This window comes from Paenibacillus sp. VT-400, from assembly GCF_001029205.1.
Classification (GTDB): domain Bacteria; phylum Bacillota; class Bacilli; order Paenibacillales; family Paenibacillaceae; genus Paenibacillus; species Paenibacillus amylolyticus.
On the sequence record NZ_LELF01000067.1, the window covers coordinates 2422197 to 2479867 of the forward strand.

Consider the following 57671-nt stretch of genomic DNA (forward strand, 5'->3'; position numbering starts at 1 on the left):
AAGCGATGGGGGCGGCACTTGAAGGATCTGGCAAGCCGTTCGTAATCACCACACATGTGAATGGAGTGGCAACGGAGAACATGGTGTTAGCGCTGGCAGGGCGTGGAGTGCGTACATCGATTGTAGAGCTTTGTCCATCGGTACACGGTGAGGGTGACACAGGATTTGTGCCGAGCCTGATCAATATTGCCAAGACTAAGGGCTTCTCAGCCTATGTGGGAGAGGGGAACAACCGCTGGCCGGCTGTGCATCGCCTTGATGCCGCGCATCTATATTGTCTGGCGTTAGAAAAGGCACCCGCTGGTTCACGACTAGATGGGGTCGCAGATGAAGGAGTGCCATTTTGCGACATCGCGAGTGCTATTGGTGAGCAGCTGAACGTACCTGTAGTCAGCATTTCACGCGAAGAGGCAGATGCCCATTTTGGCTTTCTCAGCACACTCGCAGCGCTAGATATCCCGAGATCAAGCGTTGCAACTCAGGAACTTATGGGATGGCGGCCAGTGCAACCTGCACTGATTCCCGACCTTAAACAGTCTCATTACTTCAACAACTGATTGGAATTTTCATGCCTTTTTAAAAAATACAACCATTAATAGAAGCCACTCCATTCGTCAGGGGTGGCTTCTTCTTTTACTAATGTATTCTTAAGACATGGGAAAAATAGGTTCTTGAATTTCTTTCCCGATGTACAGCCGAATCCGAGATTGTGATAGGCTGTATCTACAAAAGTATTACACATTCTAAATGGAAGGGGATGATTTACCTGGATCAGGAACTTGCGACCACGATTGCTATTGAATTTAAGAACAATCAGAAGGTGTTGAATGCGATCGGAGACGAGACCCGGCAAGCCATCCTCATAGCCTTGATTCAAGGGCCGCAAAAACCCGGCATGCGCGTAGGAGAGATCAGGATGAAAACTCATCTTTCCCGACCGACCGTATCACATCATCTGAAAATATTGAAAGAATCACAGATAATAAGTGTTCGTAAAGAAGGAACTCTCAACTATTACAGCCTTGACTCCGGTAGCAAGTTGAAATTGTTGAAAAACCTGGTGAACGAGATAGAAAAGTTGCTAACGCAATGTGAAGAACAAGCATCGGAACAACAATTAGAAAAAACGGGGAGGGGGAGTTGCGAATGAATCAGACAGTCGCAGCGGCAAACGGAGTGGACATTCCTCAACTCGGGTTCGGCCTATATAAGATCAAAGACGGGGGGACCTTCGAGAGGACTGTCGAGGAGGCTATTCGAATGGGTTATCGCCATTTCGATACGGCCAAAATTTACGGTAATGAAGCGGCGCTAGGTCGGATCATCCAAAACAGCGGCATTCCCAGAGAGGAGTTCTTCATTACCTCCAAGGTATGGACGACAGACCTGGGGTACCGTGCGACGAAAAAGGCGTTCGAGAAGACTTGCCAGAAGCTGAATGTGACATATCTCGATATGTATTTGATTCATTTTGCCGGTCCTCAATACGTGAACGCCTGGAAGGCGATGGAAGAGTTATACGACGCAGGTAAAATCAAAGTTATAGGTGTAGCCAATTTCGAGATCCGGCATCTGGAGCATCTGAAGAAACATTCCCGGATTTCGCCGTTGGTAAATCAGATCGAGACCCATCCGGAATTTCCGCAACACGAATTGCATGATTATATGGTTCGGCATCGGATTCTGCATGAGGCTTGGGGACCGTTGGGGCAGGGAAGCAAAGAGCTGCTGGAGCATCCGAAGCTGGCGGAAATTGCCCTTTGCCACCAGAAATCGGTTGCGCAAGTCATTTTGCGCTGGCATTTGCAACGTGGAATTATTGTCATCCCCAAATCATCGAATCCTCAAAGGATAAAAGAGAACAATGAAATATTCGACTTTGAGTTGAGTGAGAAGGAAATGGAACAAATACGAGGGTTGGACACGGGTAAGAGATATTCCGTAAGTCCAAATGGCTACATGGTCAACCCGTTTTATATCAATTTGATGAAGTTATTTATTCGTTCTCATTGATGGATCATAATTCGATTTTGAACAACCGAATACTCAAATTTGGTGGTCGTTCCCCAAAAGCTTCTTTCTTCCCGAACATAAAGCAACACTTCGATTCCCGAAGTCCAGTTGAGTATATAAAAAAGGCGTCTATACGTAATTGTTTTATTGGGGCTGTCCTGTGAGTCATGAGCATGACCGGGTACAGCCCTTTGTCAGGGTTATATAGTTCTAACGGATCTAGCACACGCTATTTGCTCCCATTTGCATAGGTTTGAATTCTAACGAATCATAGAGATGTTGTTTCATCGAGTTGGTCCTTTTATATGATGTTTAGGCGGTTTACATTGGAATAAAGTTACTGAGGTTCGTTACATGCTGCATTCCTTAAGAGTCCGCCGCTTAGAGTGCGGTAGGTTCGTTAGCGCTTGAAGCGAAGGGGGAATCCTTTTTGAGGTAGTCCCATCTTTACATTTCATTCCTTGTTCTCAGTGTTCGATTTGAAAATATTGTAAATCTATATAGAGCTATGATAAGATGAGTATAGATCCATTTGAATGAGGTTACCTAAATCAAAATTCGGGAGTGTTATTATATTGAACAACAATAACATTAAAGTTGGTGTCTCTAATAAAGAAGGCCAGTTAGGTTTTGTCTTTTCGAGAGGTGGTCTGCGAGAAGGTTCCGGGAGAAAGAGTATAGGTGTGACTAAAAAAATATCTTTAACTCTAACAGAGGACATGTGGGGGAAAATCGAAAACCATTGCACAGAGTATAAACTTTCTCGTTCGGAGGCTATACGTAACATCATTGAGTCATTCTATACAAAATAATTTTTTTATTCGAGGTAGGTGAGGTCTTTGCTGGTAGAGATAACAAAAAATTCTCTTATGAATGCCATACAATATGTGATAAAGGCAGTAGCAGCAAATAGTTCAATACCTATTCTTCAAGGAATACATATTCAAGCAGGTGCAGATGGCGTTACTTTTACGGCAAGTAATACAAGTATGACGATACAGTCTATGATTGCTCAAGATGGTGTTTCTCTGACTGTAAAAAGAACAGGGGCTATTGTTATACCATCGCGTTATTTTCACGATATTATTCGTAAATTTAATGATGACAAAGTTATACTTGAAATTAAAGAGCCAATGATTCTTTCGATTGTATCCGGTCATTCTCAATTACGTTTATGCGGCATGGACCCTACAGAATTTCCTTCCATTGATGATGGAGAAGCGTTCCCTTCTACTAAACTACGCATTAATACTTCCTTACTTCGTTCGACCATTAAACAGCTAGCAATCGTAGCATCAACGTCCGAGACCAGCCCCATATTAACAGGAGTTTCTTTGGAATGCAGTAATGATTGTCTTAACTTAATTGCTACAGATGGAGTGCGGCTTGCATACCGCGCTTTGCATTTAGAAGATGCTACCCACAACAGTTTGAACGCTATTATTCCAGCAAAAAATCTCTATGAATTATCGAAAATATTGAACAAAATAGATGACACAACTGAAATTGAAGTGAGTAATAATCGAGTTAAATTCCTGACAACTGGACTGAAAGTGGAGTCTGCTCTTATTGAAGGAACGTTCCCATCCATAAAGAATGTAATCCCTCAATCTTATTTGTGTGAAATCGCAGTTGATACAGCATGTTTGTTGAAAGCAGTTGAATGTGTAACTATAATGGCTAGTGAACAAGTGATTAGAGTAGTAGCTAATGCAGACACATTAAAACTATTGTCCAAAACAGCCGATGTTGGAGATATTCAGAATGAAATTCCACTATTAGAGATGTGTGGGGAAGAATTTGTGGTATCACTAAATGGAAAGTTTTTTATCGATATACTTCGCAACATGGATTGCGAGAGCATCCGATTAAGATACGCAGGGAAAACAAGTCCCATCGTCGTACTTCCAGATGATTCGCTCATGTCTACTCTGTTCTTGATTACTCCAGTGATGACCCGGTGAACCGTATCATCCATAAGAGCAAGTTTTTTTACTGACTTTTTCGTGCAGAAATTGCAAGGTATTCATTATTTATTTCCCATAAAATTACCTTGAAGGGAGGGAATACGATGGATTGGTTGGTCCGGATGAATAGTGCCATGGAATATATCGAAACAAATCTAGCGGACACTATTTCATATGATGAAATAGCACAGAGAGCCTGTTGCTCTACCTATCATTTTCAAAGAATGTTTCCATTTATTACTGGCGTAACGTTATCGGAGTACATTCGACGTCGACGGTTGACATTGGCTGCATTCGAACTGCAGACAACAGCCTCAAAGGTTATTGATGTAGCTATGAAATATGGATATGATTCGCCGGAGGCGTTTGCACGCGCCTTTAAGAATCTTCATGGTATTATGCCTATATCCGCGCGTGATACAGGCGTTTCTCTAAAAGCCTATCCTCGAATGTCCTTTCATATTTCAATAAAAGGGGATGTCGAAATGAATTACCGTATCGAGCAAAGAGATTCTTTTGAGATGTTTGGAGTATATGGAATTATAAATGCAGACCAGAAAACAGCGTTCGCTGAAGTACCTCAATTTCGTATAAAATGTGATGATGATGGCAGCGTTGATCATATGAACGACTTATTGGGACGTTTTGGTGATACCATGTTACATGCCGCCCTTTATGATCACACTAAAGAATCTTTCAAATACATGATCTGTTATCATGTACCTAAGGGACTTGAGATTCCGGAGAGATTCACAAAACTTGCTGTCCCAGCATTAACGTGGGCGATTTTTCCGGAGCCGCAGTGTGATATGCAAAAACTATGGGTACGAATCTATTCTGAGTGGTTTCCGACATCTGAATACGAACAGGTTGAGGGCCCTACTTTCGAGATGTATTATGGAATGGCACGGCATGGGAATGTTTCAGGAGAAATCTGGATACCTGTGAAGAAAAAATAATGCTTCCATACGAGTGGAATGCAGGCGTTAACGAAGAAGACAACTGAAAAAATAAGATTATAATATAAGGTCATCCCCACAAAGGATGGCCCTAAAACTTGCCGTTACAGACAGCGCGGAGAACCTTATCACCAATAGGGTATAGGGGAGATTGTCCGATTTATTTTATCTTTAAGGGGGTTGTTTAGTATGGATATTAAAATTCGAGAAATTATATCAGATGATTATGCTGAAGTTGTTTTTTTATGGAATGATGTACTTGAAATTCGTAATGTTAATGATGCAGACTTCCGAGTGACTATGGAAGAGATGAATAAGGCCGGGAATTACAAAACATTTGTTGCACTAATAGATAATGATGTCGTCGGTTTTGTAACTATTGTACAGTCATTATCTGTAGGAGTTCCAATTGGTTATCTACATATTCAAGCTCTTGCTGTTAAAAGGGAACTGCAAAATAGAGGGATAGGTTCAAAACTACTAAGGCAGACTGAAAATTATGCTAAAGAACGGGGAATATCAAGTATTATTTTATGCAGCGGAATGAAGCGAACCAACGCCCATGCTTTTTATGAGCATAACGGCTATGACAGAGATTCATATTGCTTTGATAAAGTGATCGACTTGACCCATTAATTGCGCTAAAAAGACCCAACACACTCTGTAAACTAAGAGTGGAAGTTGGTTTTTTTCATTGACGGATCACATTTCTGCGGTCCTGAGTGATCGGACATATCTTTGAGAACAACGACCGAAGATGCTCTGAAAGCTTCCCGGATGAATCCAGCCTGTAAAACGGCTATGCTATAATGAAATTCAGAAAGGGGATGCAACGTTAATGTCACCTAGAAACATAGAGAAAGACCAACAACAACGGGAAAAAAGAATCAATCACATCCTTGATTCCGCGCTGGAGATCATTGCACTTAAAGGCATTGGTTCAGTAAGCATCAACCACATCGCAGCGGCAGCAGACATGAGCATTGGGAACATGTATCACTACTTTAAGTCCAAAGACGAGATTATCAGCGAAATTCTCAGAAGAGGTCAGACGCGTTACGGCGAACATGTCTCCCAACTCGCTGAGCAATCAGGTGATGCTCTAAATAAACTTTTACTATTGTCTGAGTCATGGCTCGCGCTGGAAAACAATTGGGCTTACACGATTCTTATCCACACAGCGCGGCTTTCGGAATCTTCCTCCGAAGAGATTCGAAGAGAAGTTACAGAACGTTTCACGAATAACCTTGGTCCTGTCGCGAACATAATGGAACAGGGGCAAAAGGAAGGGCTCATCGTCAGTGGTGTCCCCTTGGAGCTTGCCTATTATTTTGTAAGTTTAATTCAAGGACTAACGCTGCAAAAAATGCCCGGCGCTGAAGTTCCGATTCGTGCGCAAGCGCGTTCCATCGTCTCTTTATTTACTGCAAGACATGATGGGTAAAGGGTTCGGAATCACAAGCGAACAAGGTTTCGAATATGAAAATATGCGTGATCTCTACATAATTCCAAAAGTCTCCAAAAGAAATGATTGACAACAGATACAGGCCACTGCTACAATTTCCCCAACAAACCGAGTGATTGCTCGGTTTGTGAACGAGAGTTCGACTGGATAACCAGAGATCGTTCGTGGGGAAAGATATACAAGCAGAAGGCCTTTTTTTATAACCATAAAACCAAGTAAATAGATCCGAAAAATTATTTTAAATTGGAGGTTACATCTGATGCTGAATATTGAGCGGTTGAACAAAACGTTCGCTGCTCCTACCGGGCCGATTCTAGCGCTTAGCAATATAGGGTTGCAGGTTGAGCGGGGACAATTTATTACTTTTATCGGACCCAGTGGCTGCGGCAAAAGTACATTGCTCAAGATCGTGGCCGGGTTGGATACGACATATGAGGGAAAAGTGGAACTGAACGGAATGGCCATTACGGCACCAAGCGTTGATAAAGGGTTTATTTTTCAGGAGCCACGTTTGTTCCCTTGGATGACGGTCGAGAAGAATATCGCGGCCAATCTCTCGCTTCGCAATGCTCAGGTTCGCCATCGAGTTCAAGAGCTAATTGAATTGGTTCGTCTAAAGGGATTCGAGAAAGCATATCCGAAGGAGTTGTCCGGAGGAATGGCTCAACGGGTGGCTATTGCAAGGGCTTTGTTGCGCAAACCGGAGATTCTGCTGCTCGACGAGCCTTTTGGAGCACTCGATGCCTTCACTCGCACACACATGCAAGAAGCGCTGCTGGATATCTGGCAGAACAGCCGGACGACAATGTTGTTCGTTACGCATGACTTGGACGAAGCGGTATTTCTTGGAGAGAAAGTCGTCATTATGAACCCTCGCCCAGGTCATATCCGCAATGTAATTCATGTAGACCTTCCCTATCCGCGTAAACGCAGTGGGAGTTCATTCCAGGAACTTCGCTCCCGCGTTCTAGGCGAGTTCGAAAAAGTGGAACATTCTCCCTTGATAGACAAGGGCGCTGGCATTTAATTGGATACCTATTAACGAATCTACGTTCATAAAAGGGGATGCGAATAGATGATTAAAAAATTGGTTTGGTTTGCAGCCATACTTGTTCTGATACTGGTTGTAGCGGGATGCGGCAATGCAAATAACAACGCTAGCAATGGCCAGAATGCCAAGCCAGTAGAAGATAATTCGAATCCGAATGCATCCTATGATGATGTCACGGTGAAGATTGGTGTACAGGGCAAGGGTGGCTTGTTCGGTAAAGCACAAGAACAGAAGTGGTTTGAGGATGCATTTGGAGAGCTGGGGGTAAAAGTGGAGTTGTTGGAGTTCCAGAGCGGTCCTCCAATGATTGAAGCGATGGCCTCTAATCATCTGGACTTTGCTGGCATGGGCAATATGCCCCCAATCTCTGCACAAGCAGCTGGTATTGACTTCAAAATCATCTCACAGCTACTTGATGGCAAGAACAATGTAGCGATCATTGTGCCGAAGGGTAGTCCGATCAAAAGCATTGCGGATCTCAAGGGCAAGAAGGTCGCCGTCACGAAGGGCAGCAACGCCTACAACTTCCTTTATCTAGTACTGGAAAAGTCTGGTTTAGGAAACTCCGATATTCAAGAAATTCAATTACAACCTGATGAAACCCAGCCTTCCTTCGAAAGTGGAAAAGTGGATGCCTGGGCCGTCTGGGACCCATACATTACCCTGAATGCACTAAGCGGCAAAGGAAAAGTGCTGGCTGATGGGGAGAGAGAAGGTGTACTATCTCCATCTTTCCAATTGGTTCGTTCGGATTTTGCGAATGAGCATCCGGAGCTTGTTACGCTATATTTAAAAACATTCGAGAAGGCCCGCCAGTGGGAAGCTAATCATCAAGAGGAAGCGTTTCAGCGCTATGCCGACGAACGAAACATTTCGATTGAGCTGGTGAAGGGCATGCAATCACGGGCGGCAATGATCAATATCCCGGTAAGTGACGAAACAATCGCGGATCAGCAGAACACTGCAAACTTTCAATTTGAATTAGGTACAATCCGCAAGGAAATCAACGTGGCTGACGTGTTCGACAACCAATACATTGAAGAAGCTCTTAAATAAAGTAGGGGTGCGGTTATGCAAATATCGGGAAACAAGCTTATTTTTCGGACTATTCATCTCCTGATCGGGATGTCGGTACCGGCAGCGATATTAATCATTTGGCAGATTGCATCCTCGAGTGGGTGGGTAAACACGGTGTTAATTCCGCCTCCGAAGGACATCGTAGCTGAGTTCGGACGCATGATCTCGTCGGGAGAACTGCTGACCAATCTGCGCATCTCGACGGGTAGAGCGGCACTAGGGTTCTTGTTTGGCGGTGGCCTGGGATTAGCCGCAGGATTATGGGTCGGGTTTTCGTTAAAGGCGGAACGATTGCTAGATCCGTCGCTTCAGCTGCTTCGGACACTGCCTCACTTGGCTGTTGCGCCATTGTTCATTCTGTGGTTCGGATTTGGCGAGACTTCAAAGATCGTACTCATTGCCAAGGGAGCATTCTTTCCTTTATATGTGAATGCCTTTTTGGGTGTTCGCTCGGTGGATCGTCAATTGTTCGAAGTAGCACGTGTGTTGGAATTCACGAAATTTCAAACCATTACCAAGCTGATTATTCCTGCCTCACTACCTTCACTGTTTTTAGGCGTACGTCTTTCGATTGCAGTTAGCTGGCTTGGGCTGGTTGTCGCAGAAATGATGGGTTCAAGCTCCGGGATCGGCTACATCATCAATGACGCACGCTCCTTCTCGCTAACGTCTGTCATCTTTGTCGGCATTATTGTTTTTGCGATTGTTGGCAAAGTGACCGATTCACTGGTCAGGTTGGCAGAGAAAAAATCGTTGCGTTGGCAGGATTCCATAGAGGGAGATGGATAACAGTTATGAGTTTGAACGATGTGACATTACAATCGAAGGCTAATGAGAAAGAAATGGGGATGGGAAGGGGACGCCACTGGAGAATGCCGAATTGGCTGTATGGTTGGGTGTTACCGGTTATTATACTAGCTTTATGGGAGGTGGGATCTGCTCTTGGACTGTTGTCTGACTCGGCCCTGCCAGCTCCATCCCGCATTGCGCGGACATTTTGGCAACTGTGCGTAACCGGCGATATGACACAGCATCTCACAACCAGCACTATTCGGGCAAGCGGAGGATTCTTACTTGGAGCCGCTACAGGATTAATACTTGGTGTGTTCACTGGTCTAGGCAAATGGGCTGAACAGACGCTTGACCCGACGATACAGATGCTTCGGACGGTTCCGTTGTTAGCTGTTATTCCGCTGTTCATTCTGTGGTTCGGCGTAGGGGAATTATCCAAAGTACTGCTCATTGCAATCGGATCGTTTTTCCCGCTCTATTTCCATACACATTTGGGGGTCCGCAGTGCGGACCGAAAGTTTTATGAGGTTACCCGCATCTTGCAATATTCTAAGTTCAGGCTATTAAGCAGGCTAATTATTCCCTCAGCGTTGCCAAACATTCTGCTTGGCATTCGGTTATCTGTTGGTGCCTCCTGGTTATTGCTTGCCGTGGCAGAGATGATGGGTGCAAGCGCAGGAGTCGGCTATATGATACAAGACGCACGTGTATATGCACAGACGGATGTTGTCTTCGTGGGTATAATTCTGTTCGCCTTGGTTGGTAAACTCTCGGATTCGGCAGTCAGACTAGTAGAAAGAAGATTCCTTCGATGGAATAACACATATAAAGGCTGATTATAGATATCTAGAATGAAAGCGGAGGAACAGATATGACGAAAAAACGACAGGGCCAGCTTCATCTTGGTGCATTTATATATTTTACTGGACATCATCATGCCGGATGGCGTCATCCGGAATCAGGGGTAGAGAAGATGTTCGATATCGAATGGTATAAGTGGATTGCCCAGACAGCTGAGAAAGGTAAGTTTGATATGATTTTTTTTGCGGACTTGCTGCACTTGATCTACCCAAGCCGGGCTGCTGCAGGCATGCTGGACCCGGTGTCTCTACTCTCCGCACTTTCCATGGTAACCGATAAAATCGGGTTGACAGCAACCCTGTCGACGACCTATAACGAGCCGTTCAATGCCGCGCGCCGTTTATCTACTCTCGACCATATAAGCGGGGGAAGGACCGGCTGGAATATCGTCACGTCCCAAGTTGACACAGAAGCTCGGAATTTCGGACGAGATAAGCATCCTGAACACGGAACACGTTACGAGATGGCGCAGGAATTTGTTGACGTCGTTACGGCATTATGGGATAGCTGGCCACAGGATTCACTCGTAATGAATCGGGCATCAGGTACGTTCGTCGATGAATCCAAGCTGCGTGTCGCAGATTATAAAGGGAAATGGTACTCGACGCAAGGGCTTTTGAACGTGCCAAGTCCACCGCAAGGTTACCCCGTCCTTATTCAGGCCGGTTCCTCGGATCCAGGTCAGGATTTCGCTGCAAAAGTTGGAGAGGTGATCTTCACGGCACAGACGTCACTAGCTGCTGCGCAAGATTTCTATCGCACAGTGAACGAGAAGCTTCTGGCTGTTGGACGTGAGCGTGGCAGCTTGCTCATTATGCCGGGGTTGTCGCCGATCCTCGGTTCAACTGTAGAGGAGGCCCGACACAAGGAACGGGAGTTGCTAGATCTCATCGATCCCCAAGAAGCGGTAATGATGCTGTCTGGCATACTTCAAACAGACCTCAGCGGATATCCTGCCGACGGTCCACTACCGGACATTTCAGATCTGGTCGAAGCAAGCAACGGAATGAAAAGTCGCGTCCAACTCATTATGGACCTTGCACGTGAAGAGCAATTATCCATTGCCGAACTCGGACGGAGGCTTCTCGGTGCCCGTGGTCATATGCAATTCGTAGGAACGCCGGAGCAGCTTGCCGACCTCATGGAAGAGTGGTTCAATGGATACGGCTGCGATGGCTTCAATATCATGCCGCCGGTTCTGCCAGGTGATCTCGATGACTTTGTTGAGCACGTCGTTCCTGAGCTTCAGCGTCGCGGCTTGTTCCGTGAAGAGTATGAGGGGATGACGCTGCGAGAGCATCTGGGACTTTCAGATCCTACTGTTTTAGTAAGCCATAAACAGCAAGTCCACGGTTAATCCATCAAGAAGAACCGATTATATAGTCGCTTATTTGCTTTTGCCATCTGTGGCAATCAAATAATGTTTAGTAAGAGAAGTCGCAAAATTTGCGACTTCTTTTTCGGGTTTAATTCAGTCAGAGAAGGACATTGCACTTACAACTCAATGATTATATTTCGAATTAGTACCAATAATACATAATCAAGGGGGATTGTGAAATGAAGTTGCAACCCAATTTTTCCAAACAAATCGTTCGCAATATCGATCTTATCTGTGACTTCATGGGAAACAGTTCTGATTTTGTTGTTCGTGAGATCACTATTGGAAGGAATCACGCCGCTCTGTTTTATTTGGATGGCATGGTTGACATGCAGAAGGTACAAGACAATGTGATTCGTCCATTGCATGAATTCGCCTATTCTGATAGCGATGAGATGTCTTTACCATTTTTGAAAAATAGCATTCTGGATGTCGGCGAAGCAAGTTTGGTTCAGAGCTTTGAAGATGCGTTGGATCAAATCCTTTCAGGCGGAGTTCTATTGTTACTGGACGGGATCGATGAAGGATTAGTTATTTCTTTGCCAGGATGGGAAGAACGCAGCATTACAGAATCGAAGGCACAGCCTGTTATCAGAGGTCCGCAAGAATCGTTTACGGAAACGTTACGCACAAATACAACAATGGTTCGCCGCAGGGTTAAAGATACAAGAGTGCGACTAACCAACGTCAAAGTTGGTGAAAAAACCAAGACGGACATATCGGTCATGTATATGGATGGGGTCGCTGATCAGGATATGGTTCTGAACTTGATATCCAGATTAAAAAGCATGAGCGTCGATCGTGTGCTTGAAGGCGAATATCTCGAAGAATCCCTCACCGAGAAGAAACAGTTTACTATATTTCCGATTTTCTATAATTCGGATCGTCCAGATTCTATTGCAGCAGGAGTCATGGAGGGCAAAATTGCGATATTTGTAGATGGAACTCCCTTCGTTATCCTTGCCCCTGCGGTGTTTGTTGATTTCATTCAATCTGCCGAGGATTATTATCAATCTTATATTTACAGCAGTATTATTCGAATATTAAGATACATTTCCCTGGGAATATGTATGTTGGCTCCAGCCATATATGTTGCGTTAACAACGTTCCATCAGGATATGATTCCAACGGTACTGTTATTAAGTTTATCCGCGCAGCGTGAAGGAGTACCTTTTCCGGCATTTGTAGAGGCAATAATCATGGAAGTGATTTTTGAAATTCTGAGAGAGGCAGGCCTGCGAATGCCAAGAACAGTCGGGCAGGCAGTTTCCATTGTCGGTTCCATCGTTATTGGCCAAGCTGCCGTAGAAGCAAACATTGTTTCACCTGTTATGGTCATTGTCGTTGCCATTACAGCTATTTCAAGCTTTGTTATACCCTCTTACACCATGGCCATTCCAATCCGGATATTGCGATTTGTGTTTATCGGGTTAGCCGCGATCTATGGAGTATATGGTTTGACTGTTGGCATGCTCATACTCTTTGTACATCTGAATAGCCTTCATTCATTTGGTGTGCCGTATATGAGTCCTTTGGCGAATTACAATTCGTCAAAGCAAAGTGATGCCGTATTACGTTTTCCATTCAGGAATAAAACAAAGCAACACAAAAAACAAAAGGAGTAGGCCCATGATCTTGTACCGATCCAGAATTTTAAAACCTCTTATTTACATATTGCTGATGGTCGTTGTTACGGGTTGTTGGAACAGTAAGGAGCTGAACGAAATTTCCGTCGTGATAGCTTTGGGTATTGATACAGTGGATGATCAATATGAGATCAGTCTGCAAGTTGTTGACCCTTCTCAAATGTCTCGTAATCGGGCTATGGAACGGTCGCCAACAATCGTTTTTTCCAGCCGTGCTGACACGCTATTTGAAGCCCTTCGCAAACTCACAACCGAATCATCTCGGAAAATGTACATGTCACACTTGAAGTTTGTAATCTTTGACGAGAACACAGCAAGAAAAGGCATTAAGAAGCCATTGGATTTTCTGTTCCGGGATCATGAAGTTCGGCCTGATTTCCATTTGGCCATTGTCAGGGGAAGTTCAGCGAAGGATGCCGTTTCTTTTGTAGCTCCAACCGAGGTTTTACCTGCAATGGATATGTATAAAGCTTTGAAAGTATCTGAGAAAACATGGGCACCCACCTCCGCGGTCGATGTCAAAGATCTTCTTCAGCGTTTAACGAAAGAGGGCATCGAGCCTGTTCTTACAGGCATTCGATTGAACAATCTGAATAAAGGTCTTACCATCGATAACGTGAAAAAATCACCTCAACATGTGAATTATTTATTTACCGGAATTGGCGTTTTTCAGGGTGACCGTTTGACTGGCTGGATAGAAGAATCCAAGAGTAAGGCTTTTACCTACATATCCAATCGAGTTTCCAGTACAGTTGCTTCCGTTGGCTGTCCGAATTCCAAAGGAAAGTTTGCTTTTGAAGTCATTCATAACAACGTAAAAATCATTCCAAAAATAAAAAACAATGAGCCACACATTACTCTTGTAGTGGATACAGAAGCCAACATCGGAGAGGTTACGTGTAATGCTGACCTGAAGGATGAAAAGACGTTTAATGAGTTTCAAGTGGCAGGCAGAGAAGAACAGGAAAAAATCTTAAAGGAAGGCATTCAAAATGCACAGCATATCGGTTCCGATATATTCGGGTTCGGGGAGGCTTTTCATCGAAAGTACCCATCTGAGTGGCATAAATGGAAAGAGGACTGGACCAGAAAATTTCAACATCTCCAGGTCGATGTTAATCTTCGTTATCGTTTGAACCGTGTCGGAAAAATTACCAATTCCGTCGATTCCTATCAGAACAATTAGGAGTGGATGCATATGTTATATGTAATACTTGTAGGATCTTTTGTCGCAATGGTTATTGAATTTCGAGCATTGAAGGAGAAGCACTACATACGTGAAATCGTATGTGGCATGGTACTCTTTGCTGTTGGAGTTATATTAAACTTTCTGAGGATAGCGCATATTGAACTGCCGAGTCCACTGGTAGGAATCCGGATTCTATTCCAACCATTAAGCGAGTTCATTACAACAATATTATCATAGAAGGGGACTTTGGAGTGAATACCAAGCTGACTGTTCGCCAGGCCATTACATGGTTTGCTCTGTATCAAATAGGAAGTGCATACTTAGTGCTGCCAGCGGCTATTACCTCTGTTGCTAAACAGGATGCTTGGCTTTCCATTCCCATTTCCTTGGCCTTTCATCTGATGTTGATACCGTTGTATACCTCTATCGCCAGGCACATGAAAGGGAGAACTTTTGTGGAGTATCTACGTTGCCTCTTCGGCCCTCTGGGCGGTACTATTGCCATAGTTTTCATTTTTTCCTTTCCCTTTCTTGAGTGTATCATGACACTTCGAAATCTAGGCGACTTTGTGACGACATCTATAATGCCCGAAACACCTTATGACGCCATATATTTCATTATGCTCATAGCCGTATATCTCGCTGTCCGCTCGGGTCCAGTCGTTATTGGCCGCTGTGCAGAAGTTTTGTTCTTTTTCTTTCTAGTCCTGTATCTATTGGTCAGAATCACTCTTCTTCCTGAGGCTGAGCTAAACAATCTTCTTCCTATTTTGGAAAACGGTTTGAAACCTGTCGTTCTTGCATCCATCAATTTATTTGCTTTTCCTTATGCAGAAGCGATCCTCTATCTTTTTTTTACTCATCACTTCTCGGATTTAAAACAATGGAGAAAGTCGGTCATTGTGAGTGCCCTGATTAGCGGCAGTATGTACTTTTTCATGATGCTGCAAATCATCACAGTCATCAGCGCTGGTGTAATAGCGGATTTGACGTTTCCTACATTTTTTATTGACCGAACCATTAATATTGGCGAGTTTCTTCAGCGATTCGAAATCATCCTGGCAATCGTCTGGTTCGTTACTATTTTTTTCCGCCTTGCGCTACTTCTGTATATTTCCGCACAAGGGCTCGCGGATGCTTTTCGTCTTCGTAACGCTAACTCTCTGTTGATTCCCCTGATCCTGATCATATTAGCCATGACCAATTTCATATGGCCAAACATTTCATTCATAATCGAGTTAAATCAAGTATGGCCTTATTATGCCATGATTTTCGGCATTATGTTTCCTGCTGTGCTTTGGTTGATTGGCAAGATTAAAGGATCGTTAGAATCGATCAAGGAGTACTAATTCTTGTCCTCTGCTGAAGACAAGAATTAGTTTCGCCCTGGTGAATGACCACATCTGCTTTTGAAGAACAGAGCAGACAGTATAGCTAAATCATATCAGCATCTATAGAGTTTCATTGATGGATCATATTTCTCCGGTACTGGTAGGGCGTAACTCCGTATTCGACTTTGAACAACTGGATAAAATATTGATTTTTTCGGTAACCAACCATCTGGGCTATATCGGCTACACGGAGTTCCGAATCTTGAAGCAGTTGAGAGGCCTTCTCTAACCGCTTCCTGGAAATGTAGTTTGACACATTTTCGCCCGTCTCTTGTTTAAACAGTTTGGAAAAGTAGACGGGATGGAGATGTGCAACTTTCCCCAGTTCATCCAGGCTAAGGCCATGTGACAGATGGTCTTCGATATACGTTTGTACTTTGTCAACGATAGTTTGAATCGACATCTGTTTGTTGTTTCTGATCCGACTGACCCGATCCATGAGAGTTGAGGATAGTTCATCAGGATACCGTAACTGGTTAAATATCCACTCCACGGTTTCAGAGGGATCGCGATCCTTATCCGTCATATATACATATAGAATGGTCTCCATGAGAAAGATTGTTTTTTGCTTATGGAGATGGATTTGATCATATTTTTTAATGATATTTCCCGCCGACTCCCAATCACCGCATGACGGAGAATGGTTGAATATGCCATTGAAGTCTTCTGAGTATACGTCCTCATTAAGAAAGAACCTGTAGAACATCTGCCGGGTCACGTTTCGATCAGTCAATGAAAAGGGAGGAGACGCGAACGATTGCTCCAGTTGGATGGTCAGTTCTGCAGCAACTTCTTCCGGAACCAGACCGAACAGTCGCGTTCCCGCAGCCCACACGAGACGATCCAATTTGTCTCCGACAGCATGTTTTATAGCATCCTCATGTTCCTGTGTGAAACCCTCCAGCTTGAAGCAGCACATACGACGATGCCCTAAAAATTCAGTATACGCATCATATTCCTTCCTTAATGTCTCATTGTGACCAAGCAGCGAAAGCAGATACTCCAATCCATCGAATTTCTCCCATGCAACAGATTGAGCGGGCCGAGTCTTTGTAATATTGTTGATGGCTTTGGACATGGCTTTCTCCACATCATCTTTGTCGACAGGTTTGAGCAAGTAGTCGAGCGCACCTAAACGAATTCCTTGTTGCGCGTATTCGAACTCAGAGTAGCCGGAAAGGATGATCACTTTGGTTGGCAAGTTATGTTGGTGGATATGTTGAAGCAGATCAATACCAGACACCTCAGGCATTCGGATGTCAGTGATCAGAATATCGATGTGGTTTTGAGTCAACATGTCTCGGGCTTCAATCGAATTGGTCATCGTCTCGATCTGATCAATGCCAAAGGTGTTCCAATCGAGCAAGTGCTTCATATATTCAACGACATAATGCCCATCATCCACAATTAATAATCGCATTAGTTATCTCCTTTCACCACGGGAATTCTGATGAGCAGCAGGACGGACAAGCCGCCCCAATTATTAGTAGTAAAATGTAACCCGCTACGTTCGCCGTACGTATTTTTCAGACGTTGATTTACATTCCAGAGTCCTACGCCTTTAATTCCTTCAGGCGGGGTATCACTCTCAAGCCGAGCCTCCAGACTACGGATATCATCCAGCGAAAGACCTTTACCGTCATCAGATACCTTGATCGTTATCGCAGCTTCCGTCTGTTTGACATCGATCGTCACCCGATGGGCTCCTTGTTGTCCTTCAATTCCATGTTGAATTGCATTTTCAACCACTGGCTGGATGATCAGCGGCATGAGGGGCAGGGAGGACAGTTCTGGCGGCAGATCAATGCTGTACTCCATTTTTTTGCTAAGAGCCATAATGATCAAGAAATGTTCCGCAAACTGAAGCTCGCTTTCCAGCGTGACTTCATGCCGGTCCAACTTCGTTAAATAACGATAATATTCTGCTAGATGTTTGCTCATGCGCCTGACAGAATCCGGTGAAAATTGAGCCACCGACATGATGAAAAACAAACTGTTGTACAAAAAATGAGGATTGATCTGAGCCTGGAGTTGTTGAAGTTCCGCACTTCGTCTTAGTTCCGTTTCAGTCTTCAAGGATACGAACAGATCCTGGATCTCGGTAACCATATGATTAAAACTTCTGAACAGGCTGTAAAACTCTCTATCCGTATTTTCGGTAATACGAGTATTATGATTGCCTTGTTCGACCTGTGAAAACTTCCGCTCCAACAAACGAATATTACGGTAGTAGTTCCGATAAAACGTAAAGATCACAACCAGACCAAGCGTGAAAACGGCTAAAATACTGGCAAAAAAAACTTTACGGTTGCGGTCAATCGGTTGCAGATAATCATTTGTCTGTGTATATGTAATCAGGTAGGCGTCGATTGATTCAATATATCGGGAAAGGACATAATAGTCGTCCGACTTGGTGTGATAATCATATTTTAAAGTGATCTCCGGCTGTGGAGAAATCATTTCAGTAACCGCTTTCAATAGATCGCTGTCGACTTCTTTCTCACTCCATAACTGATGGGAATTAAACCAAAAAAAAGCGTTTGAGCTGTCGTTGTTCACAGCCTTTTTCAGCAAATTTTTCAGATAATCGGTATTCAGCTTTACACCAACGACGTACTGAGTCGGTTCATTTTGTCCGGATTTTTGGATGTAAGGGTAGAGGGCAAAATAATACAAGCTATTGCCGACGATTTGCCATCCCCGTTGATGAACATCCTTGAACGGAAGTCTCGCCTCCGGCGTACTGTTGGTGGACAGAAACGTTTCTTCAGACTTCCAGTAAATGCCGATCGATTCAATCGATCGACTGGAGAGGAGTGTTTGCCGCAAGCGATCAACGATATCGTTTTTCTTCATTTGGGAATCATAATTGCTCAGCTCCATAACATGCCTCTGATAAAATCGGACATCACTGTCTGCCGCATACTGAACCCCGTACATGTTAGCTTCGTATATAATCCCGTCCAGATTGCCTTTCACATAATCAAGCTGGTTTTTGGAAGCGCCAATCAGATTTTCTTCAAGTGTCTTGGAGCTCAACCGATTCATCACGAAAAACAAACTTAACGTCAGCAGCAGAAAAAAAACAAAGAAATAGATGAATCGCTTCATATACATTTTTTTGATCATATATGTTTCCTTTCATATCGTTAAACGCAGAAGTTTAAAATCCATATCGAATTAACTTTAATATAAGCCAAACTTTTGAAAAGCGGAAGGGTAGCAACGGCGATAAATGAAAGCGGTTTTAAAGTGCTTCAGGGTGGGGTGATGATCTTGAAATTTTGGCATTTTGGAGTGAAAGCGCTTTTGTTAAGCTTAACTGCAAGGATCGCTTTCGAAGAACCATCATAGAGGAGGTATGCAACATTAAAGAGATTGTGCCCGCCAGATCCGCGAAAAAAACAAAAACAAAGCTTTCCCAGCGGACTTCATTCAAAAAGGAAATTAAGAAAAGCTGGCCTTTGTACGTACTGTGTATTCCCGCATTTGTGTTTGTCTGCATCTTTTCTTATGGCCCGATGGTAGGTTTGCTCATGGCATTTCAGGACTACAAACCATGGCTGGGCATCACAGGTTCACGGTGGATCGGGTTAGATAATTTCGAACGAATTTTCCAGTACAAAGAAGCCACACAAGCGATCGTTAATACGTTAATTATCGCCGTTTCTAAAATTATCGTTGGTATTATCGTTCCAATCGTCATGGCTATCCTGTTGAGCGAGATTCGAAATATGGGCATTAAGAAAAGTGTACAGACACTGGTGTATCTGCCGCATTTCTTGTCCTGGGTTACTGTGGCAGGGTTGATGATTGACATTCTCGGATTAGACGGGGGAATCAACCACATCTTAACAAAGGTTTTCGGCAACGATCCCATTTACTTCTTGGGTGATCCTGATCTGTTTCGATTCACGGTTGTGGTCAGCGATGTGTGGAAGAGCTTTGGCTTCGGCATGATTGTTTATCTGGCGACCATCGCGGGAATTAATCCTTCCTATTACGAAGCGGCCGAGATCGATGGTGCCACACGCCGGCAGCAAATTCGATACGTCACTTTGCCTAGCATGTTGCCCATGATCATCGTCATTTCTACATTGAGTCTGGGAAATATTCTGGACGCGGGTTTTGATCAGGTCTTCAATCTGTACAATCCGCTTGTCTACACTACGGGAGATATTATTGACACCTATGTTTACCGTTCATCCTTGTTAAACGGGCAATATGGATTCGGGACAGCAGTAGGATTGTTCAAATCGGGGATTAGCTTGATCTTGATCGTTGTCTCTTACAGGCTGGCCTATAAATACGCCAATTACAAAATATTCTAACAAGGAGGGAGAGGGATCATGTACCATAAGACGACAGGTTATAGAGTATTCTCCTATTTTAATTACGCGTTCATGATACTGGCGGGGCTGGCGTGTTTCCTACCACTGCTTCATCTGTTGGCACAATCGCTCAGCAGCAAAGCGGCCATTAGCGGTAATATGGTTTCATTTTGGCCGGTGGGGTTCAACGTGGACGCCTATATCAAAACGTTCAACAATTCTAATTTCAACGGTGCCATGCTAACATCCATCACTCGAACCGTATTGGGTACAACCATCAGCATGTTTATCCTTACCTGTGCAGGATATGCCTTGTCCAAGGAATTCCGGGGACGCAACGTGCTCATGTGGTTTTTTATCTTTACCATGCTCTTCTCGGGGGGATTGATACCTTCTTACATATTGATCACAGCCCTTGGTTTAAAGGATACCATCTGGGCTCTTGTGTTACCGGGAGCTTTTGGTGCTTATAATTTGATTCTTCTCGTCAATTTTTTCAAAACGATTCCCAAAGCCTTGGAAGAAGCAGCTTTCATTGACGGAGCGTCTTTTTTCGTAATTCTCAGCAAAATATATTTACCATTATCTCTGCCAGGCATAGCGACCGTATCCTTGTTCATTATGGTGGGGCACTGGAACTCCTGGTTTGACGGGATATTGTACATGTCGGATGCAAGTAAGTATCCGCTGGCTTCGTTCTTACAGACCGTTGTCGTGCAGAGCAATATGCAAAATATGGCGATGAGCCAGTCCGAGGTTGCCGCAATGTCCGAACAGAGCATCAAGGCAGCCCAAATTTTCGTAAGCACGCTTCCGATCATTTTGGTCTATCCTTTTTTACAACGATATTTCGTGAAGGGAATTGTACTAGGCGCTGTCAAAGAATAATTAGGATGACGAAAAATTGGATCGCAACATAAGTTCAACTAAAATTTACACGATAACAGCGATCGGAAGGTGTTCTGTCATCGGAGTGCCAGTGTAATATGCAATTAGTTGAACTTATATAGAAAACAAATTGAGTATGAGTGAAGGGGGCATGTTTCCATGAAGAAAAGAACTGATTTATGGAAAATGGTAAGTATGGTTATGCTGTCGGCTGTTCTTATGGCTGGCTGTAGCAAAGGGGAGATTGCTTCCGAGACCGCACCGGCATCGGTGCTTAAGGACGGAAAATATGATCCACCGTTTACGATCACCATCGCCAAACAACAGGATGAGAATGCTGGAAAGTACATCAACGGTGAGACGTTGAATGACAATGTATTGACCCGCTGGGGCGAACAAAACCTGGGTATCAAAATCCAGACCACCCTGCTGGGAGGTGATGCTTCACAATATAATACCAAGCTGCGGCTGGCGTTGACGGGTTCCGAGAAACTACCAGACGTTCTGCCTGTCTATGATACCATGCTGGTCAATGATCTGATCGAGTCGGGGCAGGTCAAGGAGATTACAGAAGACATCTCAACCTACATGCCTGACCGGATAAAAGAAATATACAAACAATACCCAACCACCTTCAATCCAGTGGTTAGGGAGGGTAAGGTCTACGGAATGGCGATTGCACCGAATTTGACGGAAGGCGAAGTCATGTTGATCCGCCAGGACTGGTTAGACAGGTTAAATTTGAAAGCGCCAACAACGATTGATGAGTTTGAACAAGTCATCGCGGCGTTCACTAATGAGGACCCAGATGGGAACGGCAAGAAAGACACATACGGCTTTACTTTTTCAGGTAAAGATTCCTACAACACGGGCTGGGTCAGCGATCCAGTCATGATATTCAGCGCATACACGGGCAAACATCTTCCAAGGCAATGGCATAACGACAATGGCAAACTCACCTATGGATCTGTGGCTCCTGGCAACAAAGAGGCACTTGCCAAGTTACGCGATTGGTATGCAAAAGGGTACTTGAACAAAGAACTGGCCACCCAAGGGGCCTGGGATGCACTGTCTGATTTTACGGAGGGGAAAGCTGGTATCATCATTGGTCGTCCTTGGCTGTACGACAGTGTGAAGGACGTAGAGAAAAATGTGGAGGGTGCAAAAATTAGTGCTTATCCGACCATTCAAGGTGTGAACGGCGATAAGACCTATCAGTCAGCACAGTTGAACGATGGTGTGTTCATGTTTAACAAGGATTTTCAGAACATGGAAGCCTTCTTCCTGTACTACGATAAAATGTACGACGCAGCGTTCAGCACGGGAGAGTTCAAATACGGCTACGCTCAAGGATACGATTACGATATCGTTAACGATGAAGTCACTTTTGATCCAACGAAATTTAATACGCCATTAGAGGCTGTGCAAGGCGTTGGGAAAATGGCATTCACCAAAAATACACCGAGTGTTGATGGCCCCGGCCAATCCTACTACGATCTGGCGAATAGGGTTAAAGCCGACACGGGTGTCCTCATTCAGAGCGCCTCGAAGGATCAAACGACGCAGGACGGATACCGGATTTCGTATGAAAATAGAGATGTTTTACTGCCAAATGAGTTTAACGGTCCGCCAACGCCAACGATGCAAAATGTGTGGGAACAGTTGACCACCATGGAACAGGAGACGTTCACCAAAATCATATATGGTAATGAGCCACTTGAAGCATTTGATACCTTTGTGAAACAGTGGCATGAAAAAGGCGGAGACACCGTGATCGAAGAAGTTAACGAATGGTACAACCAAGCTAGCGAGACGGATGTAATGACACTGATGAATTTGAAATAAGTCAAGTATCACCTGGATCAGCCTTCCGCCAACTGGAAGGTTGGTCTTCTAAAAAAGGAGATGATGAGACATGATCAAAGGTAAATCGTGGATGGCTATCGTCATTGCATTGATGTTGTTAACAGTTCATTTAACGTCCTCAGCTCAAACCGTTCACGCTGCTGGTGAAGAGACCCATATTGCTGCAACACTGTTTGTGCTGAAGAATGAATCCGAAGTATCCAATGCCAAAATCCATTGGGCACCTGTCCAGGGAGCGACTGCATACGAGTTGTATAGATCCGAGAACGATGCGCCTTATTCGTTATTACAGGCCTTAACCGGTACAACGACGGATGATTATGAACTCAACATAGGGAACACATACAAGTATCAAGTGAAGGCATATGGCGGAACTTCCTTGTTAACCTCCGCTGTCTCGCCAGAATATACCCCTTACAGCCTTCCAGAGAACCTCACAACTTTTAATAACACAACGCAATCAACGCTTATGCTCCCGAATGAACTTAAAGTTGGAGACACCTACTACAGATTCAATTTCGTGCAAAAGTCATCAGGCGGTTTTGGCGAAATGATTCAACAGACGTCAACGGATGACATCAATTATGGTAACGATAAAGTGGTCCTGTCCTACACGGATCATCCCGATCTGGCGAACTCTAAATTTGAGGGGATCAATATCCTCTACCATGCGCCCACGAACAAATTTGTTTTTTGGGCTCACTATGAGAACAGTACAGACTACACACTTGCCAGAGTATCGGTGGCTTCGGCCACGCCTGGAGAAGACTTTACATTTCACAAAAGCTTTCGACCGGAAGGGAACCAATCCCGGGATATCTCCATTTTCAAAGATGATGATGATTCGGCGTATCTGATCTCTACGGCCAATAATAATTCGGACACCATCTTATATAAGTTAACCTCCGATTGGTTGGATGTGGATCATCAAGTTTCTGTTATTTATCAAAATCAACACAGGGAACTGCCTAAAATGATCAAAAAAGATGGCATTTATTATTTGTTCTCTTCCCAAGCGGCAGGTTGGTACCCGAGTATACCCTTGTATTCATCAGCAACAAGCATTGACGGAGATTGGTCTGAATTACGGACGATTGGCAACACGTCAACCTTCTCGGCGCAGTCGGGTTCCGTCATGCGGGTGAAGCCAGATACGGGTAACAACGTGGTTATGGTTGCGTATCGCTGGATGTTCGGCTGGGCAGGTACGCAAAATGGAACAACAGAGGAACGACTGCTTCCCGTTTGGTTCTCTGATGGTTACGCATTTTATGATTATTTTGATCAAGTCCTTTATAACACAAGCGATGATGTTGTCGTTCCCGTTCAGAATGGAAAACTGCTGTCACAAGGTAAACCGGCAACAGCCCAAACGGTTACTGGAACAAATCCGGCAAGTTATGCTAATGATGGCAACTATCAAACCGAATGGGTAGGCACAGGCAGTTCCTGGCCACATTGGTGGAAGGTCGACCTCGGCTCTGTTCAGCAATTGAATAATGTGCAAATCTCCTGGTGGATGCAAAAAGGCTCCGAAGGTTTTTACAAATACAAAATCGAGACCAGTACGGATAATGTAAACTGGACCGTGGTATTGGATCGAACCAATAATACATCTTACGGTTTCACCTCAGATACGCTATCGAGCACTGCTGCCAGGTATGTACGAATTAATATGCAAAATGCGGCACTTCATAACAATCCCAACAATTGGTACACGCCAAGACTTTGGGAAGTGAAGGTATTTGGATCGGACACCAATTAACGATGTTCCTAAAAGAAGAGAGGTAACAGTGTGAATAATCAATTAACCAATGGTGGCATCTGGAATGATTCAAGCGGTAATCCAATCCATGCTCATGGTGGACATATGTTATTCCATGATGACTATTATTACTGGTATGGCGAAGATCGGAGAGACGATATTTATGTGAGTTGTTACCGTTCCAAAGATCTATTCAACTGGGAGTTTCGGAATCATATCCTGAGGACATCTACGCCAGCTGCCCCCATTCGAGTTCGGACGAATCTGGCATTAGTGAATGACAAAGGCGGAAAGGTAAATCTCGAACGGCCTAAAGTTCTGTTCAACGTGGTGACAAAAAAGTTTGTACTCTGGGCTCACTATGAGAATGGAAACCATTACAACGATGCCGCATGCGCCATTGCCACATCGAATTCTCCGGATAGTCATTTCGTGTATCATGGCAGCTTTAATCCGTACGGGTATATGTCGCGTGACTGCACGCTCTTTCAGGACGATGACGGGACAGCTTATTTTATTTCGGCTGCCAGAGACAATGCGGACCTGCACATCTATCGCCTGCAGGAGGATTATCTCAATGTGGAAAGTCTTATCGGAAAGCTGTGGCAGGGGGAGTATCGGGAGGCACCAGCTGTCTTCAAGCGGAACGGGAAGTATTATATGGTGACCTCATTTTGCACAGGTTGGGCTCCCAATCAAGGGAAATACGCGATAGCTAATACGATGGATGGTCCTTGGGGGATGCTCAGCGACTTTGGCGATGAAACGACGTACCAAACGCAACCAGCGTTTGTGCTGAAGCGATCGGAGGAGGAGTACCTGTACTTTTCGGATCGCTGGAACGGGTCGGATTACTTTCAGTCCAGCTATGTGATACTGCCCATTGAATTCACTGGGGACATTCCGATTCTAAATGATGATTCCACATTATCTTTGCGAGAGGACGCACATCGGATTCATTTTGAACGATAAAACGACAGATGAGAAAAGACTTTGTTCCTACAGCGAATGCAGGTTCAAAGTCTTTTTGAATGAATTTTATAATTTCAAATCTAACGAATAGCGATCGCGAAGTACTGAACAATGGTGGAGCTCATGTCCAGCCATAACAAATGCAATCGATCGAGCTGAAGCAGTGTTATCACTGACGATCCCTCTACAGAGCCATGCTTCCGGGGTGAGGCGACGAAGCATAAGAATGGTTGAGCGGCGTGTGACGGCATATTCTTCGCTCAAATCGGCTAGGGTATACGCATTAAAAGGGTGGGTCTGCATAAGCACGTCCTGATCGTAGCCGGGATGATTCGCTTGGTCACCTCTGGCGATGCGAAGCAATCGGCTGCTCATGATGCGTTCGTTATCCAAAAGGTGACCGATGACCTCTTTCACGCTCCATTTGCCTTCGGCGTACCGATAATTTGCTTGCTCTTCTGTTAATGAAGAGAGCAAAGTTGGTATGATGTTGGCTTGCAGCTCTAAGCGTTCGATGATGTTCCCTTCAGGAACAAGCTGGATGTACCCTTCATAATAAGCTGCATATTCCTCTGTAGTTGGTCTTTCAACCATGGTAATGCCTCCTTTGTGATCATAGATCTGGAATATATTGTAGCATAAATCTTACTTCCAGCATCGAAATTGGCCCTTCCGCTTGATAGGTGGAAGGGCTGCTTCATGTAATTGGAACAGTCTTATAGCGTTTGGGTGTACCACTTCTAATCCGTACGTCGTATCCTTTTATTTTGAACAAATCTCTCTACAACCTCAAAATCCTCCGTCACTTTTTTGAACGGCAACGTGTCCAGCACTTGTTCCCGATAACTCTTTTTAGCCGCTGCGCTGAGACGGGAGTCAAGTATGCTGAGTATGCCAAGGTCCGTTTCACTACGAATCAAGCGTCCCGTTCCTTGCCGTAACCGAAGAAGCATGTCCGGTACAAACACCTCCATGAAGGGATTCTCCGTTACAGATGCCTTATATTCATATACAGGATCCGATGGAACAGGGAAGGGCAGCCGGAAAATAATGACCTGTGACAGGTCAGACCCCTCGATATTCACACCTTCCCAGAATACACCGGTACCCAGGAGTACACCTTTGCTTTTCCTGAAATCAGCGATGACACTGTCCTGTGATGATCCCTCTTTTTGAACATGGAGTGCCCATGTGTATTCATTAGCCTTTGAGATCAAATTTTTGTGAATGTATTTCATGTCCTCTTTTGCTGAAAAAAGAACGATTGTTCTTCCCTGAGTTAGATTACAGAGTTGAACCACTTCGTTGTACGCTGCTTCAAGATAGTTTTCGCGCTGATCGTGGTGGTAATAGGGAACTTTGTTCGAAATATACATCATGGCATGGTTGGTGTAGTCAAAAGGAGAGGGTTGGCGCTCTAAGAAACCTCCCTTATAACCAAGGGAGTGCGTCATATAAGAATATTGTTCCTCCAGCGTATCCCCGCCTTGGCACAGCGTTGCTGATGTTAGGATTACAGGTACCTTACCATTAAATAAAGCGTATTTCAGAAATTGGCTTATATCTTTGGGACAGATGCTGATTGTGGTTACTCTAAGGGGACTGCTTGCCCATAAAAGATAGTTGTCCTCTATTTCAGATAAGACACTAATAAGGGTAATTAGCCCGTTGATGGCTTCAAAAGCGTCATCGATCTCCCGCTCGTGGCGTGAGGTCAAAATGGAAAGGCGCAGACTGAGATCTTTTAAATTGTTTAAGACTTGGTTTAACGGTATTCCTTTGATCTCCGACACTTTGATTCGGTCGTTATCCTGCTTGGCATGGTGGAGCAGATCCGCGTTTACCTGTTTGAAGATGCGCTCAGCGCAGTTTTTGATGAACTTAGATTGTGAGAAGAGACTTTTATCCCCGGACTGCTTCGTTAGAAGCTGCACCGTGTTATCCAGAATGCGGCAGATTCCCCGATAAGTGAACTCGAGTGTTCTGGCATCCCGAACTTTTGCTTCCAGATTATGCGCTTCATCAATGACGATCAGAGCAGGCTGTTCTGAGATGATGCTCTTGGTTCCTTCTTTTTTCTTCATCAGATCCCGTATGAGCAAGTCCTGGTTCACGATAATAAAATCAATCTCGTGAGCTTTTGCATTCAATTTCGCTCTCATATCGTAAAACAAACATGCAGTTTTGTGATGACAACGTTCAAATTTGCAATCATTCACGGAAACGTGGGACCATTCGGCATCACTAACTCCAGCTTTGATATCGGCTCTTTCATCAATTTCATAATCTAATATGCGCTGTGCGAGGGTAGATACGGAGGAGTTTGCATCATCAAGATTGATCCATTCCGCTGCTCTACTTCGGCAGGCATACTGCCCCATGCCTTTTCCCACCACGGAGCGAACCGTTGAGAATCCCAACCGGCTACCAATAATCCTTAAATCTTTATGTATCTGTTCCGAGAGCTGAATGGAGGATGTCGCTATAATGATTGGTTTCTGAGACATTTGATTCGTGAGCAGACTTGGGATCAGGTACGCAAAAGACTTACCGATTCCGACACCAGCTTCAATCATGGCATTATGCCCATGGATATAAGCATCGGCGATATCGAGAGACATTTCTTGCTGTCCAATTCGCTCTCTAAGGCCAATTCGGGGGAACCGGTCATATATTCGGAAGATGGCGTTAACCAAAGAACGTTCGATTTCCTTGTCCGGTTCCTGTTTATTCATTTTATAAAGTTCATTTAACCAATTCATAACGATCGCCTCTCTTCCGAATGATGATCTTCATGTACTTACTTTGGAGACGATTTACCTCACAATGCAGTTGTAACGGCATTTTTTAATCTGGATACGCCTTCCTGTAATTGTTCATCTGACAAATGTGCAAAAGACAAATAGATACCATACTTCGTACCAACAGACGTTGAACTGCTGACTTCTGAGTATACCACACCTTGTGACCTAGACGATTCCCGAAAGGCCTCATAAGTGGTCACATTACCTCGCCACCAACCAAACACGTGTAGACCCGCTTCATTCTCCACCCAATCAAACCATGTAGAGAGCTGCTTGTTCAAAAGTTTGAGTAACAGATGGAATTTCCGACTGTATAATCGATTCATTCTGCGCAGATGACGCTCATATTGACCGCTTGTCATGAATGCAGCTAATGCCCGTTGTTCGATCAGGTTGACGGGTCTTGGCTCGTATAATGCCTGTGCCTTTCTAAAAGTATCTGCCAAGGTAGGGGGAAGGACCACATAACCAAGTCGTACTTCTAAAGGCAAGGTTTTTGTAAAACTACCCAGGTAGATTACACGTCCTGCTTTATCGAGTGTTTTCAGTGGTTCAACATGCATTCCGCGATATCGGAATTCACTATCATAATCATCCTCAACAATCATGGCATCATTTCGCTGTGCCCAGTCCAGCAAGGTTTGTCTGCGTTCCAGACTGAGCATTTCACCAGTAGGAAATTGTCGTGACGGCGTGACAAACAACATACGTGCTTCCCAGTCCTGGGGCACAACTCCCTGACCATCGAGATTAGCTTCAATCAACTTTGCACCCGCAGCCACTATGGCTTTAGAAATCCCGACATAACAAGGACTTTCTGTCACTACATAATCCCCAGGATCTGCAAGTAATTGAGTGAGTAGAGCTATAGCTTGCATGGAGCCTGCAGTTACTGCAATATGATCCGGATCAACTTGAATGCCCCGCATCCTCCGAAGATAGGCAGCAATGGCTTCTCTCAATTTTGGATCCCCGGTTGAACTAACCATAGCAGAGGTTGTTTTCAGGTGATGCTCACGCTGCCTTATCTCTGCATACAATCGATTATTCCATTCATCGTAAGGAAACTTGGAGAAATCAGGTTGATATTTGCTAAAGTCAATCACTTCGTCGCTATTCATTCTGGAATCATGTGTATGAGCATTGGCTGGTGTATTTCTTTGAATCGACTGCTGTTCAAACTGCTGAATACGATTCCCCCAAGCGGATAAGTGATGCGTACAAGCTTTCTCGGTGGACGCATTATTGTTCAAATCCAACTGGTAAGCAACAAAGGTTCCTCTTCCATGCTCTGAATGAATGTAACCTTGTGCAGTCAACGTATCATAGACCTGATTCACGGTTCCTCTGGAAATGTGATACGTCGCGGCTAACTCTCGAGTAGAGGGTAACTTCTCGCCATGTATAAGATTACCTTCATGAATTGCATCACGAATGGCATGATAGAGAGCCTTCATCTTCGTATATTTTCGGTTCAAATATGAACTGTAAGCTACATGAAATTGCATAGGACCTCCAGATTTATAAATGAAGTGGTACAATAAAAACCAAAAATATTGGATCTTTTTATATGACCATTCTCATTCTATACTAAATCATAGATTAGAGCGATGCCTTTATTGATAATCACCCAAAAGTTAATTAGGAGGACTACAATCATGCAAACAGGTACAGATCGTGTAAAAAGAGGAATGGCTGAGATGCAAAAAGGTGGCGTCATCATGGACGTTATGAATGCAGAGCAAGCTAAAATTGCTGAGGCGGCAGGGGCAACAGCTGTTATGGCTCTTGAACGGGTACCTTCCGATATTCGCGCTGCTGGCGGTGTAGCTCGTATGGCAGATCCAACCATCGTTGAAGAGGTTATGAAGGTTGTATCTATCCCAGTTATGGCCAAAGCACGTATCGGTCATTACATAGAAGCCAAAGTGCTTGAATCCCTAGGTGTGGACTATCTCGATGAAAGTGAAGTTCTTACGCCTGCAGACGAAGTGTTCCATATCGATAAACATGAGTTTACTGTACCATTTGTATGTGGAGCCAAAGATTTGGGAGAAGCTCTTCGCCGTATTGGTGAGGGTGCATCGATGATTCGTACAAAAGGTGAACCTGGAACGGGCAACATTGTTGAGGCAGTTCGTCATATGCGTCTAATTAACAGCCAGCTCCGCAAAGTGCAAAATATGTCCAAAGACGAGCTGTACGCTGAAGCCAAAAATCTGGGTGTAGCTTATGAGTTGCTGCGCGAAGTTCATGAAAATGGAAAACTTCCTGTCGTTAACTTTGCAGCAGGCGGTGTAGCTACTCCGGCGGACGCAGCATTAATGATGCACCTGGGAGCAGACGGTGTGTTTGTAGGATCAGGTATCTTCAAATCCGATAGCCCTGAGAAATTCGCTCGTGCAATCGTTGAAGCTACAACACATTACACGGATTACAAACTGATTGCAGAAGTATCCAAAAACTTGGGCGCCCCGATGAAAGGGATCGAAATTTCTAAATTGGCTCCAGAAGAGCGCATGTCCAACCGCGGTTGGTAAGATAGCAGTGCATTTAGTTGAATAGGTAGTTTGAACATTTATATAGAAGAGCCGATCAATTGAACCTTAATTGATCGGCTTTTTTGTTCTTACTGTTTAGCTTGTTGATATCTTCAAAATGCTGTGGCTATAATAATCGGTATGAAGGAAGGTGCAGACAATTCGCTATCTATATGAGTTTATTCAACATCAGGACGATCTGCCTATGAAACTCTTCGTGAACTCGGTAAAACATATTGATTTTCATTGGCACAAGGAAGTGGAAGTTGTATATGTTCTCCACGGTTCAATCATCATGTATCTGGACCAGCAGCAATATACACTGCATGAAGATGATGTGATCGTGGTTAACAGTATGTCCGTCCACAAGATCGAACGAACCAATCAGGACAATGTGTTATTAACATTGCAGTTCGGTCCCGAGTTAATGAACAATAATGCGTTTATCTCCTGTAACTCTGCTATGAACGTGGAACAAAACGCTCCTCGCCTGCAAATTATTAAACAATATCTTGCGCAAATGGTATGGGAGATCAACAAAAAAACGCCAGGTTATCAAAATTTCACAATGGGCAGATTACAGATGTTATGCGGATGCCTGCAGAGGTATTTTTCCATTGGAACGAATTCCGCATTGGAAGACGGTAGCAGGGATTATGACTATAAAAGACTGAACAGGGTCCTCACATATATTGATTTACACTACAATGAAAAGATTACACTGCAGGATATGGCGCATTCCGAACATTTAAGTTTGCATTATTTTTCTCACTTCTTCACCGACAAAATCGGGATACCTTTCCAAAAGTATTTGACGCTCATTCGTTTGGAGAAGGCTCAAGCTCAGCTGGCAGCCAACGATAAAAACATCTCGGAGATCGCGCTGGATTGCGGATTTGCCAATGTGAAGCTGTTTAACAAATACTTCAAGGAAAAGTACGGCTGTACGCCCGGTTCCTATCGGGAAGCTTTCCGTACACCGGAACTCCATCAGTTGAATGTGAACCGCAAACCCAAAACATATGAGGAGTCTTCAAGCGGAGATTATTACGAGATGGAAACGCTGAATGCGATTGGTTTACTGTATCGATATCTGGACGTTAAGGTTGACGCCGATCAGGACACGCTTCCTGTACCGTCTGTACATCTGTCAGACCAAACTTATATTGAAATTCGTGCGGATCAGACGTCGTCTGTCTACGAAAAGCACTGGAATATGACCATGACGGCAGGGAGAGCCATTGAAGGTTTGCGTGAAGATTGGCGGAAGCAGCTCTCCGCGCTGAAAGGAAAAGTGCCTTTTCAATATATTCGATTTCACGGCATCTTTAATGACGAGATGATGGTGTATAGCGAGAACGAGCAGGGTACTCCCCTCTATAATTGGTCTTATGTGGACAAATTGTATGATTTCCTGCTGGATCAGGGCGTTCGGCCATTTGTGGAATTAAGCTTTATGCCGAGCCAGCTGGCGAGATCCAAAGAAACGCTGTTTTGGTGGAGGGGCAATATTAGCCCGCCATCCGACCCTGCCAAGTGGCAGACGCTTGTTGGTGAATTTGTTCGCCATTGTTTGAATCGTTATGGAGCGGAAGAAGTGAGGCAGTGGTATTTCGAAGTATGGAACGAGCCTGACCTGGCTGGTGTTTGTTGGGCAGGAAGCAAGGAAGAATACTTTGCGTTTTACGAATCGACCGTTCATGCCATCAAAACGATTTTGCCGGAACTGAAGGTGGGAGGGCCAGCTATGGGTTACGGGTCTCTCTGGAACGATACCTGGGCTGAGGAATTTTTGTCCTATTGCCGCAAGTGGGAAGTGGCTCTCGACTTTTTCTCGTTTCACATCTATTCGGAGTATCCCAAGCTAAAAGTTGAAGACGATCGTTTAACCCAGATCATGCCGCCTTCTTTTTATAAAGAAAGTATTGAGCTTATGCGGCAAAAAATGAATACGTCATCTTATGGTCATGTTGAACTTCATGTCACCGAGTGGAACTTTTCGCTGTATGACCGGAACTTGCTGCACGATACCATGTTCATGGCTCCCTTTGTCATTTACCACACCATGAACACACTCGGTGACGTGAAAGCGATGGCTTTCTGGTCTTTTACCGATGTATTCGAAGAAAGTATCGTTCCCGCTTCTCCTTTCTACGGAGGTTTTGGCCTGATTAACCGCGATGGGCTGAAGAAACCCAGCTATTATGCATTTGAGCTTATGCAAAAGCTTGGGGATGAGCTGATGGTCAAGGGGGACGGTTATGTCGGAACCCGAAAAAGGGATGGAAGCATGCAATTTTTGTTCTATCACTATGTTCACGTAGACCAGCTGTTTGCAAGTGGAGATTGGTCGGAATTATCCAGCTCAACCCGCTATGACGTATTTGAGGAAAAAGGCAGCAAAGCTTATGAACTTACCCTGAGCAATCTCGAGGGACCTTATAAATGCACCAGTTATCAACTGGATCGGGAGCATGGATCGGTATTTGATGAGTGGACCCGCATGGGATCGCCCTATTCCTTGACGGAAGAAGAAATCGCCTATCTAAACGGCAGGAGTGGACCCGTGATTGGGACAGAGATGGTAAGAGATGAAAGTTGGCGCAGAGAGATTTTGCTTCCACCACATGGGGTAATGCTGCTCATTTTGGATAGACAATATTAAAAAAAAGTGCTCTTAAGACATCCCTTCAGTTTGAAGGGATGTTTTTTGTTGTTTATTTCTTGTTCAGGCTGGCAAGCTAGAACTATAGCGATGGATTGGGCAAAAAACGAACCATGATGCGGCAAGTTCCAACAAGAAAGCGTTAACACAAATCGATATACTATGGTTGTGGCAGCATAGAGGAAGACAGGGGGAGTTTTGGATGAAGCGTTTCATGAAATGGATGACAGATTCGTTTGCGCCAAGATTGGAGGCGTTTACGAACAATATTTGGGTTTCTTCGATTCAAGAAGCCATCATGGTCGCCATTCCGATGATTTTCATCGGTTCGATTATTACATTGATTTCGATTTTGCAGGATTTCATTCCGGGAATGCCGGACCTGACACCTATCACGACATTCAGTTTCGGTTTGCTGGGGTTGTTTATTGCTTTTCTGACGCCTTATGTCGTGATGGAAAAAAGAGAACGACACAAAATCAAGTTGCTGGCGGGAATGACGGGGATATCTCTGTTCGTCATGCTGCTTAACCCGACGGTAAACGAAGACGGTACCATTCAGTTTATCCTTGAACGATTTGGACCCTCGGGGATGATAACAGCACTCCTGGTAGGTGTATTTGTCGCTCTTGTAATGATCATGTGCAACAAATTTTCGTTCTTCAAAAAGGGGTCTTCACTTCCCGAATTCATTATGGACTGGTTCGATTTTCTCGTCCCGATCGCCCTGGTATTAACAACAGGATGGTTGCTTGTATATCAGCTTCATTTTGATATTTTTGGACTGATCGTGAACGTATTTGAGCCGATCAATGCCGTAGGGCAGAGTTTAACAGGATTTTTATTGTTCAATTTCATTGGTGTTGTACTGTATTCTTTCGGCGTAAGCCCGTGGGTCATGACACCGATCTGGTACGCGATCTGGATACCTGCAATCGAAGAAAATGCAGCTCTTGTGGCAGCGGGACAAGATCCCGTTAATATCAACACGTTTGAAACCTTTTTCTCCGGATGGCTGGGTATTGGAGGAATGGGAGCGACCTTGCCGTTAGTTGTTTGGTTCCTGATGGCACGTTCGAAAAAACTGAAATCTGTCGGCAAGGCAACTATTATCCCATCCTTGTTCAACATCAATGAACCCGTCGTGTACGGAGCACCGATTGCCTTTAATCCATTACTCATGGTACCGATGTGGATTAACTCACTTATCACGCCGGTGATTGTGTACTTGGCTCTCGACTGGGGTTGGGTGCGGATTCCGAGCCAGATCTTCCAGCTATGGTACACGCCGATCGGCCTGTCCACCTACATTATGTCCGGATTCAATGGGCTTATCTTGCTGGCAGTCGTCCTGGTGATTGTATTTATTGTCTGGTTCCCGTTTTTCAAACTGTACGATGCACAGGAACTGAAGAAAGAACAGGAACAAAATTGATATCAGAAGGGTGAGTACTATGGATAAATCAATCAATGAATTGTTGTCGGCATTGACGCTGGCCGAGAAAGCTTCACTCTGCGCAGGATTGAATATGTGGATGACAAAAGGAATCGAGCGGTTAAACATTCCGCCAGTTCATATGTATGATGGGACAAACGGCATTCGTAAAACAAACAGCGATGAAGAAATGGGGATTACAACGGAAAATGTACCCGCAACCTGTTACCCTACGGGTTCAGCCATCGGTTCTTCGTGGAATACGGAATTGTTATATGAAGTTGGTGTGGCACTGGGACGTGAATCAAAAACCATGGACGTTGAGCTGCTGCTTGGACCGGGTGTCAATATGAAAAGAACACCGCTTGGCGGAAGAAACTTCGAATACTACTCGGAAGACCCATACTTGACAGGGGAACTTGGGGCGGCGTTTATAAACGGGATCCAAAGCGAAGGCGTGGGCGCTTCTGTCAAACACTTTGCAGGAAATAACCAGGAGTTTGAAAAGATGGTAACCAGTTCGGAAATCGACGAGCGAACGCTTCGCGAGATTTACCTGAGCGCCTTTGAACGTATCATTAAGAAATCCGACCCTTGGACGGTTATGTGTTCTTATAATTTATTGAATGGAACGTATACAAGTGAGAACGAACATTTACTGCATGACATTTTGAGAGAAGAGTGGGGTTATGAAGGTGTTGTTCTATCCGACTGGACAGCTGTTAATGATCGCATACGCGGTCTGAAGGCTGGGCTTGATCTGGAGATGCCGGGTCCCGCCAATTACAATGCCAAAGCGATCATTGAAGCGGTTCAGAACGGAAGCCTTTCCGAAGAACAGTTGGATCGCAGCGTGGGTCGTATTTTGAAGCTGGTTGAGCGGGTAACGGGCAAGAAAGACATGGATTCTTCTACAGATTCGGACTATCATGCACTCGCACGTAAAGCGGCGGCCGAAAGTATTGTGCTTCTGAAAAATGAGAACGCGATTCTCCCGCTAGTGCAGGAGTCCATTTCGTCGATTGCCGTGATCGGACGGTTTGCCAAAAAACCGAGAATTCAGGGAGCGGGCAGTGCAAAGGTAACGCCTACTAATGTCGATATTCCATGGGATGAGATAAGAAATCTGGCTGGCGATGCCATGACCATGAATTATGCAGAAGGCTACCCGGAGGATGACTCCATCAATGATGAGCTAATCAAGGAAAGTGTCTCATTAGCGATGAATTCCGATGTTGCTGTACTGTTTGTTGGCCAACCGGAATATGCGGAATCGGAGATGCATGATTTGCAAGGCATTGATCTTCCCGAGCATCAAGTGAAATTGATTCTCGCGGTAGCCGCAGTTCAACCCAAGTGTATTGTTGTAACGAGTAGCGGCTCCGCACTGGCGATGCGCCCATGGGTACAGCATGTACCTGGTGTGATTCATTCTTGGTTGTCGGGTCAAGGCATGGGTAAAGTGATTGCAGATGTATTATTCGGACAGACGAATCCTTCGGGCAAACTGTCTGAGACATTCCCTGTCAAACTGTCGGACAACCCTTCACATATGCGAATTCGCGGAGAGAACGGCAAGCTCTATTATCGCGAAGGCCTATTCGTGGGTTATCGATATTATGACCGGAAAGAACTGGCACCTCAATTCCCGTTTGGACACGGATTGTCTTACACATCGTTCTCCTATACGGATCTGGAAGTGTCTCAGACCCACACCGGTGTTACGGTGTCCTTCCAATTGAAAAATACCGGAAAGCGCAAGGGGAAAGAAGTTGTTCAATTGTATGTTCACGATGAAGAGTGCACATGGACCCGTCCAGAGAAAGAATTGAAAGCTTTTGCCAAAGTTGAACTGGAGCCGGGTGAAAAACGCAAGATTACTTTTGAACTGGAAGAGAGAGATTTCTCCTATTACAACACCAAGTATAACCGTTGGGTGGCAGAGACCGGGTTTTTCCAAATTTCACTTGGCAGCTCGTCCAAAGATATCCGAATTACGGAACGTCTGCATTGTGACTTTGGTAAGGAAGAAATCACGTTCCACAAATTCAGTCTGCTTAGTGAGTGGATGAGTGATCCTGTAGCAAAAAAGGAATTGGAGCATTGCCTGAATGAAATGAACGAGCACGTTACGGACAAGGTATATCTTAACGAGGAGTTTGTAGGATTCTGGGCAGATTTCCCAATGATCAAAGTATTCCAAATGTTCGGTCAACAATGGATGAATGAACGTTCACCTGATGAAATTATTAATGAACTTATCGCCAAGGTTAACCAGGCACGTAATGAATAGTTAAGTAAAAGAAAAGCCAAGTTCAATCCCGTACAAAGGAGATGAACTTGGTTTCTTTTTATTCATCAGACTAATGATATTGATTATTGTTCTCATTTACACGCTTCGACAATTACTGTATACTGACAATAGTTATTTTACATATTGGTATAAAAGACAAGAGAGAATTGAAAAGGGAGAGATTATTTACATGTTGGTATCCGTTAAAAAAGGGATGTTTCTTTGTTTAATTACTGCAATGATTTTGGTGCTCGCAGCGTGTTCAAGCAGCAATGGTGGCAGCAAAGATGCAAATGGCAGCTCACAGCAGGCTGCGGAGAGCAGTGCCACGAATGAAGCAACAAATGGGGAACAAACCGACGCTGACGCTTCAGCACCTGCCGAAACAACTTACCCAGTAACCGTTTCAAACTATACAACAGAGAACGGCACATGGGTGAAGAAGGATCAAACGTTTGACAAGGCACCTGAACGAGTAGTTGCCAATACCCAAGGTGCAGCCGAGCTGATGATTCGCCTTGGTTTGACAGACAAACTTGTAGGTGTAGCTGCGTTGTTTGGTAGTGTACCTGAAGATATTGCGGACGAGTTTAAACAAATTCCTGTGCTAGCTGAAGGCTATGTAGGCAAGGAAGTGACAATAGGGGCTACGCCTGACCTGGTTGTTGGTCGTGGTGGATTGTTTGAGGATGCGGACTGGGGTGTTGGTACAGTAAGTAGCTTGAATGATATGGGGATCAAAACATATGTACAAAGCACCAGTGTTCCTGATGCATCGTTAGATAGTCTGTATCAAGATATTACTGAATTAGGTGAGATATTTAACGTACAAGCCAATGCAGCGGCATATATTGAGACGCTTAAAGCACGCGAGAATGCCTTGTCGGCCCGAGCTAGCGCTGAAACGATCAACTATGCATCCTTTTCGGATAATGGTGATGGAACCATTGGAATCTACAACGGAAATGGTGATACGTTTATTGAAAGTGCAATGTCATTAATCAATATGCATAATATGCTGATTAATGAAACTGGCACACTCAGCCTGGAGAAGTTAATCGAGATTAATCCGGATGCAATGATTATTTCGAGGTATGCAGGTGGTATTGATCCAGAAGAAACGATTAAAAAGCTGCTTGCCAACAAGCAGGTGCAAAACATTAACGCAGTTAAAAACAAGAAAATCTACATTATTGATTTCAACAACTTCTGGGGATACGGAGATTCCATCTTCACAGGCGTTGAAGGACTTGCTGATGATCTAGGCTTGTAATGAAAATTTCGGCTTAATGACCATTCGTGCCTCAAGATCGTTTCATGGGCCAAGAGCATAGTACCAATGAAAGTCGCTATTTTAGCGGCTTTTTTTGTTTATCAGGGACCAAATTCCTTTCTAAAGCTGATCAAACTTTTATTGGGATATAACGTTATTATTGTAAGATTAAAAATTACATGAAGTGGGTGAGTCGCTGTGAGAATGAAGCACTTAAAAAAAGTAGTTGTCGTTGCATTAGTGATGTCGGTGTTATTACCATTGGGGGCTCAAAAATCTGAAGCAGCATCCAAATATGTTGATTTGGAAATTCAGTGGGCAGACGGTCGAATTAACCATGTTCAGACGTTAATCAAGGATGGAGTCACTTACGGAAGTTTTTTCTCACTGGGTATTAAGGCAGGCCTAGTGTGGGGGATGGAAGATGATAATACCGCCGTACTGAAGAGCAGTCAGAAGCATATTGTTGTGCACTTGGGAAGCAGCATTGCCGAGGTTGATGGTCAAAAAGTAGATATGGGCAGAGAACCTGTGTGGTATATTAGTCACCTTTATGTACCCATAGGATTTCTTGCATCTGCTTTGGACGGGGAAGTGACTCATCAAGATATGAAAACGAACAAGGTAACCGTGACTGGATTGAGCAATTATACTGATACTTTTTATGGCAGCAACATGGGTTACACCTATGTCATTCGCACTGCAAAAGGAGATCTTGAGATTACGAATGCTTCTACTGGACAAAAGAGTTCGATTCCCTTAGGGATAAAGGACATGAATGTGAATACTCATGATCTTAAAATAAATTTTAAGAGGAGTCCCCAAAATCTACTTATTGTCATCATTGAACACACTAATCGAAAAACGGAAGACTACGATCTTTACACCTTGGTATTCAAAAATAAAGGTCTGATTCGCAAATCCATTGCTCACGGGGTAACGGGCCAGCAGGAAATTTTGAATTCAGATAGTACCATTCAACTCATCGATGACAACAGTATACGTATTATTGAAGATAAAAGTGGTAAAGTACTTGAAGTCCTTTCTCGTTGAATAGATATCTGATCCGATATTCATGAATTACATCCCTCACCAACTGATTTTAATACAAACATCTCAAAGAGCCGCTGATCAGAGTGATCAGCGGCTCTTGCATATTTCTTCCCGAATCTTTTCAAAACCAAAAATAGTTAGGCTAACTTTTGTAAATCTAAATACAGTGGTTTTAAATTTTTATAATGATATTAAACTAACAAGATAGCTTGACTTGTGAATGAATTATCAGTATAGTGTGAATCAGTTCACACTATACATTAAGGAGTAGTCTATGCCAAAAAATACTTTCTTTCGTTTAGACGAAGCAAGGCGCGAGGAAATATCGAATAGCGCTATGCATCTTTTTGTTGATAATCTTTACGAGGATATAACTATGAAGATGGTTTTGGATAGTTTGTCCATGCACCCCGGAACATTTTATCGGTATTTTGAAGACAAAGATGACCTTTATTGTCACTTAATACGTAATGTGACCCAGAAAAGAGCTGCATACTTCAGTAACAGTAATGAAGATTCCCTTTACAGCTATTTCCTTACTGGCTTATTTGGTAACGTTAATGGCATGGTGACCGAGCCACTGAATGAGTTGGAAATCAAACTGACTAAAACATTTTCATATATTCCTGAGGACATTTTGCTGAAAGTATATGTGAATGTGTTAAAGGGCGAGTCATTCCCCATGATCAAGGACATTTTACGCCGAATGAGGGTTGATGGATATCTCCGACCGGATGTTGACGACGACCTGATTTCTTTTATGTTTGAGTCAATGCAGCTTAATTTAATCTTGTTTTTTAGGGAATTCGATATTAAGGACTCTGAGCTGCAACATAAGATCAGCAAGTACTTTGCTGAATTTATGGGTCATGGGCTGCTTGAAGATCATAAATATTCTGAAATGGTTAGCGATCTCAAGGGGGAAAGAAAATGAAAACCTATAATGCATTTCCAGAACCAACTGGCGGCTATACTGTCGGTCGAACCCAGATGGATTTTGAGTACACGGCATCAGATTACTCCAAAAGAGAACTGACCGCTTTTGTGTACTATCCGTCTGACAGTAGCGAAGGTAAGACTACATCAACGTACATGTTTCCTGAAGTCTACGAGATGTTTAATGAGCAGCCACTTGTCACCGCGTTGAAGGATGTTTTCTCTATAGATATCAAGACCCAGTGTTACGACGACCTTGCTCTTTCCGGGAAGGAAAAGCGCTATCCAGTGTTATTCTATGTTTGCGGCGGGGGCGGATCTCCAGAATGGGGTACAGTGCTTTGTACAGACTTGGCAAGCATGGGGTATGTTGTGGTAAGCATCGGCCATCAGAATAGCACGATGTATAAACGTAAAGATGGGCGCCTGTTTAATGTATCCAAGGATTTTTCGGATGTCATTACAGCGTTTGGTGAAGATCCGGAGATGCTGGCGTTGGCTGGTAAGATGGAGATGCGTCCTGACGATGAAACTGCGATTGAGATGTGCCGTAACGTGCTTGCACTACCGATACTTTCCAAGATAACAGAGTATAGTGAATCACAGGCAGAAGATGTAAGGTATGTAGCCGATTATCTTTACAAACTGGACTCTGAAGAGCTGAATTCCATCTTTAAGGGTAGATTACTGCTTGACATCGGCATGGGTATAGTCGGACATTCTTATGGAGGGCCTACGACGGCGATGGTTTGCCGGGATGACGACCGGTTCGCCTGCGGGATTGGCTTAGATAGCAGTGCGTTTGGACTTCTTGACAGCGATCTTAAGAAACCCTTCTTGTTCCTGTTTTGTGAACCTAACTATAATATGAATGCGATTATTGGCGCTAACAATAGCATGGAAACCTATTATTTCTCAGTTGATCGTGTTGCACATTTGGATTACTGTGACATCGTGTTTACCAGTGTTAATGAGGAGGAACACAGAGGCGAACGGGATGCTATGGAGATGCGAAATCTTGTTACAGACTATGCGAAGAACTTTTTTGATCAATACATACTGCAGAAGGCAACAAGTGTGGAAAGTCTGGCATACGATGGTGTGGAATTGATCAAGAAGACCAGCAACAAGTGACATAACCGAGAGACTGCTGATTAATATATGTCAATTAATGCATGTCAAAAAGCTAGCCGTACAGACGCAGAGCCGATAACCCCTATTACGCGGTTATCGGCTCTCTGATATTACAAATTGACATCCTGGTTCCAATAACTGACGCTTATTCCGCCTTAGTCCCGCCAGTGTTTACTTCGCTTCCAGGCTCCATCAACATGATATGACATTCCTTTTCAGCGGAAGGTTTGATCTCGACTCCTTTAGGCACAATATACATCTCGCCCTTGGAAATCTTCACTTGGCCATCACGAAAATCAATTATCATTTCCCCCTCGAGCACAAAAAATAACTTGTCAGTCTCCTCATGAACATGCCACTCAAAATCTCCAGCAATCTTAACGATCTTAAATTGATAGTCATTCATTTCACCAATGAGTTTCGGAGACCAAAGATCGTTTAATTTCGAAAATTCCTCATTCAATTGAATAGCTTGATAGTGCATCGTCATTCCTCCTGTGTATTAATCCTATATGTTCAGTATACTGATTTAAGCTTTGGTATAACATGGATGCCTATTGAAATCAGGATGGATTATTGATGAACTTCAGACGATACTCCGTAGGAGAAATACCACATTGTTTCTTGAACACTCTGCTAAAATAAAAGGGGTCAGCAATACCAACGCTCTCAGCAATCTGTTGTACAGATACATCACTTGCCAATAACATTTGTTGTGCCATGTTTATACGATATTTCAATACATATTCTGCTGGACCCATACCTGCATGTCTTCTAAACACGTAGGAAAGTCGATTTCGATTAACATTATTTTGTTCTGCAAGCGATGCGACAGTCAGATTTTGAGCATAGTATTCTTGGATATAGGTAGAGACCCGTTCGAATAAAGTATCTGATTCACAACTATTTTGCCTATGATCAACACATATTAAAGTCTCATTCAGTACATCGCGAAACAGCATCTCTGTCTGAAACTTTGAAATACCTCCGCGCTGATTATACACATGCCAAAGACGCATGATTAATTCAATCAGACGTGGGGATTGACCCGTTGATAATTCAAAATGCTGATGGGAAAAACTTGTCTCTTCGAGGTCCGAACTACATATCCGGTATAAAACGAGGATATATTCCCAGTCCGTTCTATGAAACACGGTTTGATCCAGTTTCATTTTCGCGCCCCCATGTACAACTTTTCCTGGTGAAAAAATATAGGGTGTACCATCAAATTGAAATTGTATTTTTCCTGTAAGAGGAAATACAAATCCAGGAAAAGAATCGGTATAGTCAGCCTGGGGAACCCCTGGATTTCTAGCATATCGATATACTCCTTCAACTTGAAAAGGAATGTGTGCAAAATGCGCTGCTAACTGATTAACGTCTACTTTCACATTACGTACCTCATTTCAAAAGTGTTTGCCGGTCATTCTAAGATAAATCGTTATGCACCTTACTCCAACATTATTGATAACGATTATCACTGTCAACATATATAATGAAAAAGGAAGCTCTTTTTTACATATGGGCAATAGAATCCATCTTGTGTTAACATGTGCACTAACTAATCCAATTGTTTGCTTGAGAAGGGGAACCCATGTCAATTCGAATAAAAATGCTGCTGTCCTTCACGGGCATGCTTGTTATAAGTCTACTGTTCATCCTGCTTACGGCAAGTCTGTATACGATTGCGGCTACAGGGGATCTACAGAGTTTCCGCGATATTTACAAGGTACATTATCAGATCAACCCCCTGACTGAACAGGGAGAATCGATCTTTCAAGAGATGAAGTTTCTGGCCAAAAATGACCCGGATGACCTGCAGAACAAGGTTTTGCTGCGTGAATATGATATGAAGCTTCGAGCTGAGAAGTCAGGGCTCTACATCAGACGAGAGAATAGTCAGATCTTCGAATCACTGACCTTCAACCAGCAAGAACTGAAGCAAGCACTGCCTGCCTATGATCTTAACAATTATCAGATTCGGAGCACCTTCAATATTGGTGAGCGATTTTACGCGTATGCAAAATTTGATTTTCAATATTCAGATGGGGAACGGGGGAGTATCTTTGTCATTCGCGAGAGAAGCCCCTTTGCGGAGCTTACTCGCAAGTTGCTGCCTGTGATGTCATTCCTGCTTATTGGTGTCCTCATCATTGCAAATCTGCTCTTGTTCCGCTGGATCACGCGCAGCTTCATTAAACCATTGAATCAACTACGAAGTTCAGCCGAACATATCAAGGATGGTAATCTATCCTTTAAACTTCAGCTAAACTCTAATGACGAGGTTGGTCAACTCAGCGAAGCGTTTGAGAGCATGCGGAATCAATTACAGCTCTCCTATGCGTTACGACAGCAGGACGAAGTGAACCGCAAAGAGCTTATCTCCAACATTTCGCATGATCTCCGTACACCGATTACCAATATCAAAGGGTATATTGAGGGTATTCGTGACGGCGTGGCTAATACTCCAGAGAAAATGGAGAGTTATGTTAATATCATTCACTCCAAAGCAGTTAGCATGGATAAGCTGGTGGATGAACTGTTTTTGTATTCCAAGCTCGACTTGAACCAAGAACCTTTCCTGTTCAAAACAGTTGATCTCGCTGATTTCCTTGAAGATAGCATCGAAGAGCTGAGATATGATCTGGAGGATAAAGGTGTTGCCCTGGATTGGAATAACCAGGTGTCTGGTCCCGCCATGGCTGCTGTGGATCCGGAGAAGTTAAAACGTACCGTTGTTAATGTGGTGGATAATGCACTCAAATACATGGAGAATGAACATAAACGATTCGAGATCACACTTCAAGCTGATGAGAACTGGATTACGATGGCGTTTAAAGATAATGGCAGGGGAATACCTGAAGAGGCACTGCCTTATATATTTGAACGCTTCTATCGTGCAGAACAATCCCGGAATTCCTCAACGGGCGGAAGTGGGCTCGGGCTAGCAATTGCCCGCCAAATCATTGATGGACATGGGGGCTTTATCTGGGCAGAAAGCCAGCCCAATGATGGCACGAGCATATATATCAAGCTGAAACGGCTGAATGAAGAGAGGAACTAATGAGTAATGGCAAACATTTTGATCATTGAAGACGAAACAACGATTGCGGAACTGGAACGGGATTATTTTGAGCTCAACGGATTTTCCGTGGATCTCTGCCATACTGGAGATGAAGGTCTGAAGCAGGCACTGGAGGGGGACTATAATCTGATCATTGTTGATCTGATGCTTCCGGGACTCGACGGCTTCGAATGTTGCAGGCGCATTCGTGAAGTAAAGGAAGTTCCCATCCTTGTCGTTTCCGCGAAAAAGGAAGAAATCGATAAGATCCGGACATTTAATCTGGGAGTGGATGACTTTATTACAAAACCGTTCAGCCCGAGTGAATTGGTTGCACGAGCAAAGGCTCATTTGACCCGATACGAGAGACTACTTGGCAAAAACAAACCAGCTGAGCAGGATGAAATCCACATTCGCGGGCTTCACATTGATAAAGGATCACGCCGTGTTTTTGTTAATGGAGAAGAGGTGGCGATTACAACCAAGGAGTTCGAGTTACTTGTATTTCTTGCGAGTCATCCCAATCGTGTATTCAGCAAATCAGATCTGTTCGAGCGGATCTGGGGCATGGATTCCACCGGAGACATTGCAACGGTTACTGTCCATATTCGCAAACTGCGCGGCAAGCTGGAGACAGATCCCAAAAATCCGGAGTATATTGAAACCGTCTGGGGTGCAGGCTACCGGTTTACTGCATAAGTTTCGTGAAAATTTAGAGCTAGTTTATATTTTGTTAATAACTTTAGCCTTGGGAGTTTCTTTTTGTCCTCTATTCTATAGATACAGGCAACTACAACCTATAGAGGAGGAATTCAACCATGAATTCTACAACCCGCAAAATCGCTACATTTCTAACCATAACTGCATTAGGTACAGCAGTGTTCCCGTTAACTGCGAATCAAGTACATGCAGCTACATACGTTACTAACATTGCGGCAACAACCACACAGCTTAACCAACAACAGATTGAAGCTGCTATCAAGGATCTGAATAGCTTGGGGATCATGAACGGGTATGCAGATCAATCTATGGGTGAACATCGAGCAATTACCCGTGCGGAGTTAGCTTCATTGGTTTTCAAAACGTTTAATTTGGAGAGCAAGACGGGAGAAACCGTAGAATTAACGGATGTCAATTCCAATGCATGGTATGCGCCATATGCGTCAAAGCTTGTTGAACTTGGCATCATGCATGCTAACGATGGACAATTCAATCCGCAAACTCAAGTGTCGGATGCTGAACTCGAACAGGTCGTATCCAAAGCGATGCAACGTGATGTAAAGTCCGTTCACCATTGGATGAGCGAGTTCTACTCCGAGAACGGTACAGCAACGCGCGGCGAAACAGCAGTGCTGTTGCAAACTGCACACCAAGCTATTCCTTCGGAGCAAGCTCAAATCAAGAGCGTTAGATCACTGAATGCCATTACGTTAATTGTAACTTTTGACAAGCCGCTGACAGCAGCGAATGAAGCTTTTGCCAAGGCACAAACGGACTTTGCGTTTAGTGGCGGGTTGACGTTAACCAATATGCCCCGTTTGAAAACAGGGTCAATCGCGACTTACATCGTTCCAACGTCCGTACAAGATGCTAGTGAAGTGTACAACCTGACTTACAAAGGCCAAGATGCTGGTTCCTTTGAAGGCAGTGGTACGAAAATAAACATGACAACGGCTAGTCAAGTAACGAATGATACATTCGAGATTGAAGCATTGCAAGTGAACAGTGTCGTGGATTATGGTTACATCATTTCGGCTTACAGCGGTGGTCGAGGAGCTAATGCATTTGTGCTGAATGATCAAGAGCAAGCAGGAGGCAAAACATATCAAATCATCTCTTCCATGCAGGCAAGACAAGTTGTAATTACGCCAGAAGGTGGCGAGCCTATCGTTGCCAGATATGTTCCGTTCACGCAATCCACAGACGGTAAACAAGAACCGAAGTTCCGTTTGCCTGAGGGACAAACGCTGAAATCAGGCGTCACATATACGGTTTCTTCGGATTGGGCCAACATCGAAAATGCTTCATTTACGGCGAAATCGTTTGATCCACTAGTGGTTGCAAGTGCTCAAGCAGTGAGCGAAACCTCCATTGAAGTTACACTTGACCAGGACCCTGGGGATGAACTGTTCTCTGGTCGAAGTGTAACGTTAACTTCACCTAGCGGGGATGTTCTGACGGCCACTTATAAATATTCAAGTCGAAAAGGTGCGACGGGTGTATTCGACCTAACAAATGATGGAAAGTTGACTCCGGGTACTACGTATACAATAAACCCAGTTGGGGATTGGAGTATCGCTTCTTCGGTCACCTTGACACTGGAGTAAAGGAGGCAGTATGAGTAAAACGCTGATTATCGTTGTCCTGATAAGCAGTATGTTAATCGTTCAAGGTTGCGTGCCTGAAATGAGAAACGACTCCAACGTGGAGGAAAAGGCCATGACTTCAGCAGATGAACAGCTGTTCAAGGCAGTAGAGGACAGCGATACTGAACGCATCGAAAAAATGATTCAAGCAGGTGCCAATATCAATGCTCAAGATCAGAGTGGACGAACCGCTACAATGATTGCAACTTACAATAATGATCTAACATCGGCTAAAGTGTTAATTGAAGCGGGGGCAGATGTGAATATACAGGACGATATGAAAAATACCCCGTTTCTGTATGCTGGCGCTGAAGGATACTTGGATATTTTGAAGCGGACAATCGAGGCGGGAGCGGACCCAGCGATAACGAATCGATATGGAGGGACAGCACTTATTCCAGCTTCGGAGCATGGATATGTGGATGTAGTGCAAGAACTACTGACTCAAACTTCGGTGGATGTGGACCATGTGAATCAATTGGGATGGACAGCACTACTCGAAGCGATCATTCTTAACGATGGCAATGCTCGGCAGCAGGAGACGATACAATTACTCATTGACCACGGAGCAGACGTAAACATATCGGACCGTGATGGGGTGTCACCACTCAGTCATGCGAAGAATAATGGCTTCAAAGAAATTGAAGACATTTTGGTACGAGCTGGTGCGAAATAAAACCCTTTTAGGGTGAATAAAGAAACAAACATGCTGAGATATATGTAAAAATGGTTTTCATGGAGCGCCTGATTCCTTCTATGCTGAAGGGCAGGCGCTTCATTCAATCCATCTTACGTGTATGAAACTGGCATAGTCTTAACATAACAGGATTAGATACAAGAACGAAGATCTTAAAAATTGAATATCTCTGCTTTAAAGTTTGCTATAGTTTACCACCATGCTTCCGGATAAAATGGAAATACCAACCATGTAAGCGCTATCTATTATTGCGCTGATTATACATGTTGGAATCATTCATGGAGGTGTATGATGAAGAGGAAGTCTTGGTATACTTTGGCGGTAACTGGTGTCATCTCTTTGTTTTTTTCGGTAAGCGCTTTCGCGGGTTATGTGTTCTGGGAACCTCTAACCTATTTTAACGCAAGTACGTGGCAAAAAGCGGATGGGTATTCCAATGGGAACATGTTTAACTGTACGTGGAGGGCTAACAATGTTAATTTTACAAGTGACGGCAAGCTTAAGCTTGGTTTGACCAGCTCTGCACAGAACAAGTTTGATTGCGGAGAGTATCGTACCACGAATACGTATGGGTACGGGTTGTATGAAGTCAGTATGAAACCTGCCAAGAACACAGGTGTAGTTTCCTCATTTTTCACATACACAGGCCCTGCACATGGCACCCAATGGGATGAGATTGATATCGAATTTTTAGGAAAAGACACAACCAAAGTGCAGTTTAATTATTATACCAATGGGGTTGGTAATCATGAGAAGATTATCAATCTAGGGTTTGATGCATCCCAGGGCTTCCATACTTACGCATTTGACTGGCAGCCGGGACATATCAAATGGTATGTTGATGGTGTATTGAAACATACGGCAACCAGCAATATTCCTAAAACACCCGGAAAAATCATGATGAACCTGTGGAATGGAACAGGAGTAGATAGCTGGCTCGGTCCTTATAATGGGGCTAATCCGCTCTATGCAGAGTACGATTGGGTCAAATATACGAGTAATTAAGCAGACTGAAGCAGCCGTTAGCGGCTGCTTTTTTCTATATTCTGGCATTGTATTTATTCAATATATGTATTCAATATCCAATATCCTAAATTAATGCAATAAATGTTGCAATATTAGTATGGGCATAAATATCAAAAATTCATTATGATTAACCTGTAAGCAACATTACATAGACTGGGGGAACGAAGTTGGACACAAGTAAAAAGAGACGAGTAGGCAGTTTGGTCATGATCGGTGTATTGGCCCTATCTGCAGCCTTGAGTGGGTGTAGTAACGGGAGCGATAAGAAAACAGAATCGAGTACACCAGCGACAACGTTGGAGCTCAAAAATGGGAAGTATGATCCACCAGTATCCATTACGTATTTACGACCATGGGGTCCAGACGTGAAGTTTAAGTCAGGCGAGGATCAGGATAACAACGTCCATACAAAATGGGCCAAGGAGAAACTCGGAATTGAGTTGAAAAACCAGTGGATATCTCCATCCACCAATAATGCATTTGAGACAAAACTGCGTCTATCGCTTGCTTCCAATGCGGACATGCCGGACATTATTTCGTATCGCGGCGAATTCAATCTGGTGCGTGAATTGATTGAGTCCGGAAAATTTGTCGATGCGGGCGAGTTGTTTGACAAATATGCCAGCGACACATGGAAAGCAGCCGTAAACGAAGATCCTTCCGTATGGTATCCATACATGCAAGATGGCAAAAAGATCGGTATTCCGATTCTGGACTATTCCTATAATGGTGATCCTGTCATGTGGATCCGTGAAGACTGGATGAAGAAATTCAATCTGGAAGCACCTAAAACTATAGATGATCTTGAAGTCATTATGGAAACGTTTACGAATGAAGATCCGGATGGCAATGGGAAGCAGGACACTTACGGACTCACCATTGGCTTCAAGAACTGGCTGAACACATGGATGTCAGAAGCTGGGTGGGTATTTGGCGCTTATGGTACAATGCCAAACCAATGGAATCTGACGGCAGATGGAAAACTTGAATACGGTTCCGTTACACCTGGTGCAAAGCAGGCTTTGGCCAAATTACAGAGCTGGATGAGCAAAGGGTATATCCCGGAAGAAGCCGGCGTGTATGATGAGACAAAAGCAGCTGAAGAATTTACTGCCGGAAAAGCAGGTATTGTGGTTGGTCCTCACTGGATGCCATCCTGGCCGCTGGAGGATGTGAAGAAAAACAATCCGGAGGCTGAATACAAGGCGTATCCAATTCCTTCTGGTCCAAACGGTCAAGCAGGAAGACACGGTACGTCAAACGGAAACGGCGTAGTTCTGATTAACAAAGACATGAAAAATCCGGAAGCCTTTTTCACCTATCAGAACTATCTCTTTGATCACTATGCGAATCCTAAAGAGGGCGATGAGTTCGAGCATGGATTTGCCGAAGGATACGATTGGGTTATGGTAGATGGGAAACCATCAACCGATGCAAGTCTTACGGGTGGTTATGCTCCCGAGAAGTACACGTTGACTTTTGATGGAGCGAGAATACCAAATCTAAGCATGACAACACTTGCCAAGCTGGCAAGCGGTGAAGAAGCAACTACACCGTTTGAGAAGAAAATCAAATCAGGTGTACCAGTACCTATGCTTGATGCAGCCAAGATTGTTTTGGATCAAAAAGATATCGTGTTCAATCAAATGTTTACCGGTGCACCTTCAATGACGATGCAGATGAACAATGACATTTTGACGAAGATGGAGAAGGATACCTTCTCTCAAATTGTATATGGCAAAACCTCTGTGGACGCGTTCGACTCATTTGTTGAGAAGTGGAAGTCTTCAGGCGGAGATCAGATTACGAAAGAAGTTAACGAGTGGTATGATTCCGTGAAAAGCGGAAAATAGGATGACAAAGGGCTGGCTGAAATGATTCATCCCGGCCAATAAGCACCAAAAAGGCATTGCAGGAGAAAATCTCCGGCAATGCCTTTTTGTAATTGATATAGAGTAGGGGAAACCGGAGAGATTACTAGAACGTCAAGTCTGGCCTGAGTATCTTAAACCGGCAGATTTTCCCGATATTCTTGCGGTGTAAGATCATAAAACTTCTTGAAAACTCGAATGAAATACGCGGTATTGTTGTAACCGACAAGTTCTGCAATCTCAAACACTTTGGCAGTTGATGTTCGCAAATGATAGGCTGCTTTCTCCATTCTTAACCGATACACATAGGCAGTAAGTGCTTCACCTGTCTCCGCCTTGTATACCTTGGACAAGTACACTGGATGCAGATGCACATGGTCAGCAATTGCAGGCAGTGATACATCACCAGCCAGATGAAGGTCGACAAAACTTTTGACGCTGCGCACAATGGTGCTGTGATTGTCTCTAAGCTCTTGTTCAGCATCATCTCGTATGTAATGAAGTGTACGGACGGACCAGTCCTGTAGCTGCTGCGCAGTGGAATAGCTGGGAGCTTGAAAGTAACGATAGGACTCTGCTGGAATCAAAGAAGAGATTTGTTTGCCATTTTTATGAATGATGTACGCAAACGCGCCCGCAATAGCAAAATACACCTCAAAGGTTGACTCGGCAATATCATGATGTTCATTGGAATGCAGCAGTTCCTCAAAAATGTGCTCGATTTTCTGTTCCACATCCTCAAAGCGACCAGCTTCGAGCAGGCTAATCAACGTTGGCGGCTGATACAGCGACCTAATCGTATGTAGAGGATTGGCATCCGTTTCATCGGAAGCGGTGACAAACAAACCTTGCACCTGACCCATCCGTTTACGCATGGACATAACCGTTCGCTCATAGAGTTCTCCAATTTCGTGGGGAAACTTGCCCCAACTGGAGACGGAAATGGAGATTGCACCTTTCAGGTATAACTGAACATTGGTTTGAATCTGGGCAGCATACTGCTCAAGCAATGTCTGAGGCGTCTCACTCCTGCTATAACTCATCGTTGTGGAATGTTTCATGCTTACCAGAACAACAATGTAATCATGAACGTCACGTGTATGCCAGATATGAAAATGATTATGCATCACTTCACTTATGATATTACATATCGCATATTCCATTAGGGCCAGGTCGCCGTGTGCCATATCGGATAGATGTTTCTCCATACGAATAATCAGCATGCCGAGATCTTCTCCTACGGAGTAGGGAAGCTCCAGCAGATCAAGCTTGTCTGCCAGCGTCTTCTGATCATAGACTTTTCCAGTCAGCAACTCATGCAGCATCGTGGATTGAAGCAATGGCAGATGATCCTGAAAGGCGTGTAAGGCTCTTTGATGAGATGCTGCGGTTTCCCACTTTTCTTTAATTCGATGAACAAGACGTTGCACGGATTCGATCAGATCTTCATCACTAACGGGTTTCAGCAAGTAATCAAAGCTTTCCTGCGCAATGGCCTGTTTCGCATATTCAAAGTCGGCGTGACCTGATAACAGAATTGTCTGCACATGAGGCCACTTTTCATGAATCGCTGTAATCAGTGCAATGCCTGACATTTCGGGCATACGTATATCCGTAATTACAATGTCAATGTCGTGGTTGTCCATAATTTCCAGCGCTACTGCACCGGATAATGCTTCATGAACTGTACCGATCCCGCAGCTTTCCCACGGAATGGTCTCTGCCAGCGTTTCCACGACGGAACGTTCATCGTCAACTAATAATATTTGCAGCATGGGTCGTTCACCTACTTGTCTGTATTGTCGTGCCACGTGATGTTAACTTTAATCCCACCCATTGAAGAATGATCATAAGATAGTCCAGATCCTTCACCGTACAGAAAAGATAAACGCTGATGGACATTCCATGTACCACATCCCATATTCTCATCCAGCGGTTTAAGAAGATTATCTCTCAGATGATCAAGTTGTTTCTCAGACATGCCAAGCCCGCTGTCCTCCACGATAATTGTGTACACATCATCCTCGCAGTCCGCATAGATTTTAATCTCACCATCTACCGATTTGGGCTCCAGACCATGAATAATAGCGTTCTCAATAATAGGCTGGAGGGTTAGTCTGGGAACTGTTTTATCTAAAATATCATGGGGCACGTCGATTGTAAAATGCATTCGTTCCAGACGAAGTGACTGGATTTCCAAATAATTTTTGACCATTGTCAGCTCTTCACGAAGCGTGGCTTGATCCTTTTCGGACCTGGTTATGTATCGGTAATACTCTCCCAGATTCAGTGCCATGGCTACTACGGCCTTTTCATTTTTCATTCGGGCCATGTTCTTGATATAGAACAGACAGTTATATAGAAAATGCGGATTAATCTGCGATTGCAACTGTTTGAGCGTGGCTTCCCGACTTCTTAATTTCTCCTCATATACATTCTCGATTAATTCTTGAATTCGTTGAGCCATGATGTTGAAACGTGCAAATAACAAGCTGAACTCATTGCGTGCAGAATGATGAAGCCGAACGGAAAAGTCCCCGGTGGACAAGCGATTTGTCCCTTTCACTAACTGTAAGAGTGGAAGCTGCACACTTCGGTAGAGTGTATATAATACAACAACGCTCATCACGATCAGAACGGCAATTGAAGCGTAAAAAAGATTCCGGCTACTCGTAATCGGTTTCAAAATTTGCTGCATAGGCACATAGTCAACATAATACCAGCCGAGGCTCTTGGATTGAATATAAGAGACGTAATATTCCGTTTTGTGCAACGTTATACTGAATCCACCGCTGGCCTGCAGTTTTGCTTCTTTCAGGGAAGGCAGGATTGCGTTCAAGGTCTCCTTTCCAGAACTATTGCTGATTAATCCATAATCGGGATGGAACATGAACGGGTCGCCTTTATTATTTAACTTGTTTTGATTAAGAAGTGCAGTTAAGTGATGAACTGGAAAACTGATTTTGGTAATCAATCTGGCTTTGCCAGGTCTCGCCATCGCTGTCGTTGGATCGGTGGTGTACCAGATAAACTGATTGTTGGCATAGGTCCAGGATTGCGAGAGAGGCTCCTTAAATTCATCATCCATGTACGGAATGTAAGCATAATAATCCGTTGATATCACTTTTTGCATCCTTGGGAAGTATAGTGTGATGGTCGAATGCCATTTGCTTGCTGCGTTGTACAGATTCATTTTCTCCAGAATGGCGCTTCCAACTTTCACACGTTCATAGGGAATGTCCTTGTAGTCGGGACGTTGATATTCCTGAATACTCGAATCTTGCCCAATAGACATCCCATACAATGACAGTTGGTAAATGTTGGATTCTACTGAATCAGCAAATGTTGAGAGATGATTCATCGTATTGTTTTGAATCTCGTGTTCGATAACACGCACGCTTTCCCGGTTCGAGTATGTATAGAGAAACAGCACCAGAATAAGCAGTATCACAAACAACAGTGTAATTTTGGTAAAGACATTCAAGCGTGTGAACAAAGTCCAACCTCCTTAATCTTATTAAAATATTGATATCGTTGTTGCAATATTAGGATATAGATCACAAATTTCCATTGCTATAATTTTAATATACAAGTTCACGATGACTTGTAAAATACAAAATTTAGAACATGGGGGATGCAGGAGTGAAGGAACATACGTTAGAAACGCCGCATAAACGGCGCTCCACCAGGGTTAAACAGCGCTGGAATATGCAACGGAACTGGACCTTGCATATGATGCTCATTCCAGCTGTATTGCTGGCACTGGTGTTTCAGTACATACCGATGGGTGGCATTGTAATTGCTTTTCAGGATTTCAAACCATACTTGGGATTTTCTGAATCCAAATGGGTGGGTTGGGACAATTTCCGATATTTATTCTTATATCCGGACGTAGGTCAGGTGATCTGGAATACGCTGGTCATTGCATTTTTCAAAATCATCGCAGGACTGTTCGCTCCATTCCTGTTTGCCATTTTGCTCAATGAAGTGCGCTTGACGGCATTCAAGAGAGTAAGTCAAACGCTTGTGTATCTACCGCATTTCCTATCTTGGGTTATTCTCGGTGGTATTCTGCTCGATATCCTGTCTCCTCAGGGCGGCATGGTCAACCAGCTTGTCGTAGCCTTTGGAGGAGAACCGATCTTCTTCCTGGGAGACGGTACATGGTTCCGAATAACGCTGATCCTCAGTGATGTGTGGAAAGAATTTGGTTTTGGTACGATCGTATTTCTGGCTTCTCTCTCAGGAATTAATCCTGCACTCTACGAGGCTGCCGAGGTGGATGGGGCCAACCGATTTAAACAGACGCTGCACATTACGATTCCGGCATTAATGCCGATTACAATCGTACTGATGACACTCTCTATCGGCAATATCCTGAACGCCGGTTTTGATCAGGTGTTCAACTTGTACAATCCGCTTGTGTATGACAAAGGCGACATCATTGACACCTTTGTATATCGACTCGGGATTCTGAACGGGAAGATGAGTTTTGCCACAGCAGTAGGGTTGTTCAAATCTGTGGTTGCTACCATTTTGATTGTTATATCTTACAGAATGGCTTACAAACTAGCTAATTATCGAGTTTTCTAGAGAGGAGAAAAGGGCTTGTATTATAAAACAAAAGGATACCGCATATTCAGCATCGCTAACTATACTTTTCTTGGGATATTATCGATACTCTGCATTTTACCAATTATTCATATATTGGCTGTTTCATTCAGCAGTATGGCGCCAGCATCATCAAACCTGGTTACCTTCTGGCCCATCGGGTTCACAACCGACGCATATGTAAAAACATTCGGGAATTCAAACTTCATCAACTCCTTGATCGTATCACTTAAACGGACTGTAATTGCGACCATCATTGGTATGGTCATCATGCTCTTAACCGCATTTCCGTTGTCGAAGGAAGACATCAGTTTTAAAGGTCGCTCCTTATATACGTGGTTTTTCGTATTTACCATTTTGTTCAGCGGCGGTTTGATTCCAAGTTACATTCTGATCCAGAAGCTTGGCCTGATGAATACAATCTGGGCGCTTATTCTGCCTGGCGCACTGTCCGTGTGGAACGTTATTCTCATGATGAACTTCTTCCGCGGTCTGCCCAAAGAACTTGAGGAAGCAGCTTATTTGGATGGAGCGGGTCATATCAAAACGTTGATTCTGGTCTATGTACCGCTTTCACTTCCAGCTATCGCAACCTTGTCCTTATTTACGATGGTGTATCAGTGGAACTCCTGGTTCGACGGCATGATCTATATGTCTGATATTAAAAATTATCCACTTGCTTCTCTATTACAGACCATTATTGTTCAGCAAGATCTCAGCAAAATCAACGTCGATCCTTCCATGTTGGAGAATATCTCGCAGCGAACCGTACGCGCAGCACAGATCTTTATCGGCGCGCTTCCGATCCTGATGGTATACCCGTTTTTACAACGTTTCTTCGTTAAGGGGATCGTTATTGGAGCAGTTAAGGAATAGGCTATGCAAATGCAAGGATAACTGAGCTGAGGGAGGAAGAAGGATGAGAAAAGGACTGGCATGTATGGTGGCATGGAGTTTAATGGCTTCTCTCGTTTATCCAGCAACTGCTGGAGCAGAAAGTGTACAGGGTCAAGCGGAGGTGGGAAATGTGCAGGCGAAAAGCCTGCACTTCTCTGTTCCCTATACAGATCTGACCGGGCATTGGTCACAATCTGCAGTTACACGTTTGCAAGACTTGAATTTATTGAAAGGTTATACGGACGGTACGTTCAAGCCCAGTCAGGTCATTAGCCGAGCTGAATTCGTCATGATTCTGGATCGGGCCTTTGGTTTCACCGGTAATGCGGCGACTGGTTCATATGCGGATATGACTTCAGACGATTGGTACTATGACGTGATGGTACGAGCGAATGGTTCTGACATCATCGAAGGGACAGACCGTGAACATCTGTCACCACAACAACCGATTACACGCCAAGATGCAGCGGTTATGGTAGATCGAGCTTTTCAACTTTCAGCGGTTACAAATGAAGATAGTGAACAATTGAAATTTCAGGATGCAGATGATATTTCTAGTTATGCAAAGAAAGCGCTTACCTATCTGGTGAACGAAAATATTCTTAAAGGTTTCCAAGGCAAATTAAATCCCAAAGCCCCGATTACACGAGCGGAGACGGCAGAGTTACTGTCAGCGATGATTGCAGATGTAAAAAGCACTCCTGGAACATATGAGTCCCGGGTAGATGGCAACTTGATTATTAAATCGACGGATGTCACGTTAAAAAATATTGTTGTTAATGGAAATCTGCTGCTGGCAGAAGGCATAGGCGAGGGATCTGTTGTTCTTCAGGGCGTAACTGTTACAGGAAGTGTCATCATTAAAGGCGGAGGCAGTCATTCCATCAACATTAACAACTCCAAGCTGAAGCGAGTAGTCGTTGACAAACGTGGGGAACCCGTCAGAATTGCCATTACGGAAGAAAGCAACATTCAGGAGATGCATGTAAAGCAGAAATCCATTCTGGAGATCTCTTCAAACAGCCTGATTGATTCCATGAATATTCATGCAGAAGCGAGTCAGACTCGAATGGATACCAAAGGTACGATCCAAAAATTGAGTGTAGATGCCGATGATGTTGTGATCAACGGAGAGAAAGTAAAACAAGGATTGCGCACATCCATGGTGGGTGAAGCCCAACAACCTGCTTCATCGCAGCCTGGTGGTTCAACAAGTGTGACAAGTACACCCACACCATCTTCTCCAGACGGGCAATCACCGTCTACACCATCAACACCAAGCAATCCGGCTGGCGAAAAACCGGTTCCAGCAACAACGATTCCGCATGATCAATGGGAGCTGGTCTGGAATGATGAGTTTAACGGGCCTTCGATTGATTCTTCCAAATGGACCGT

At 44.0% G+C, this 57671-nt stretch carries 46 protein-coding genes (2 of these 46 cut by a window edge); 37 read left to right on the forward strand and 9 right to left on the reverse strand.

The genetic code is table 11. The features are described 5' to 3' along the window. The 15 genes from EL84_RS21390 to EL84_RS21470 all read left to right on the forward strand — a co-directional run. On the forward strand, positions 1 to 557 hold the 3' portion of the coding sequence (locus tag EL84_RS21390) for an SDR family oxidoreductase (RefSeq protein WP_047843022.1). 274 nt of this gene lie to the left of the window's left edge; the window shows 557 of its 831 coding nt (coding positions 275-831); its start codon lies beyond the left edge, outside the window; the stop codon is at positions 555 to 557. A gap of 200 nt (positions 558 to 757) precedes the next feature. Next, positions 758 to 1150, forward strand: coding sequence for an ArsR/SmtB family transcription factor (locus EL84_RS21395; protein ID WP_047843023.1), 393 nt, complete (start codon positions 758 to 760; stop codon positions 1148 to 1150). After that, complete coding sequence (locus tag EL84_RS21400; RefSeq protein ID WP_047843024.1) at positions 1147 to 2013, forward strand: aldo/keto reductase; 867 nt, start codon at positions 1147 to 1149, stop codon at positions 2011 to 2013. The genes EL84_RS21395 and EL84_RS21400 overlap by 4 nt, the downstream gene beginning before the upstream one ends. 839 nt (positions 2014 to 2852) lie before the next feature. Then, on the forward strand, positions 2853 to 3977 hold the full coding sequence (gene dnaN / locus EL84_RS21410) for a DNA polymerase III subunit beta (RefSeq protein ID WP_047843026.1): 1125 nt from the start codon (positions 2853 to 2855) through the stop codon (positions 3975 to 3977). A 107-nt stretch (positions 3978 to 4084) separates the two neighbouring features. Next, positions 4085 to 4939, forward strand: coding sequence for an AraC family transcriptional regulator (locus EL84_RS21415; RefSeq protein ID WP_047843027.1), 855 nt, complete (start codon positions 4085 to 4087; stop codon positions 4937 to 4939). A 189-nt stretch (positions 4940 to 5128) separates the two neighbouring features. Beyond that, a complete protein-coding gene (locus EL84_RS21420) occupies positions 5129 to 5575 on the forward strand; it encodes a GNAT family N-acetyltransferase (protein ID WP_047843028.1) in 447 nt (148 codons plus the stop codon). A gap of 202 nt (positions 5576 to 5777) precedes the next feature. Continuing rightward, positions 5778 to 6383, forward strand: a complete 606-nt coding sequence (locus EL84_RS21425) for a TetR/AcrR family transcriptional regulator (protein ID WP_047843029.1) — start codon at positions 5778 to 5780, stop codon at positions 6381 to 6383. 280 nt (positions 6384 to 6663) lie between these two features. Continuing rightward, entirely contained in the window at positions 6664 to 7431 is a 768-nt protein-coding gene (locus EL84_RS21430) for an ABC transporter ATP-binding protein (RefSeq protein ID WP_047843030.1), read from the forward strand. Between the two features lie 48 nt (positions 7432 to 7479). Further along, positions 7480 to 8511: an aliphatic sulfonate ABC transporter substrate-binding protein gene (locus EL84_RS21435; RefSeq protein WP_053061556.1), complete on the forward strand. Its 1032-nt coding sequence runs from the start codon at positions 7480 to 7482 to the stop codon at positions 8509 to 8511. Between the two features lie 15 nt (positions 8512 to 8526). After that, complete coding sequence (locus EL84_RS21440) at positions 8527 to 9321, forward strand: ABC transporter permease (RefSeq protein ID WP_047843031.1); 795 nt, start codon at positions 8527 to 8529, stop codon at positions 9319 to 9321. A 5-nt stretch (positions 9322 to 9326) separates the two neighbouring features. Continuing rightward, positions 9327 to 10160 (forward strand): ABC transporter permease, encoded by an 834-nt coding sequence (locus tag EL84_RS21445; protein WP_082219089.1) that lies wholly within the window; start codon positions 9327 to 9329, stop codon positions 10158 to 10160. A gap of 35 nt (positions 10161 to 10195) precedes the next feature. Beyond that, complete coding sequence (locus tag EL84_RS21450; protein ID WP_047843032.1) at positions 10196 to 11542, forward strand: LLM class flavin-dependent oxidoreductase; 1347 nt, start codon at positions 10196 to 10198, stop codon at positions 11540 to 11542. A gap of 200 nt (positions 11543 to 11742) precedes the next feature. Continuing rightward, a complete protein-coding gene (locus EL84_RS21455; protein WP_047843033.1) occupies positions 11743 to 13188 on the forward strand; it encodes a spore germination protein in 1446 nt (481 codons plus the stop codon). Positions 13189 to 13192: 4 nt separating this feature from the next. After that, complete coding sequence (locus tag EL84_RS21460; protein ID WP_047843034.1) at positions 13193 to 14395, forward strand: Ger(x)C family spore germination protein; 1203 nt, start codon at positions 13193 to 13195, stop codon at positions 14393 to 14395. Between the two features lie 254 nt (positions 14396 to 14649). Then, positions 14650 to 15747, forward strand: coding sequence for a GerAB/ArcD/ProY family transporter (locus EL84_RS21470; protein WP_047843036.1), 1098 nt, complete (start codon positions 14650 to 14652; stop codon positions 15745 to 15747). Positions 15748 to 15859: 112 nt separating this feature from the next. Here EL84_RS21470 and EL84_RS21475 read toward each other — a convergent pair whose 3' ends face one another. Both EL84_RS21475 and EL84_RS21480 read right to left on the reverse strand, forming a co-directional pair. Continuing rightward, on the reverse strand, positions 15860 to 17209 hold the full coding sequence (locus EL84_RS21475; RefSeq protein ID WP_047843037.1) for a response regulator: 1350 nt from the start codon (positions 17207 to 17209) through the stop codon (positions 15860 to 15862). Beyond that, positions 17209 to 18918, reverse strand: a complete 1710-nt coding sequence (locus EL84_RS21480) for a sensor histidine kinase (RefSeq protein WP_047843038.1) — start codon at positions 18916 to 18918, stop codon at positions 17209 to 17211. Before EL84_RS21480 ends, EL84_RS21475 begins: the two co-directional genes overlap by 1 nt. A 317-nt stretch (positions 18919 to 19235) precedes the next feature. Between EL84_RS21480 and EL84_RS21485 the strand changes: the two genes are divergently transcribed. The 5 genes from EL84_RS21485 to EL84_RS21505 all read left to right on the forward strand — a co-directional run bounded on the left by EL84_RS21485 (position 19236) and on the right by EL84_RS21505 (position 25611). After that, entirely contained in the window at positions 19236 to 20120 is an 885-nt protein-coding gene (locus EL84_RS21485; RefSeq protein ID WP_047844322.1) for an ABC transporter permease, read from the forward strand. Between the two features lie 18 nt (positions 20121 to 20138). Next, positions 20139 to 21008, forward strand: a complete 870-nt coding sequence (locus tag EL84_RS21490) for a carbohydrate ABC transporter permease (RefSeq protein ID WP_047843039.1) — start codon at positions 20139 to 20141, stop codon at positions 21006 to 21008. Between the two features lie 159 nt (positions 21009 to 21167). After that, positions 21168 to 22853, forward strand: a complete 1686-nt coding sequence (locus EL84_RS21495) for a hypothetical protein (RefSeq protein WP_047843040.1) — start codon at positions 21168 to 21170, stop codon at positions 22851 to 22853. Between the two features lie 70 nt (positions 22854 to 22923). Beyond that, a complete protein-coding gene (locus tag EL84_RS21500; protein ID WP_053061557.1) occupies positions 22924 to 24639 on the forward strand; it encodes a discoidin domain-containing protein in 1716 nt (571 codons plus the stop codon). 30 nt (positions 24640 to 24669) lie between these two features. Then, positions 24670 to 25611, forward strand: coding sequence for a family 43 glycosylhydrolase (locus EL84_RS21505; RefSeq protein ID WP_053061558.1), 942 nt, complete (start codon positions 24670 to 24672; stop codon positions 25609 to 25611). 66 nt (positions 25612 to 25677) lie between these two features. Here EL84_RS21505 and EL84_RS21510 read toward each other — a convergent pair whose 3' ends face one another. From EL84_RS21510 to EL84_RS21520, 3 genes are all read right to left on the reverse strand, one after another. Beyond that, the gene (locus EL84_RS21510) at positions 25678 to 26205 is read right to left on the reverse strand and encodes a DinB family protein (RefSeq protein WP_047843041.1); all 528 of its coding nucleotides are present in this window, start codon (positions 26203 to 26205) and stop codon (positions 25678 to 25680) included. Positions 26206 to 26351: 146 nt separating this feature from the next. Beyond that, complete coding sequence (locus EL84_RS21515; RefSeq protein ID WP_047843042.1) at positions 26352 to 28373, reverse strand: ATP-dependent DNA helicase; 2022 nt, start codon at positions 28371 to 28373, stop codon at positions 26352 to 26354. 59 nt (positions 28374 to 28432) lie between these two features. Further along, complete coding sequence (locus EL84_RS21520) at positions 28433 to 29923, reverse strand: PLP-dependent aminotransferase family protein (RefSeq protein WP_047843043.1); 1491 nt, start codon at positions 29921 to 29923, stop codon at positions 28433 to 28435. Positions 29924 to 30070: 147 nt separating this feature from the next. On the opposite strand from EL84_RS21520, the gene pdxS reads away from it, so the two are divergent. The 8 genes from pdxS to EL84_RS21560 all read left to right on the forward strand — a co-directional run bounded on the left by pdxS (position 30071) and on the right by EL84_RS21560 (position 41744). After that, positions 30071 to 30955, forward strand: coding sequence for a pyridoxal 5'-phosphate synthase lyase subunit PdxS (gene pdxS / locus EL84_RS21525; RefSeq protein ID WP_200869424.1), 885 nt, complete (start codon positions 30071 to 30073; stop codon positions 30953 to 30955). A gap of 205 nt (positions 30956 to 31160) precedes the next feature. Beyond that, positions 31161 to 33620 (forward strand): GH39 family glycosyl hydrolase, encoded by a 2460-nt coding sequence (locus EL84_RS21530; protein WP_235431565.1) that lies wholly within the window; start codon positions 31161 to 31163, stop codon positions 33618 to 33620. Between the two features lie 202 nt (positions 33621 to 33822). Further along, positions 33823 to 35055, forward strand: coding sequence for a PTS sugar transporter subunit IIC (locus EL84_RS21535; protein ID WP_036671279.1), 1233 nt, complete (start codon positions 33823 to 33825; stop codon positions 35053 to 35055). Positions 35056 to 35074: 19 nt separating this feature from the next. Continuing rightward, positions 35075 to 37348 carry a beta-glucosidase gene (locus EL84_RS21540; RefSeq protein ID WP_047843044.1) on the forward strand — a complete coding sequence of 758 codons (2274 nt, stop codon included), beginning with the start codon at positions 35075 to 35077 and terminating at the stop codon, positions 37346 to 37348. Between the two features lie 190 nt (positions 37349 to 37538). Next, positions 37539 to 38621, forward strand: coding sequence for an ABC transporter substrate-binding protein (locus EL84_RS21545; protein ID WP_047844326.1), 1083 nt, complete (start codon positions 37539 to 37541; stop codon positions 38619 to 38621). Between the two features lie 204 nt (positions 38622 to 38825). Further along, positions 38826 to 39674, forward strand: coding sequence for a stalk domain-containing protein (locus EL84_RS21550; protein WP_152683052.1), 849 nt, complete (start codon positions 38826 to 38828; stop codon positions 39672 to 39674). A 274-nt stretch (positions 39675 to 39948) separates the two neighbouring features. Further along, positions 39949 to 40608 carry a TetR/AcrR family transcriptional regulator gene (locus EL84_RS21555; protein WP_036671287.1) on the forward strand — a complete coding sequence of 220 codons (660 nt, stop codon included), beginning with the start codon at positions 39949 to 39951 and terminating at the stop codon, positions 40606 to 40608. Then, a complete protein-coding gene (locus EL84_RS21560) occupies positions 40605 to 41744 on the forward strand; it encodes a choline esterase (protein ID WP_047843046.1) in 1140 nt (379 codons plus the stop codon). Before EL84_RS21555 ends, EL84_RS21560 begins: the two co-directional genes overlap by 4 nt. A gap of 145 nt (positions 41745 to 41889) precedes the next feature. On the opposite strand, the gene EL84_RS21565 is transcribed toward EL84_RS21560, so the two are convergent. Both EL84_RS21565 and EL84_RS21570 read right to left on the reverse strand, forming a co-directional pair. Then, on the reverse strand, positions 41890 to 42228 hold the full coding sequence (locus EL84_RS21565; RefSeq protein WP_047843047.1) for a cupin domain-containing protein: 339 nt from the start codon (positions 42226 to 42228) through the stop codon (positions 41890 to 41892). A gap of 79 nt (positions 42229 to 42307) precedes the next feature. Next, the gene (locus EL84_RS21570) at positions 42308 to 43135 is read right to left on the reverse strand and encodes a helix-turn-helix transcriptional regulator (protein ID WP_047843048.1); all 828 of its coding nucleotides are present in this window, start codon (positions 43133 to 43135) and stop codon (positions 42308 to 42310) included. A gap of 203 nt (positions 43136 to 43338) precedes the next feature. On the opposite strand from EL84_RS21570, the gene EL84_RS21575 reads away from it, so the two are divergent. The 6 genes from EL84_RS21575 to EL84_RS21600 all read left to right on the forward strand — a co-directional run bounded on the left by EL84_RS21575 (position 43339) and on the right by EL84_RS21600 (position 50750). Continuing rightward, the gene (locus EL84_RS21575) at positions 43339 to 44808 is read left to right on the forward strand and encodes a sensor histidine kinase (RefSeq protein ID WP_047843049.1); all 1470 of its coding nucleotides are present in this window, start codon (positions 43339 to 43341) and stop codon (positions 44806 to 44808) included. 6 nt (positions 44809 to 44814) lie between these two features. Beyond that, a complete protein-coding gene (locus tag EL84_RS21580; RefSeq protein WP_047843050.1) occupies positions 44815 to 45507 on the forward strand; it encodes a response regulator transcription factor in 693 nt (230 codons plus the stop codon). A 119-nt stretch (positions 45508 to 45626) separates the two neighbouring features. Next, a complete protein-coding gene (locus EL84_RS21585) occupies positions 45627 to 47135 on the forward strand; it encodes an S-layer homology domain-containing protein (protein WP_047843051.1) in 1509 nt (502 codons plus the stop codon). Between the two features lie 10 nt (positions 47136 to 47145). Next, on the forward strand, positions 47146 to 47850 hold the full coding sequence (locus EL84_RS21590; RefSeq protein WP_047843052.1) for an ankyrin repeat domain-containing protein: 705 nt from the start codon (positions 47146 to 47148) through the stop codon (positions 47848 to 47850). A 312-nt stretch (positions 47851 to 48162) separates the two neighbouring features. Next, entirely contained in the window at positions 48163 to 48876 is a 714-nt protein-coding gene (bglS, locus tag EL84_RS21595; protein ID WP_036615630.1) for a beta-glucanase, read from the forward strand. Between the two features lie 227 nt (positions 48877 to 49103). Further along, entirely contained in the window at positions 49104 to 50750 is a 1647-nt protein-coding gene (locus EL84_RS21600) for an extracellular solute-binding protein (RefSeq protein ID WP_047844327.1), read from the forward strand. A gap of 152 nt (positions 50751 to 50902) precedes the next feature. Here EL84_RS21600 and EL84_RS21605 read toward each other — a convergent pair whose 3' ends face one another. After that, on the reverse strand, positions 50903 to 52543 hold the full coding sequence (locus EL84_RS21605; protein WP_017688357.1) for a response regulator: 1641 nt from the start codon (positions 52541 to 52543) through the stop codon (positions 50903 to 50905). A gap of 11 nt (positions 52544 to 52554) precedes the next feature. Then, positions 52555 to 54264, reverse strand: a complete 1710-nt coding sequence (locus tag EL84_RS21610; protein WP_047843053.1) for a sensor histidine kinase — start codon at positions 54262 to 54264, stop codon at positions 52555 to 52557. 146 nt (positions 54265 to 54410) lie between these two features. Here EL84_RS21610 and EL84_RS21615 point away from each other — a divergent pair, with 146 nt between their 5' ends. The 3 genes in view from EL84_RS21615 to EL84_RS21625 are tightly spaced (at most 43 nt apart) and all read left to right on the forward strand, a layout consistent with a single transcriptional unit that may run on beyond the window. Continuing rightward, complete coding sequence (locus tag EL84_RS21615) at positions 54411 to 55361, forward strand: ABC transporter permease (protein ID WP_017688355.1); 951 nt, start codon at positions 54411 to 54413, stop codon at positions 55359 to 55361. A 15-nt stretch (positions 55362 to 55376) separates the two neighbouring features. Next, a complete protein-coding gene (locus EL84_RS21620; RefSeq protein ID WP_017688354.1) occupies positions 55377 to 56255 on the forward strand; it encodes a carbohydrate ABC transporter permease in 879 nt (292 codons plus the stop codon). A 43-nt stretch (positions 56256 to 56298) separates the two neighbouring features. Beyond that, positions 56299 to 57671, forward strand: the beginning of a protein-coding gene (locus tag EL84_RS21625; protein ID WP_047843054.1) for a carbohydrate binding domain-containing protein. It continues 3085 nt past the right edge of the window; 1373 of the gene's 4458 nt are visible here — the first part of the coding sequence; the start codon lies at positions 56299 to 56301; the stop codon falls past the right edge of the window.

Bases quoted from the DNA above. Each gene is read 5' to 3' on its own strand.
- EL84_RS21395 (WP_047843023.1), top strand. From the start codon at position 758: ATGATTTACCTGGATCAGGAACTTGCGACCACGATTGCTATTGAATTT.
- EL84_RS21400 (WP_047843024.1), top strand. From the start codon at position 1,147: ATGAATCAGACAGTCGCAGCGGCAAACGGAGTGGACATTCCTCAACTC.
- EL84_RS21415 (WP_047843027.1), top strand. From the start codon at position 4,085: ATGGATTGGTTGGTCCGGATGAATAGTGCCATGGAATATATCGAAACA.
- EL84_RS21420 (WP_047843028.1), top strand. From the start codon at position 5,129: ATGGATATTAAAATTCGAGAAATTATATCAGATGATTATGCTGAAGTT.
- EL84_RS21425 (WP_047843029.1), top strand. From the start codon at position 5,778: ATGTCACCTAGAAACATAGAGAAAGACCAACAACAACGGGAAAAAAGA.
- EL84_RS21430 (WP_047843030.1), top strand. From the start codon at position 6,664: ATGCTGAATATTGAGCGGTTGAACAAAACGTTCGCTGCTCCTACCGGG.
- EL84_RS21435 (WP_053061556.1), top strand. From the start codon at position 7,480: ATGATTAAAAAATTGGTTTGGTTTGCAGCCATACTTGTTCTGATACTG.
- EL84_RS21440 (WP_047843031.1), top strand. From the start codon at position 8,527: ATGCAAATATCGGGAAACAAGCTTATTTTTCGGACTATTCATCTCCTG.
- EL84_RS21445 (WP_082219089.1), top strand. From the start codon at position 9,327: ATGAGTTTGAACGATGTGACATTACAATCGAAGGCTAATGAGAAAGAA.
- EL84_RS21450 (WP_047843032.1), top strand. From the start codon at position 10,196: ATGACGAAAAAACGACAGGGCCAGCTTCATCTTGGTGCATTTATATAT.
- EL84_RS21455 (WP_047843033.1), top strand. From the start codon at position 11,743: ATGAAGTTGCAACCCAATTTTTCCAAACAAATCGTTCGCAATATCGAT.
- EL84_RS21460 (WP_047843034.1), top strand. From the start codon at position 13,193: ATGATCTTGTACCGATCCAGAATTTTAAAACCTCTTATTTACATATTG.
- EL84_RS21475 (WP_047843037.1), bottom strand. From the start codon at position 17,209: ATGCGATTATTAATTGTGGATGATGGGCATTATGTCGTTGAATATATG.
- EL84_RS21480 (WP_047843038.1), bottom strand. From the start codon at position 18,918: ATGATCAAAAAAATGTATATGAAGCGATTCATCTATTTCTTTGTTTTT.
- EL84_RS21490 (WP_047843039.1), top strand. From the start codon at position 20,139: ATGTACCATAAGACGACAGGTTATAGAGTATTCTCCTATTTTAATTAC.
- EL84_RS21495 (WP_047843040.1), top strand. From the start codon at position 21,168: ATGAAGAAAAGAACTGATTTATGGAAAATGGTAAGTATGGTTATGCTG.
- EL84_RS21500 (WP_053061557.1), top strand. From the start codon at position 22,924: ATGATCAAAGGTAAATCGTGGATGGCTATCGTCATTGCATTGATGTTG.
- EL84_RS21510 (WP_047843041.1), bottom strand. From the start codon at position 26,205: ATGGTTGAAAGACCAACTACAGAGGAATATGCAGCTTATTATGAAGGG.
- EL84_RS21515 (WP_047843042.1), bottom strand. From the start codon at position 28,373: ATGAATTGGTTAAATGAACTTTATAAAATGAATAAACAGGAACCGGAC.
- EL84_RS21520 (WP_047843043.1), bottom strand. From the start codon at position 29,923: ATGCAATTTCATGTAGCTTACAGTTCATATTTGAACCGAAAATATACG.
- EL84_RS21530 (WP_235431565.1), top strand. From the start codon at position 31,161: ATGAAACTCTTCGTGAACTCGGTAAAACATATTGATTTTCATTGGCAC.
- EL84_RS21535 (WP_036671279.1), top strand. From the start codon at position 33,823: ATGAAGCGTTTCATGAAATGGATGACAGATTCGTTTGCGCCAAGATTG.
- EL84_RS21540 (WP_047843044.1), top strand. From the start codon at position 35,075: ATGGATAAATCAATCAATGAATTGTTGTCGGCATTGACGCTGGCCGAG.
- EL84_RS21545 (WP_047844326.1), top strand. From the start codon at position 37,539: ATGTTGGTATCCGTTAAAAAAGGGATGTTTCTTTGTTTAATTACTGCA.
- EL84_RS21550 (WP_152683052.1), top strand. From the start codon at position 38,826: ATGAAGCACTTAAAAAAAGTAGTTGTCGTTGCATTAGTGATGTCGGTG.
- EL84_RS21555 (WP_036671287.1), top strand. From the start codon at position 39,949: ATGCCAAAAAATACTTTCTTTCGTTTAGACGAAGCAAGGCGCGAGGAA.
- EL84_RS21560 (WP_047843046.1), top strand. From the start codon at position 40,605: ATGAAAACCTATAATGCATTTCCAGAACCAACTGGCGGCTATACTGTC.
- EL84_RS21565 (WP_047843047.1), bottom strand. From the start codon at position 42,228: ATGCACTATCAAGCTATTCAATTGAATGAGGAATTTTCGAAATTAAAC.
- EL84_RS21575 (WP_047843049.1), top strand. From the start codon at position 43,339: ATGTCAATTCGAATAAAAATGCTGCTGTCCTTCACGGGCATGCTTGTT.
- EL84_RS21580 (WP_047843050.1), top strand. From the start codon at position 44,815: ATGGCAAACATTTTGATCATTGAAGACGAAACAACGATTGCGGAACTG.
- EL84_RS21585 (WP_047843051.1), top strand. From the start codon at position 45,627: ATGAATTCTACAACCCGCAAAATCGCTACATTTCTAACCATAACTGCA.
- EL84_RS21590 (WP_047843052.1), top strand. From the start codon at position 47,146: ATGAGTAAAACGCTGATTATCGTTGTCCTGATAAGCAGTATGTTAATC.
- bglS (WP_036615630.1), top strand. From the start codon at position 48,163: ATGAAGAGGAAGTCTTGGTATACTTTGGCGGTAACTGGTGTCATCTCT.
- EL84_RS21600 (WP_047844327.1), top strand. From the start codon at position 49,104: ATGATCGGTGTATTGGCCCTATCTGCAGCCTTGAGTGGGTGTAGTAAC.
- EL84_RS21605 (WP_017688357.1), bottom strand. From the start codon at position 52,543: ATGCTGCAAATATTATTAGTTGACGATGAACGTTCCGTCGTGGAAACG.